This window comes from Thioclava pacifica DSM 10166 (genome assembly GCF_000714535.1).
GTDB lineage: Bacteria > Pseudomonadota > Alphaproteobacteria > Rhodobacterales > Rhodobacteraceae > Thioclava > Thioclava pacifica.
Window position 1 is genome coordinate 56697 of sequence record NZ_AUND01000012.1, and the last position, 55540, is coordinate 112236.

59 protein-coding genes and 1 tRNA gene (2 of these 60 only partly in view) are annotated in these 55540 nt (G+C 63.4%); 22 read left to right on the top strand and 38 right to left on the bottom strand.

The features are described 5' to 3' along the window. From TP2_RS06025 to coxB, 9 genes are all read right to left on the bottom strand, one after another. Window positions 1–374: the 5' portion of a GNAT family N-acetyltransferase gene (locus TP2_RS06025; RefSeq protein ID WP_038074859.1), read on the bottom strand. It extends 211 nt beyond the left edge of the window; the window shows 374 of its 585 coding nt (coding positions 1–374); its start codon is at window positions 372–374; the stop codon falls past the left edge of the window. Further along, complete coding sequence (locus TP2_RS06030) at window positions 374–1633, bottom strand: M16 family metallopeptidase (RefSeq protein WP_038074860.1); 1260 nt, start codon at window positions 1631–1633, stop codon at window positions 374–376. Before TP2_RS06030 ends, TP2_RS06025 begins: the two co-directional genes overlap by 1 nt. Then, window positions 1630–3027, bottom strand: a complete 1398-nt coding sequence (gene thrC / locus TP2_RS06035; RefSeq protein ID WP_038074861.1) for a threonine synthase — start codon at window positions 3025–3027, stop codon at window positions 1630–1632. The genes TP2_RS06030 and thrC overlap by 4 nt, the downstream gene beginning before the upstream one ends. A gap of 9 nt (window positions 3028–3036) precedes the next feature. After that, window positions 3037–3717: an SURF1 family protein gene (locus TP2_RS06040; protein ID WP_038074862.1), complete on the bottom strand. Its 681-nt coding sequence runs from the start codon at window positions 3715–3717 to the stop codon at window positions 3037–3039. A gap of 74 nt (window positions 3718–3791) precedes the next feature. Beyond that, window positions 3792–4595 carry a cytochrome c oxidase subunit 3 gene (locus TP2_RS06045; protein ID WP_038074865.1) on the bottom strand — a complete coding sequence of 268 codons (804 nt, stop codon included), beginning with the start codon at window positions 4593–4595 and terminating at the stop codon, window positions 3792–3794. Window positions 4596–4613: 18 nt separating this feature from the next. Continuing rightward, window positions 4614–5204 (bottom strand): cytochrome c oxidase assembly protein, encoded by a 591-nt coding sequence (locus TP2_RS06050; RefSeq protein WP_276202126.1) that lies wholly within the window; start codon window positions 5202–5204, stop codon window positions 4614–4616. After that, window positions 5201–5395, bottom strand: coding sequence for a hypothetical protein (locus TP2_RS06055; RefSeq protein ID WP_038074867.1), 195 nt, complete (start codon window positions 5393–5395; stop codon window positions 5201–5203). The genes TP2_RS06050 and TP2_RS06055 overlap by 4 nt, the downstream gene beginning before the upstream one ends. A gap of 3 nt (window positions 5396–5398) precedes the next feature. Next, the gene (gene cyoE, locus TP2_RS06060; RefSeq protein ID WP_038074870.1) at window positions 5399–6334 is read right to left on the bottom strand and encodes a heme o synthase; all 936 of its coding nucleotides are present in this window, start codon (window positions 6332–6334) and stop codon (window positions 5399–5401) included. 31 nt (window positions 6335–6365) lie between these two features. Beyond that, on the bottom strand, window positions 6366–7244 hold the full coding sequence (coxB, locus tag TP2_RS06065) for a cytochrome c oxidase subunit II (protein WP_051692263.1): 879 nt from the start codon (window positions 7242–7244) through the stop codon (window positions 6366–6368). A 163-nt stretch (window positions 7245–7407) separates the two neighbouring features. Here coxB and tldD point away from each other — a divergent pair, with 163 nt between their 5' ends. The 5 genes from tldD to TP2_RS06090 all read left to right on the top strand — a co-directional run bounded on the left by tldD (window position 7408) and on the right by TP2_RS06090 (window position 14473). Next, window positions 7408–8835, top strand: coding sequence for a metalloprotease TldD (gene tldD, locus TP2_RS06070; protein ID WP_038074872.1), 1428 nt, complete (start codon window positions 7408–7410; stop codon window positions 8833–8835). A gap of 141 nt (window positions 8836–8976) precedes the next feature. Beyond that, the gene (gene dprA, locus TP2_RS06075; protein ID WP_038074877.1) at window positions 8977–10119 is read left to right on the top strand and encodes a DNA-processing protein DprA; all 1143 of its coding nucleotides are present in this window, start codon (window positions 8977–8979) and stop codon (window positions 10117–10119) included. Window positions 10120–10220: 101 nt separating this feature from the next. Then, window positions 10221–12803 carry a type I DNA topoisomerase gene (topA, locus tag TP2_RS06080; RefSeq protein ID WP_038074878.1) on the top strand — a complete coding sequence of 861 codons (2583 nt, stop codon included), beginning with the start codon at window positions 10221–10223 and terminating at the stop codon, window positions 12801–12803. Between the two features lie 303 nt (window positions 12804–13106). Continuing rightward, window positions 13107–13844, top strand: a complete 738-nt coding sequence (locus TP2_RS06085; RefSeq protein ID WP_038074879.1) for a CoA transferase subunit A — start codon at window positions 13107–13109, stop codon at window positions 13842–13844. Further along, the gene (locus tag TP2_RS06090; protein WP_038074882.1) at window positions 13844–14473 is read left to right on the top strand and encodes a CoA transferase subunit B; all 630 of its coding nucleotides are present in this window, start codon (window positions 13844–13846) and stop codon (window positions 14471–14473) included. The genes TP2_RS06085 and TP2_RS06090 overlap by 1 nt, the downstream gene beginning before the upstream one ends. Window positions 14474–14521: 48 nt before the next feature. On the opposite strand, the gene TP2_RS06095 is transcribed toward TP2_RS06090, so the two are convergent. After that, window positions 14522–15382, bottom strand: a complete 861-nt coding sequence (locus tag TP2_RS06095; RefSeq protein WP_038074883.1) for a lytic transglycosylase domain-containing protein — start codon at window positions 15380–15382, stop codon at window positions 14522–14524. A 360-nt stretch (window positions 15383–15742) separates the two neighbouring features. On the opposite strand from TP2_RS06095, the gene TP2_RS06100 reads away from it, so the two are divergent. From TP2_RS06100 to TP2_RS06160, 13 genes are all read left to right on the top strand, one after another. Then, window positions 15743–15961, top strand: a complete 219-nt coding sequence (locus tag TP2_RS06100) for a hypothetical protein (RefSeq protein WP_038076061.1) — start codon at window positions 15743–15745, stop codon at window positions 15959–15961. Window positions 15962–16206: 245 nt separating this feature from the next. Then, entirely contained in the window at window positions 16207–16422 is a 216-nt protein-coding gene (locus TP2_RS06105; protein ID WP_038074884.1) for a hypothetical protein, read from the top strand. A 106-nt stretch (window positions 16423–16528) separates the two neighbouring features. Continuing rightward, window positions 16529–17398, top strand: a complete 870-nt coding sequence (gene cpaB, locus TP2_RS06110) for a Flp pilus assembly protein CpaB (RefSeq protein WP_038074886.1) — start codon at window positions 16529–16531, stop codon at window positions 17396–17398. A gap of 213 nt (window positions 17399–17611) precedes the next feature. Beyond that, window positions 17612–19036 (top strand): type II and III secretion system protein family protein, encoded by a 1425-nt coding sequence (locus TP2_RS06115; protein ID WP_038074888.1) that lies wholly within the window; start codon window positions 17612–17614, stop codon window positions 19034–19036. A gap of 5 nt (window positions 19037–19041) precedes the next feature. Beyond that, window positions 19042–19710 (top strand): OmpA family protein, encoded by a 669-nt coding sequence (locus TP2_RS06120; RefSeq protein ID WP_038074890.1) that lies wholly within the window; start codon window positions 19042–19044, stop codon window positions 19708–19710. A gap of 256 nt (window positions 19711–19966) precedes the next feature. Then, entirely contained in the window at window positions 19967–21226 is a 1260-nt protein-coding gene (locus TP2_RS06125; protein ID WP_038074893.1) for a CpaE/TadZ family protein, read from the top strand. 20 nt (window positions 21227–21246) lie between these two features. Then, on the top strand, window positions 21247–22704 hold the full coding sequence (locus TP2_RS06130) for a TadA family conjugal transfer-associated ATPase (RefSeq protein ID WP_038074894.1): 1458 nt from the start codon (window positions 21247–21249) through the stop codon (window positions 22702–22704). Window positions 22705–22715: 11 nt separating this feature from the next. Then, complete coding sequence (locus TP2_RS06135; RefSeq protein ID WP_038074895.1) at window positions 22716–23675, top strand: type II secretion system F family protein; 960 nt, start codon at window positions 22716–22718, stop codon at window positions 23673–23675. A 10-nt stretch (window positions 23676–23685) separates the two neighbouring features. Next, a complete protein-coding gene (locus TP2_RS06140) occupies window positions 23686–24693 on the top strand; it encodes a type II secretion system F family protein (RefSeq protein WP_038074898.1) in 1008 nt (335 codons plus the stop codon). 4 nt (window positions 24694–24697) lie between these two features. After that, the gene (locus TP2_RS06145; protein WP_038074899.1) at window positions 24698–25267 is read left to right on the top strand and encodes a tetratricopeptide repeat protein; all 570 of its coding nucleotides are present in this window, start codon (window positions 24698–24700) and stop codon (window positions 25265–25267) included. A 26-nt stretch (window positions 25268–25293) separates the two neighbouring features. Further along, window positions 25294–26166: a tetratricopeptide repeat protein gene (locus TP2_RS06150; protein WP_038074900.1), complete on the top strand. Its 873-nt coding sequence runs from the start codon at window positions 25294–25296 to the stop codon at window positions 26164–26166. A 4-nt stretch (window positions 26167–26170) separates the two neighbouring features. After that, complete coding sequence (locus TP2_RS06155) at window positions 26171–26671, top strand: prepilin peptidase (protein ID WP_038074901.1); 501 nt, start codon at window positions 26171–26173, stop codon at window positions 26669–26671. 156 nt (window positions 26672–26827) lie between these two features. Further along, window positions 26828–28138, top strand: coding sequence for an ATPase (locus TP2_RS06160; RefSeq protein WP_038074902.1), 1311 nt, complete (start codon window positions 26828–26830; stop codon window positions 28136–28138). A gap of 3 nt (window positions 28139–28141) precedes the next feature. Here the strand turns inward: TP2_RS06160 and TP2_RS06165 are convergent, their stop codons facing one another. The 18 genes from TP2_RS06165 to TP2_RS06250 form a co-directional block, all read right to left on the bottom strand. Then, window positions 28142–28957, bottom strand: a complete 816-nt coding sequence (locus TP2_RS06165; RefSeq protein WP_051692267.1) for a LytTR family DNA-binding domain-containing protein — start codon at window positions 28955–28957, stop codon at window positions 28142–28144. A 113-nt stretch (window positions 28958–29070) separates the two neighbouring features. Then, on the bottom strand, window positions 29071–29973 hold the full coding sequence (gene folD, locus TP2_RS06170) for a bifunctional methylenetetrahydrofolate dehydrogenase/methenyltetrahydrofolate cyclohydrolase FolD (protein WP_038074903.1): 903 nt from the start codon (window positions 29971–29973) through the stop codon (window positions 29071–29073). Beyond that, window positions 29970–30275, bottom strand: a complete 306-nt coding sequence (locus TP2_RS06175; RefSeq protein WP_038074904.1) for a chorismate mutase — start codon at window positions 30273–30275, stop codon at window positions 29970–29972. The genes folD and TP2_RS06175 overlap by 4 nt, the downstream gene beginning before the upstream one ends. Before the next feature lie 68 nt (window positions 30276–30343). Further along, complete coding sequence (locus tag TP2_RS06180; protein ID WP_038074905.1) at window positions 30344–32011, bottom strand: formate--tetrahydrofolate ligase; 1668 nt, start codon at window positions 32009–32011, stop codon at window positions 30344–30346. A gap of 83 nt (window positions 32012–32094) precedes the next feature. Continuing rightward, complete coding sequence (locus TP2_RS06185; protein WP_038074906.1) at window positions 32095–32685, bottom strand: MOSC domain-containing protein; 591 nt, start codon at window positions 32683–32685, stop codon at window positions 32095–32097. Then, window positions 32685–33494 (bottom strand): methyltransferase domain-containing protein, encoded by an 810-nt coding sequence (locus TP2_RS06190; protein ID WP_051692269.1) that lies wholly within the window; start codon window positions 33492–33494, stop codon window positions 32685–32687. The genes TP2_RS06185 and TP2_RS06190 overlap by 1 nt, the downstream gene beginning before the upstream one ends. A 16-nt stretch (window positions 33495–33510) precedes the next feature. Beyond that, window positions 33511–35424, bottom strand: a complete 1914-nt coding sequence (ftsH, locus tag TP2_RS06195) for an ATP-dependent zinc metalloprotease FtsH (RefSeq protein ID WP_038074907.1) — start codon at window positions 35422–35424, stop codon at window positions 33511–33513. A gap of 81 nt (window positions 35425–35505) precedes the next feature. Further along, window positions 35506–36813, bottom strand: a complete 1308-nt coding sequence (gene tilS, locus TP2_RS06200) for a tRNA lysidine(34) synthetase TilS (protein ID WP_240473718.1) — start codon at window positions 36811–36813, stop codon at window positions 35506–35508. After that, the gene (ybgF, locus tag TP2_RS06205; RefSeq protein WP_157617058.1) at window positions 36804–37637 is read right to left on the bottom strand and encodes a tol-pal system protein YbgF; all 834 of its coding nucleotides are present in this window, start codon (window positions 37635–37637) and stop codon (window positions 36804–36806) included. The genes tilS and ybgF overlap by 10 nt, the downstream gene beginning before the upstream one ends. Before the next feature lie 6 nt (window positions 37638–37643). Beyond that, on the bottom strand, window positions 37644–38171 hold the full coding sequence (gene pal, locus TP2_RS06210; RefSeq protein ID WP_038074908.1) for a peptidoglycan-associated lipoprotein Pal: 528 nt from the start codon (window positions 38169–38171) through the stop codon (window positions 37644–37646). A 71-nt stretch (window positions 38172–38242) separates the two neighbouring features. Continuing rightward, on the bottom strand, window positions 38243–39565 hold the full coding sequence (tolB, locus tag TP2_RS06215) for a Tol-Pal system beta propeller repeat protein TolB (RefSeq protein WP_038074909.1): 1323 nt from the start codon (window positions 39563–39565) through the stop codon (window positions 38243–38245). 100 nt (window positions 39566–39665) lie between these two features. After that, window positions 39666–40865, bottom strand: a complete 1200-nt coding sequence (locus tag TP2_RS06220) for a hypothetical protein (RefSeq protein ID WP_038074911.1) — start codon at window positions 40863–40865, stop codon at window positions 39666–39668. A gap of 20 nt (window positions 40866–40885) precedes the next feature. Then, a complete protein-coding gene (gene tolR, locus TP2_RS06225) occupies window positions 40886–41365 on the bottom strand; it encodes a protein TolR (RefSeq protein ID WP_038074914.1) in 480 nt (159 codons plus the stop codon). A gap of 1 nt (window position 41366) precedes the next feature. Next, window positions 41367–42062 (bottom strand): protein TolQ, encoded by a 696-nt coding sequence (tolQ, locus tag TP2_RS06230; RefSeq protein WP_038074917.1) that lies wholly within the window; start codon window positions 42060–42062, stop codon window positions 41367–41369. Window positions 42063–42179: 117 nt separating this feature from the next. After that, on the bottom strand, window positions 42180–42581 hold the full coding sequence (gene ybgC / locus TP2_RS06235; protein WP_038074919.1) for a tol-pal system-associated acyl-CoA thioesterase: 402 nt from the start codon (window positions 42579–42581) through the stop codon (window positions 42180–42182). Further along, entirely contained in the window at window positions 42571–43287 is a 717-nt protein-coding gene (locus tag TP2_RS06240; RefSeq protein ID WP_240473719.1) for a DUF2927 domain-containing protein, read from the bottom strand. Before TP2_RS06240 ends, ybgC begins: the two co-directional genes overlap by 11 nt. 274 nt (window positions 43288–43561) lie before the next feature. Further along, window positions 43562–43687, bottom strand: a complete 126-nt coding sequence (gene ykgO / locus TP2_RS06245; protein WP_038074920.1) for a type B 50S ribosomal protein L36 — start codon at window positions 43685–43687, stop codon at window positions 43562–43564. Window positions 43688–43768: 81 nt separating this feature from the next. Next, window positions 43769–43843: transfer RNA gene (locus TP2_RS06250), tRNA-Val, on the bottom strand. A gap of 182 nt (window positions 43844–44025) precedes the next feature. On the opposite strand from TP2_RS06250, the gene TP2_RS06255 reads away from it, so the two are divergent. Then, window positions 44026–44892: an N-formylglutamate amidohydrolase gene (locus TP2_RS06255; protein WP_038074922.1), complete on the top strand. Its 867-nt coding sequence runs from the start codon at window positions 44026–44028 to the stop codon at window positions 44890–44892. Here the strand turns inward: TP2_RS06255 and TP2_RS06260 are convergent, their stop codons facing one another. Continuing rightward, complete coding sequence (locus tag TP2_RS06260) at window positions 44893–46155, bottom strand: DNA polymerase IV (RefSeq protein WP_038074925.1); 1263 nt, start codon at window positions 46153–46155, stop codon at window positions 44893–44895. It lies immediately after the preceding gene. 161 nt (window positions 46156–46316) lie between these two features. Further along, a complete protein-coding gene (gene clpB / locus TP2_RS06265; protein WP_038074926.1) occupies window positions 46317–48938 on the bottom strand; it encodes an ATP-dependent chaperone ClpB in 2622 nt (873 codons plus the stop codon). A 199-nt stretch (window positions 48939–49137) separates the two neighbouring features. On the opposite strand from clpB, the gene TP2_RS06270 reads away from it, so the two are divergent. Further along, on the top strand, window positions 49138–49347 hold the full coding sequence (locus TP2_RS06270; RefSeq protein WP_157617059.1) for a hypothetical protein: 210 nt from the start codon (window positions 49138–49140) through the stop codon (window positions 49345–49347). Window positions 49348–49417: 70 nt separating this feature from the next. Then, window positions 49418–50128: an orotidine-5'-phosphate decarboxylase gene (pyrF, locus tag TP2_RS06275; RefSeq protein WP_206198326.1), complete on the top strand. Its 711-nt coding sequence runs from the start codon at window positions 49418–49420 to the stop codon at window positions 50126–50128. A gap of 1 nt (window position 50129) precedes the next feature. Here pyrF and TP2_RS06280 read toward each other — a convergent pair whose 3' ends face one another. The 6 genes from TP2_RS06280 to TP2_RS18470 all read right to left on the bottom strand — a co-directional run bounded on the left by TP2_RS06280 (window position 50130) and on the right by TP2_RS18470 (window position 52493). Then, window positions 50130–50366, bottom strand: a complete 237-nt coding sequence (locus TP2_RS06280) for a hypothetical protein (protein ID WP_038074930.1) — start codon at window positions 50364–50366, stop codon at window positions 50130–50132. A gap of 150 nt (window positions 50367–50516) precedes the next feature. Further along, window positions 50517–50783 (bottom strand): hypothetical protein, encoded by a 267-nt coding sequence (locus tag TP2_RS06285; protein ID WP_038074934.1) that lies wholly within the window; start codon window positions 50781–50783, stop codon window positions 50517–50519. A gap of 154 nt (window positions 50784–50937) precedes the next feature. Next, complete coding sequence (locus tag TP2_RS18465; RefSeq protein ID WP_157617060.1) at window positions 50938–51093, bottom strand: hypothetical protein; 156 nt, start codon at window positions 51091–51093, stop codon at window positions 50938–50940. A gap of 67 nt (window positions 51094–51160) precedes the next feature. Beyond that, window positions 51161–51436 carry an NfeD family protein gene (locus TP2_RS06290; protein WP_038074937.1) on the bottom strand — a complete coding sequence of 92 codons (276 nt, stop codon included), beginning with the start codon at window positions 51434–51436 and terminating at the stop codon, window positions 51161–51163. After that, the gene (locus TP2_RS06295; RefSeq protein WP_038074940.1) at window positions 51436–52317 is read right to left on the bottom strand and encodes an SPFH domain-containing protein; all 882 of its coding nucleotides are present in this window, start codon (window positions 52315–52317) and stop codon (window positions 51436–51438) included. Before TP2_RS06295 ends, TP2_RS06290 begins: the two co-directional genes overlap by 1 nt. 17 nt (window positions 52318–52334) lie before the next feature. Beyond that, entirely contained in the window at window positions 52335–52493 is a 159-nt protein-coding gene (locus TP2_RS18470) for a hypothetical protein (RefSeq protein ID WP_157617061.1), read from the bottom strand. 302 nt (window positions 52494–52795) lie between these two features. On the opposite strand from TP2_RS18470, the gene TP2_RS06300 reads away from it, so the two are divergent. Beyond that, entirely contained in the window at window positions 52796–53464 is a 669-nt protein-coding gene (locus tag TP2_RS06300; RefSeq protein WP_038074942.1) for a GntR family transcriptional regulator, read from the top strand. 3 nt (window positions 53465–53467) lie between these two features. Here the strand turns inward: TP2_RS06300 and TP2_RS06305 are convergent, their stop codons facing one another. Together TP2_RS06305 and TP2_RS06310 are read right to left on the bottom strand one after the other, a co-directional pair. After that, window positions 53468–54295, bottom strand: a complete 828-nt coding sequence (locus tag TP2_RS06305) for a sulfite exporter TauE/SafE family protein (protein WP_038074945.1) — start codon at window positions 54293–54295, stop codon at window positions 53468–53470. A gap of 2 nt (window positions 54296–54297) precedes the next feature. Beyond that, window positions 54298–55540, bottom strand: partial view of a gamma-glutamyltransferase family protein gene (locus TP2_RS06310; RefSeq protein WP_038074946.1) — the 3' portion only. Its footprint extends 344 nt past the window's final position; only the last 1243 of its 1587 coding nucleotides appear in the window; its start codon lies beyond the right edge, outside the window — the gene reads right to left on this strand; the stop codon is at window positions 54298–54300.

Here is a 55540-nt window from a genome sequence, read left to right on the forward strand (position 1 = left end):
AGCGCCTCGATCGCCTCACGCATATAGCCCTGCCGGGCGTAGCGTTGACCAATCCAATAGCCGAGCGTGCCTGATTGCGCGGGGCCGCGACGGATATTGTCCAAAGTGATGGCGCCAAGCAGCGTGTCATCCGCGCGCGAGATCAAGAAGACCGGCAGGGCCGTACCGCTCGCGATGGCGCGCGCTGCCCAATAGACACGGTTCGAGAAGGCCTTTCGGCTGAGATGATCCGGCGACCAGCTCGGCTCCCATGGCACGAGGAAAGTGCGGCTTTCTTCGCGCAGACCTGCCCAGGACCGGTAATCACCATGCTGCGGCGGGCGCAGGACCATCCGCTCCGTATCGATCCGAAGCTGGCGACGGCGCGCGAACATCAAGCGGCAAGCCTCTCGCGCAACTCCCCAAGCTCGGGCGCGTCCTTCACCGGGCCGTAAAGCGCCATCGCCGTGCGCCCGCCAATAGCCAGACGTTCGCCGAAGTCGCGCACCGCGTCGCGGGTCACGCCGTCGATCCGGGCCGAGGCCTCGTCGATGCCCGGCACCCGGCCCCAGATATTGAGGCTGCGCGCCATGCGCTCGGCCCGCGACGAGGCGCTCTCCAGCCCCATCAGGAGCCCCGCCTTGATCTGCGCACGAGCGCGCGCGATCTCGGCCTCGCTCATGTCTTCGGCGGCGCGCTTCATCTCGTCGATGGTCAACTCGGCCAGTGCGCGGATCTCCTCGCCCGAGGTTCCGGCATAGACGGTGAACATGCCGGTGTCCTCATAGGCGCCCGCCTGCGAGAAGATCGTGTAGCACAGGCCCCGCTCCTCGCGGATCTTCTGGAACAGGCGCGAGGACATGCCGCCGCCCATCGCCACCGAATAGACCTGCGCGGTGTAGAGATCGGCGTCGCGATAGCTCGGCCCCTCGATGCCAAGCGCGAAATGCGCCTGTTCGAGCGACTTGATCTCGCGGCGTTCATTGCCCGTCCAACTCGCGGCCTGCGGCGCGGGGTTCAACGCGGGGCGCAGATCGCCGAAGATATCCTCGGCACGTTTCACGATCTCGGCGTGATCGACGGCCCCGGCGGCCGAGAGGATCATCTGGTCGGGGCCGTAATGCTCGGACACGAAACGGGCGAGATCGTCGCGCGCGAAGCTGCGCACACGCTCGGCCGGGCCGAGGATCGTGCGGCCCATCGGCTGATCCGGGTAGGCCGCCTCTTGCAGCCAGTCGAAAATCACGTCGTCGGGCGTGTCGAGCGACTGGCCGATTTCCTGCAGGATCACGCCGCGCTCCACCTCGATCTCGCGCTGATCGAAGACCGGGTTCAGCAGGATGTCCGAAATCACGTCGAGCGCGAGCGGCACGTCATCGGCCAGCACACGGGCGTAATAGGCGGTCATCTCGCGCGAGGTATAGGCGTTGATATAGCCGCCCACATCCTCGATCGCCTCGGCGATCTGCAAAGCCGAACGCGTCTTCGTGCCCTTGAACGCCATGTGTTCAAGGAAATGCGCGATGCCGTTCTGCTCGGGGCGCTCGTGACGGCCACCGGCGGTCACCCAGATCCCGATCGAGGCCGAGGCGAGGCCGGGCATCTTCTCGGTGATGATGCGCAGGCCGTTCTTCAGGGTCGTCATCTCGATCATGTGCGGCGACGCTCCCGGATCAGCGCTTCGAGCGCATCGAGATCATTGGGCACGCGGGTCACGCGCTCCTCGCGGGTGAACAGATCCGCCATGCGCGGCGGCAGCTCGGGGCGGATGCCCGTCGCCTCTTCCACCGCATCGGGGAATTTCGCGGGGTGCGCGGTCGCAAGCGTGATCATCGGCGTGGCAGGATCGCGCGCGACGGCCTGTTTGCCAACGTTGACGCCGACCGCCGAATGCGGACAGAGCAGCTCGCCAGTTTCCTTCAGGGTGTCGCCGATCTCTTCGAGCGTGCGCGCCTCACCCACCGAACCGCTGTCGTAGATGTCGCGCAGCGCGCCGATCGCGTTGTCCGAGACGGTGAAAGAGCCCTCGGTTTTCAGCTCCTCCATCAGCTTCTCGATTGCGGCCCCGTCCTTGCCATAGGCCCAGAACAGCGCGCGCTCGAAGTTCGAGCTCACCTCGATATCCATCGACGGCGAGATCGAGGGCGTCACGCCCTGTTTGGTGTAATCACCCTTCGAAAGGCAGCGATGCAGGATATCGTTCTGGTTCGTCGCGATCACCAGACGCTCGATCGGAAGGCCCATTTCCTTCGCAAGGAACCCCGCGAAGATGTCCCCGAAATTGCCGGTCGGCACGGTGAAGGAGACCTTGCGCTGCGGTGCACCAAGCGCCACGGCGGCAGAGAAGTAATAGACGATCTGCGCCAGCACGCGGGCGAAGTTGATCGAGTTCACGCCCGCAAGGCCAACCTCGTCGCGGAAGGTGAAATCGTTGAACATGTCCTTCAGCTTGCCTTGGCAATCGTCGAAATCACCGTCGAGCGCGAGCGCGTGGACATTGCCCTCGATAGGCGTCGTCATCTGGCGGCGCTGCACTTCCGAGACGCGGCCATGCGGGAAGAGGATGAACACATCCACATTGTCGAGCCCGCGGAAAGCCTCGATCGCCGCCGAGCCGGTATCGCCCGAAGTGGCGCCGACGATGGTGATCTTCTGGTTGCGCTTCTCCAGCTCGATCTGGAAGAGCTGCCCGATCACCTGCATCGCGAAATCCTTGAACGCGAGGGTCGGGCCGTGGAACAGTTCGAGCAGGAAATGGTTCGGCGCAAGCTGCACCATCGGCGCGCGGGCGACATGGCCGAAGCCCGCATAGGCGCGGGTGATGGCGCCGCGCAGTTCCTCGTCCGAGAAGGTCTCGGAGACGAAGGGCTTCATCACGCGGAACGCGGTCTCTTCGTAAGAGAGCCCCGCAAGCGCCGCGATCTCATCGGCGGAGAACTGCGGCACGGTCTCGGGGACGTAAAGCCCGCCGTCACGGGCAAGCCCCGTGAGCATCGCATCGCCGAAATTCAGAACCGGGGCTTTGCCCCGCGTGGAAACATAACGCATCGTCAATCCTCAGGCCGGTTGCCGCCTGATACGCCAGAGAAGAAAGATTGTCATCCCGGCCCAGACGATTGCGAGCAAAAACCAGGTGATTGCGTAGCCAAGATGGTCATTCGGGATGCCGGTGATGGTCACGGGGACCGGCGTGATACCCTGCGCATCCCCCTGAACGGTGCGGGCGACGACCAGAACGGGCTCGGTCCCGAGCTTGGCGGCCATCGCGGGCACGTCGCGGGCGAACCAGATACCGGTCTTGGCATCGGGTGCGGGCGTGTATTTGTCGGCCTCTTCGGGCCAGTGGAGGTTGCCGGTGACGCTCAGATCGGTGGCGGGGCGGGCCGTGCCCTTCGCGTCTTCGGGGATGAAGCCACGATCGAGCAGGATCTTGCGGCCCTGATCGGTCTCGAAGGCGTCGATCACCCGGTAGCCCGCGCCGACACCTTTCTGGCCCGAGAGCACGAGGATCTCCTGCCCCGTCGTGCGGCCCGCGACATGCACCGGCTCGTATTTCAGCGGCTTGGTATCGGAGCCCGTCGCCGGCAGCGCCTGCGGTTGCCCTTCGATCTTGGCCGAGATCTCAGCCAGCATCGCCTCTTTCCAGCCCAGTCGCTGCACCTGCCAGATCCCGAGCGAGATCAGAATCGCACAGCCGACGATGCCCAGAAGCAGCGGAAAGATATAGCGTTTCATCAGCCCTCCGACGAAGCGGCGCGAGGGTCGCCCCCCGCGCCGCGTTGCACGTTTCCTTGCACTCTGGCCGGGGGCGCTTACGCGCTGCCCCAGATATAGATCGAGGCAAACAGGAAGAGCCAGACCACATCGACGAAGTGCCAGTACCAGGCGGCGGCCTCGAAGCCGACATGCTCGTTCTGGGTCATCTGGCCCTTGATGATGCGGATCAGGCAGACCAGCAGGAAAATCGTTCCGATGATCACATGAAGACCATGGAAGCCCGTCGCCATGAAGAAGTTGGCGCCGTAGATATTGCCCGACAGGCCGAAGGCCGCGTGGCTGTATTCATAGGCTTGCAGCACGGTGAAGGAGGCACCGAGCAAAACGGTCAGGATGAGCCCGTTCTTCACCGCCTTGCGATCGTTGTCATGCACGAGCGCGTGGTGCGCCCAGGTCAGCGTCACACCCGACAGCAGCAGGATCACGGTGTTGATCAGCGGCAGGTGCCACGGATCGAAGGTCTGGATACCCTCGGGCGGCCAGACGCCGTCCTGGATCGGGCTCATCGGGCCCATCGGATACATGGCGTGCTTGAAGAAGCTCCAGAACCAGGCCGCGAAGAACATCACTTCGGACATGATGAAGAGGATGAAGCCGTAGCGCAGACCGATCCGCACAACGGGCGTGTGATCGCCTACCTCGCCCTCATGGACCACGTCGGACCACCAGCCGTACATCGTGTAGAGCACGATCAGCAGGCCCGCGAAGAACATGTAATGGGTGATGTCCCGCATCCACAGGACTGCCCCGAAGAGCATGACGAACCCGCCCACTGCGCCGAGTAGCGGCCAGATCGAGGGTGGCAGGATATGGTAGTCGTGGTTCTTTGCGTGCGCCATGCGTCTCCCTCCGATGGCTTAGTTGACCGTCTCCGCCGCTTTCGGGCGGACCGAGGCTGTCTTCTCGGGAAGGTCGGTTTCGTAGAAAGTGTAGCTCAGGGTGATCGAGTGGATCCGCTTCGCATCGGCATCCTCGACGATCGAAGGATCGACGAAGAAGCTCACCGGCATCTGCACCCTCTCCCCGGGTTGCAGCACCTGTTCGGTGAAGCAGAAACACTGGATCTTGTCGAAATAGTAGCCTGCCACATCGGGCGAGACATTGTAGCTTGCCGTACCCGCGACAGGTCGGTCGGTCGGGTTATAGGCCTCGTAGAAGGCGAGCCCGTTCTGACCGATCTTGAGCTTCATCTCGGTCTGGACCGGCTTGAACTCCCACGGCATACCGCGCGAGACATTGGCGTCGAAGCGCACGGTGATCTCGCGGTCGAGCACGTGATCGGGCAATTTCTCGGCCACGTTGGTCGTGCCGCCGTAACCCGTCGTCTTGCAGAACCAGTTGTAGAACGGTACCGCCGCCCAAGCGCCCGCCCCCATCACGACGATCACCGCGAGCAGCATCAGCAGCACGCGGGTGTTCGACTTGTTCGGGGCGACGGGCTGGTTCACTTCTGCACCCCCTCCGCCGGCAGCAGCGAGGTGCGCGGCTGATGGTCATAGGCCTCCAGCGTCGAGCCGCGCTCGACCTTGACCACGGTCAGGCCAAAGACGATGGCCACGAACCCGAGAAGCACCACGCCCAGTCCCGCATTGCGCGAGAACCTGCGGATATGAAGATCACTGTCCCGGGTAATTGCCATCGCTTACCAGACTCCCAAACCGATATGGCTCAGCCCCTCTTCGGCCAGCAAGGCTGCGAAATGCGCGAAGAGATAGACGAGCGAGAAATAGAAGAACCGCTTTTCCACGGCGTATTTGTCGGCCTCGGCCTGAACCTCGGTCCGGCCGTGGATCTCGATCGCGCCCTTGATGAAGAGCGCGTTCATCACGATCGCGGTCGCAAGGTACAGCGGCCCGCCGATCGAGGTGAAGCCGGTCCCCACCGCAAGCGGCGCGAGGATCAGCGTGTAGACGAGGATGTTCTTGCGAGTGTGTTCGCGGCCATGGGTGACCGTGAGCATCGGCACTTTCGCCTCGTGATAGTCCGACTTCATGAACAGCGCGAGCGACCAGAAATGCGGCGGCGTCCAGAGGAACACCAGGAGGAACATCGCGATCGATTCGATCGAGACGCCACCCGTCGCCACCGCCCAGCCGATCATCGGAGGGAAGGCACCCGCCGCGCCGCCGATCACGATGTTCTGCGGCGTCGCGCGCTTCAGCCACATCGTGTAGATCACCACGTAGAAGAAGATCGTGAAGGCAAGGAATAGCCCCGAGAAGATATTCGTGGCCAGCGCCAGCATCACGCAGGAGATGCCCGAGAGCGCCAAGCCGAAGCCAAGCGCCTCGCGCTCGGTCACTTTGCCTGCGGGGATCGGACGGCTACGGGTGCGGCGCATGATGCGGTCGATATCGGCGTCATACCACATGTTGAGCGCGCCCGACGCGCCCCCGCCCAGCGCGATGAACAGGATCGCGACGAACCCCACGAAAGGGTGAACAGGGTTCGGCGCGACCACGAGCCCCACGAAGGCCGTGAACACCACGAGAGACATCACCCTCGGCTTCAGAAGCGCGATGTAATCACCGAAGCGCGCTTCGTTGTCCTGTTGCTGGATGTAGCTGATATCACTCATGAATTATCCCTCGGGTATCTCGCGCTAGCGTTCAGTTCTGCGCGACCCGAACCGGCTTCTCGGCATCGACCGATGCGAAGTCATTCTTCGCGCGCTCAAGCCAGTTAGCGTAAACTTCCGGTGAGACAACTTTGACCACGATGGGCATGTAGGCGTGGTTGGTGCCACACAGTTCCGAACATTGGCCGAAATACACGCCCTCTTGATCGGCCTTAAACCACAATTGCGCGATCCGGCCCGGCACGGCGTCCTGCTTCACGGCAAAGGCGGGCACGGTCCAGCTATGGATCACGTCGGCCCCGGTGACCTGAACCACGATCGTCTTGCCCGCGGGCACGACCATCGCATTGTCGGCGGCGAGAAGATATTCGTCGGGCGCGTAGCCGTGCTCTTCCAGCTCATCCTTGGTGAGCATGATCGAGTCGAAGACGACCCCTTCCTCGGGATATTCGTAGCCCCAATACCACTGGTAGCCGGTCACCTTCACGGTGATGTCTCCCTCGGGGATCTCCTGCTGGTTCCACAGCGCGGGCAGCGAGAAGGCCCCGATCGCCACGAGGATCAGAATCGGAACGAAGGTCCAGGTGATCTCGAGCGGAGTATTGTGGGTGAAACGGCGCGGATTGGGATTCGCGCGGCTATTGAAGCGCAGCAGCGCATAAAAGATCAGCGCGAAAACGAAGACGCAGATCGCGGCGATGATCACGAGAAGCATGTGATCGAGCCATTGTTGGTCCTCTGCGAGGCTTGACGAGGCGGGTTGGAACCCGGTTCCGCCCAAATGCGGCTTACCGATCACCGGCAGCCCTTTGATCATGTCCTGAGCCGCGGCTTGCCCGGCGACGAGCGTCAACAGTGCAGTCGACGCGACAGCGGCCGCGAAACCGCGGCTGAAGCTTGCTTTACGCATTCATGTCTCCCTCTTGCGGCTCTCCCTGCCGCCAACGCGGGCTTTCGGCTCTCCCAAACCGGTGCCCCCGTTGTGTATTTCCGATTAAAGATCATATTTGTGGGATGCCGCAAGCAAAAGCTGCGACATCCTGTCACTTTTATATCCGCCGATTGGAGAGCCGATGAGCCAGCCCGACCGTTTTGCCCCTTTCGAGGAGAAGCTCGATCAGGAGCGCGCCCTGCATTTGTTGCGCGAGGCGACGGCAGGAGCGGAAGATGGCGAGCTGTTTCTCGAACAGCGCCGGTCCGAGGCGCTCGTCTTCGATGACGGGCGGGTAAAGACGGCGTCTTACGATGCCTCGGAGGGATTCGGGCTGCGCGCGGTGAAAGGCGAGGTCGCGGGCTATGCCCATTCGACCGAGATTTCCGAAGCGGCGCTCAAGCGCGCGGTCGACACCGCGCGGCTCGCGGTCGGTGATGGCGGTGGCGTAATGGCACCCCCGCCGCAGGGCACGAACCGTCATCTATATAGTGATGCCGATCCGGTCTCCGACACGCCCTTTGCCGCGAAGATCGACATTCTGCGCGAAATCGACGCCTTTACCCGCGATCTCGATCCACGCGTCGTGCAGGTCTCGACCTCGATGGCCGCCTCGTTGCAAGAGGTGTTCATCCTACGCCCCGAGGGTGGCCTCGTGTCGGATATTCGGCCGATGGCGCGGGTGAACATCTCGGTGATCGTCGAAGAAAACGGCCGACGCGAATCGGGCGGGCATGGCGGCGGCGGACGCTTCGGCCTCGCCGGGCTGATCGACCCCGAGCATTGGAAACTCGTCGCACGCGAAGCGCTGCGCATCGCGCTGGTGAACCTTCGCGCGGAGCCCGCCCCTGCAGGCGTGATGGATGTGGTGCTTGGCCCCGGCTGGCCCGGCGTTCTGCTGCACGAAGCGGTGGGCCATGGGCTCGAAGGAGACTTCAACCGCAAGAAATCTTCGGCCTTTGCGGGACTGATGGGACAGCAGGTGGCCGCGAAAGGCGTTACTGTTTTGGATGACGGTACGATTCCCGACCGCCGTGGCTCGATTACAATCGATGACGAGGGCACGCCCTCCGGGAAAAACGTGCTGATCGAGGACGGGATTCTCGTGGGCTACATGCAGGATCGCCAGAACGCCCGTCTGATGGGGGTGAAACCCACCGGCAACGGCCGCCGCGAGAGCTTTGCCCACGCGCCGATGCCCCGCATGACCAATACCTATATGCTGAGCGGTGATGCAGAACCTGACGCGATCCTTGCCGACCTCGAGGACGGCATCTACGCGGTGGGCTTTGGCGGCGGTCAGGTCGACATCACCAATGGCAAGTTCGTCTTCAACTGCACCGAGGCTTACCGTGTGAAGAACGGAGTCGTCGGCGCGCCGGTGAAAGGGGCGACGTTGATCGGCGACGGACCGACTGCGATGCGCCAGATCCGCGCGATCGGCAATGACATGGCACTTGATCCCGGTATCGGCAATTGCGGCAAGGCGGGGCAATGGGTGCCGGTGGGCGTAGGCCAGCCGACTCTGATGATCGGCGGGCTGACGGTGGGCGGCTCGGCCGCGCGCTGAGCCGGCCTCTCTGGCAGTTTCGAACAGTTTCTCTTCAAAACCGCAAAAATTTTCTCAAAACTTCTCTCAACCTGAGGTTTAGTAACTTCTTGTTAACACTAATCAGGGCATAAGGGTCTTGCGATTGAGACGGAGGGCCGGATGGAAACAGATTTGTTTTCTTACCCCACCCCCTTCACCCCACCCACCACGGAAGAAGATGAACTGTCGGTTCTCCGTCTCATTCGCTCGCGTCGCGTGGGGCCGACGACTTTCCACAGATTGCTTGGCGAACACGGATCGGCCCGGGCCGCGCTCGAGGCTTTACCCGAGGTGGCGCGCGCCGCAGGTGTAGCCGAATACGCGACCTGCTCCGAGGCGCAGGCACGCGCAGAGCTGAAAGCGGGTAAGCGCGCGGGCGCGCGACTGATCTGCTTTGGCGCGCCCGATTATCCCGAACACCTCGCCGGGATCGACGATGCACCCCCGGTTCTCTGGGCACTTGGCCGGACTGAGCTGCTCACACGACCGATGATCGCAATCGTGGGGGCGCGCAACGCCTCCTCGCTCGGCCTTCGCATGGCCCGCAAGCTGGCCGAGGGCCTGGGCGAGGCAGGTATCTGCGTCGTCTCCGGGCTCGCCCGCGGCATCGACGCGGCGGCGCATCAGGCCGCTCTGGCGACCGGAACGATCGGAGTGCAGGCGGGCGGCATCGACGTGATCTATCCGCAAGAGAACACAGACCTCGCCCGCCAGATGGCCGAAACCGGATTGCGGCTCAGCGAGGCGCCTCCGGGTATCCAGCCGCAAGCGCGCCATTTCCCCGCGCGCAACCGGATCATTTCGGGGCTGTCGGCCGGTGTCGTCGTCGTCGAGGCGGCGACGAAATCGGGTAGCCTGATCACCGCGCGCGATGCGCTCGATCAGGGGCGCGAAGTGATGGCGGTACCGGGGCACCCGATGGACGGGCGCGCAGGCGGGTGCAATCTGCTGATCCGCGACGGCGCTGTTCTGGTACGCGGGACCGAGGATGTTCTCGCCGCATTGAATGCGGTTCGCATGCCAGAAAAAGCAAAACCCGTCACCAATGAGCCCCCGGCGGAACCGCCCCCGCGCCCTGCTTTATCGGAGGCGGCACTGGCCGCGAAGATCCTCGACCGGCTCGGTCCCTCGCCCACCGCCGAGGACCAGGTGATCCGCGATCTCGGGCTCGGGGCAGCAGCGTTTTCGCGTGCCGTGACCGCGCTCGAAATCGAGGGCCAGATCGAGCGTCATCGCGGCGGGATGATCTCGCGGCCCGCCTGATTGCGGTGGTTTCCCTCAGGGTCAGCACGCATTGACAATCGCCCACAAACCCCCACATGTTCCGCGCCCAGACCCTTTGACCGTTGAATTGTGAGGACCTTATGGCCGTTGTCGTCGTCGAATCCCCTGCCAAGGCAAAGACGATCAACAAATATCTCGGGTCCGATTACACGGTTCTCGCCTCCTTCGGCCACGTCCGCGACCTGCCTCCGAAAGACGGCTCGGTCGATCCCGAGCACGATTTCGCGATGAAATGGGAAGTCGCGAGCGACTCGAAGAAACACATCAAGGCGATCACCGACGCGCTGGCCAATGACGACACGCTGATCCTCGCAACCGACCCCGATCGCGAGGGCGAGGCGATCTCGTGGCACCTGCAGGAGGCGCTGGAGAAGAAGCTCAAGGGCAAGAACGTCTCCCGCGTGACCTTCAACGCGATCACCAAATCCGCGATCCTCGAGGCGATGAAACATCCGCGCGAGGTCGATGCGCCGCTGGTGGAGGCCTATCTGGCCCGCCGCGCGTTGGATTACCTCGTGGGTTTCAACCTCTCGCCCGTTCTGTGGCGCAAGCTGCCCGGCGCGAAATCGGCCGGCCGCGTGCAATCGGTCTGCCTGCGTCTCATCGTCGAGCGCGAGATGGAGATCGAGGCCTTCAAGGCGCGCGAATACTGGTCGGTAAAGGTCATCCTGACCACGCCGCGCGGGCAAGAATACGAGGCGCGCCTGTCGGTTCTGGGCGGCAAGAAGCTCGAGAAATACGACCTCGAGAACGAGACCGCCGCCGAAATGGCCGTGCAGGCGATCACCTCGCGCGATCTGAGCGTGACCTCGGTCGAGGCGAAACCGGCTTCGCGCAACCCCTACCCGCCTTTCATGACCTCGACGCTGCAACAGGAAGCCAGCCGCAAGTTCGGCTTCGGCGCCCGCGCCACGATGTCGGCGGCGCAGCGTCTCTACGAGGCCGGTCACATCACCTATATGCGGACCGACGGCATCGACATGGCCCCCGAGGCCGTGATGCAGGCGCGCGATGCGATCAAGGACAAGTTCGGCGAGCAATACCTGCCGAAGTCCCCGCGCATGTATAAGAACAAGGCGAAGAACGCGCAGGAAGCGCATGAATGTATCCGCCCCACGGATATGTCGAAATCGCCCGACAAGCTGAAGCTCGCGGACGATCAGTGGAAGCTCTACGATCTGATCTGGAAGCGCACGATCGCGTCGCAGATGGAAGCCGCGCGGTTCGAGCGCACCACCGTTCTCGTGGGCTCGGGCGATCAGCAGGTCGAGCTTCGCGCCAATGGCTCGGTCGTGACCTTCGACGGCTTCCTCAAGGTCTACGATCAGGGCCGTGACGATGACGAGGGCGAAGACGCGAACCGCCTGCCGCAGATCATGGAAGGCGAGCCCGCGAAGAAGGGCCAGATCACGCCCGAGCAGCATTTCACCCAGCCGCCGCCGCGCTATACCGAGGCGACGCTGGTCAAGCGGATGGAAGAGCTCGGGATCGGGCGGCCCTCCACCTATGCCTCGATCGTCACGACGATTCAGGATCGCGGCTATGTGCGCAAGGACAAGAACCGCCTGATCCCCGAAGATACCGGGCGGCTGGTGACGGCCTTCCTGTCGAACTACTTCAAGCGCTATGTCGAATACGACTTCACCGCCGATCTGGAAGACCAGCTCGACGATATCTCGGCGGGCGATCGCGACTATAAGGAAGTGCTCAAGCGGTTCTGGCGCGATTTCTCGGCCGCGCTCGAGGAAACCTCGGAGCTGCGGATCTCGGAAGTGCTCGACAAGATCGACGAGGTTCTGGCGCCGCATCTCTACCCGCCGCGTCCCGACGGATCGGACCCGCGCATCTGCCCGCTTTGCGGTCAGGGCAAACTGCATCTGAAAACCGCGCGCTCCGGCGGCGCTTTCATCGGCTGCGGCAATTACCCTGAATGCCGTTACACCCGACCGCTCTCGGCCCCAGATGGCGATGACGAGGTGCAGGCGCTCGATGGCAAGGTGCTGGGCTATGACGAGGGTCAGGCGATCACCCTGCGCGTGGGCCGTTTTGGGCCCTACGTCCAGAAAGGCGAGCCGACCGAAGATCAACCCAAACCCCCGCGCGCCTCGCTGCCCAAGGGCTGGAAACCGGAAGAGATCGACCTCGAGAAGGCAATGATGCTGCTGAGCCTGCCGCGCGAGATCGGTCCGCATCCCGACGATGGCGAGCTGGTCGAGGCCGGGATCGGCCGCTACGGGCCTTACGTGAAGCACGGGCGCATCTATGCGAACCTGCCCGAGGTCGACGAAGTGTTTACCATCGGCATGAACCGCGCCGTCGAGGTGATCGCTCAGAAAGCGGCCAAGGGCGGACGCGGCGCTGCCGCGAAACCGCTCAAGGAGCTGGGCGAGCATCCCGAAGGAGGGCCGGTGCAGGTGATGCCGGGGCGGTATGGGCCTTACGTCAAATGGGGCAAGATCAACGCGACGCTCCCCAAGGAGATGGAGCCCGAAGCGGTCACGATGGAAGATGCGCTTCCGCTGATCGAGGCGAAAGCTTCCAAGAAGGGCGGCACGAAGAAGAAAGCCGCGCCGAAGAAGGCGGCGGCGAAAAAGCCCGCGGCCAAGAAAACGGCGACGAAGAAAGCGCCCGCCAAGAAGACCGCGGCGAAAAAGGACGAATAGTCTCGCGCCACCTGTCTCTGGCGCGGGGCGCGACCAGCGACCCGGGCCGCGCCCGACCCTCCCCCCGGGAGGGCGCATTGGCGATGGCTCGCGGGCTTAAGCGACCTGCGGGCTTTTGAGATAAAGCGCCAAGCCACAGGCAGCACGAAGCGCCCACCCAAGGGTCGGGCGCGGCCCTAGCTCTCCCGCATTCCCCCACACATTTCCGTGCGCCCCGCCCTCGCCCCACCCTCGCCGCAACGCAGCAATTGACTCCCTCCCGCCCCGGCGTCATCTTCACGCGCACATGAGCGGAGGATATCCATGAACAAGGTTTACGGTTCTGCGAAAGAGGCTCTCGATGGGCTTCTCTTCGACGGAATGCTGATCGCGGCCGGGGGCTTCGGGCTCTGCGGCATCCCCGAACTTTGCATCGACGCACTCGTCGAAAGCGGTGTGAAAGACATCACCATCGCCTCGAACAACTGCGGCGTGGACGGGTTCGGCCTCGGCAAGCTGCTCGATACCAAGCAGATCAAGAAGATGATGTCGTCCTATGTGGGCGAGAACGCGGAATTCATGCGCCAGTATCTCTCCGGAGAGCTGGAGCTGGAATTCAACCCGCAAGGCACCCTGGCCGAGCGCATGCGCGCCGCTGGCCACGGCATCCCGGGCTTCTACACCAAGACCGGCGTGGGCACCGTGATCGCCGAGGGCAAGGAGCACAAGGAGTTCAACGGCGAGACCTATATCCTCGAGGAAGGGATCTTCGCCGACGTCTCGATCGTGAAGGCTTGGAAAGCCGATGAGAGCGGAAACGCGATCTTCCGCAAGACCGCGCGCAACTTCAACCCGCCCGCGGCCATGTGCGGCAAGGTTTGCGTGATGGAGGTCGAGGAAATCGTGCCGACCGGCTCGCTCGATCCCGACTGCATCCACCTGCCGGGCATCTATGTCCACCGCCTGATCCAGGGCGAGCACGAGAAACGCATCGAACAGCGCACCGTGCGTCCGCGCAGCGACCACAGCAACACGCCTGCGGGCACGGGGGAGGAAGTCTGATGGCCTGGGACCGTAACCAGATGGCGGCGCGCGCCGCCAAGGAACTTCAGGACGGCACCTATGTGAACCTCGGGATCGGCATCCCGACGCTCGTGCCGAACTTCATCCCCGAAGGCGTCACCGTGACGCTGCAATCCGAAAACGGCATGCTCGGCATGGGCCCCTTCCCCTATGAGGGCGAAGAAGACCCCGACCTGATCAACGCCGGCAAGCAGACGATCACCGAACTGCCGCAGACCGCCTATTTCGACAGCGCGACCAGCTTCGGCATGATCCGCGGCGGCAAGATCGCGATGGCGATCCTGGGCGCGATGGAAGTGGCCGAGAATGGCGATCTCGCGAACTGGATGATCCCCGGCAAGCTCGTGAAGGGCATGGGCGGCGCGATGGACCTCGTGGCCGGTGTCGGTCGCGTCGTCGTCGTGATGGATCACACCAACAAGCATGGCGAGAGCAAGGTACTCAAAGCCTGCACCCTGCCGCTGACCGGCACGGGCGTCGTCAACCGCATCATCACCAATCTCGGTGTGCTCGATGTGGTCGAGGGCGGGCTGAAGATCGTCGAACTGGCCGATGGCGTGACCGAAGAGGAACTGCGCGCCGCGACCGAGGCAACGATCGTCGACTGATCGCTCCCATATAAGATACGAACAGGGCGGCCCTAGAGCCGCCCTTTTTCATCCCTTGATGCGAAAGACGCAGCCATCCGTCATCAGCTGCGGCGGCGTCACGCAGAGCCCGCGCGCCACGTTCCAGGCGGCCAGGACCTTCGGCACGTAATCGCGCGTCTCGGCATAGGGCGGCACGCCGTCATTCTTCTTCACCGCGTTCTCACCCGAGTTATAGGCGGCGATCACCATCAGCGGGTCGCGGTTGAATTCCTTCATCAGCCAGTCGAGATAGGTCACCCCGCCCGCGATGTTCTGCGCCGGATCCTTACTGTCGTTGACATCGAAGCGCTCGGCTGTTGCGGGGATCAGCTGCATCAGCCCCACAGCACCTGCATGGCTGACAGCATCATGTCGCCCGCCGGATTCGACCGAGATCATGGCGAGCACCAGCGCGGGCGAGACCTCGGTTCCGATCGTCGACTTCAGGATATCGGTGCCATGCGTCTGCGCGATCTTCGCCAGCGCCTCGAGGCGCGGCGCGCGCACCTGCGTGCCTTTCGGCCCTTGGGTAAGAGCTGCCAGCGCCAGATCGAGCCGCCCTGCCCGATCCTCGAGCCGCGGCGAGACCTTGTTCCAGTACCATGCGTAATGCGCCGAGCGCACGGCCTTGTCAGCGCCTGCGGTGCCGCTCTTGGCAGGCGGCACGCGCGTGACGGGCTGCCAGGGCTCCTTGGACATGGCGGCAAGCTCGCGCTTTTGCTCCTCGGGGTCGATCTGGATGGTAATGAAACGTTTCGTACCCGGCGCAGGCGGCTTCACGATCTTTGGCTTGAAGCCCGGTTGCACCGGCGCCGAGGTTTCCGCCCAGCCCGGCACGGCCAAAGCGGCCGACATTAGCATCACGATGACTGCCCGTCTCACGCGCATGCGCGCCACCTGTTCATTGCCTCTCGCGGCTCTATCGACCGCCTTGCGATCTTTATCCCCGAAATTCCTGCGATTTTCCAGAAAATCCGTGCCCGAATCGTCCTCGATTCGGGTTGCGAGTCGCTTTTTTCAACGGGAAAAACATAATCACACGCCAAAAGTGAATTTTTTTATTGTTATTTTTCAACATGTTAATTGAAAAACCTCAACCCTTACCAATTTTCGCGAAATCGCCGCTTACCTGCCCAAATCGCGCCACGATCCGGGGGCCTTATAGGTCCATACCGCGAGACGGAGAACGGCAGAGACAGCCAACCAGAGACGCGGGGCAGAGAACCAAACCCTAGGAGAGACACCATGATGAAATTCTTCAAACTCAAGAAGTTCCACGACGAAGAAGACGGCGCTGTGACCGTTGACTGGGTTGTGCTGACCGCTGCTGTTGTTGGCCTCGGCGCCGCTGCGCTGGCCCTGGTCCGCACCAACACCAAGACCCTCGTGGACAAAATCGGCAACTACCTGTCGACCGCTGAAGTCGAAACGACCTTCGACAGCGGCGCGACGGATCCCACGCAGTAATCTGACACGTGATCTAATCGCAAGCGGGGCCGCACCTTCAGGTGCGGCCCTTGCTCGTTTCAAACGGCTGAACGCTGGAGGAAACGCCAGGTCGTCTTCACGAGGCGAAAAGTGCAGATCCGCGCGCGTATCCGCTCTTAACCAAACCCTTATTCCCTTCGTGAAGCTGCCAAAGTTTGGCCATTTTGATGGGCTACTAATCTCAATAGTTAGGTCTGTATCAGAGTAAGAGAGGACGCGAGACCATGACCAAATTCCTGACCATGCTTCGCATCATGCGCGAGGATGAAGAGGGCGCCGTGACCGTCGACTGGGTCGTGCTGACCTCAGCCGTCGTGTCGTTCGGGATGCTTGTCGGCAGCGTTATCTGGGGCCAAACCGGCGGGCTTTCGAAAACGATCGCCGATTATCTTGGCACGGCCGAGGTCGCGACGACCTTCGGGGAAGACAATACTCCCTAATTGGAAACAATTTTCGCCGCTGCGCCATTTTATCGCCCCTTTTGGCTGCAATAGAACGGGTCACCCACCGGCGTTATGTCCGGAGTGAAAACGGAAGGAAAAGACGATGCGACTGATGTTCGCCCTGTTTCTCGTCGCCGGGATTGGCCTTGCCGTGGTGGCTGTGATCATGGCGCAAGGCCAGATCGCGCAGTTCCAGGCAGAACGCGACCACCTCGTGGCGATGCAGAAGAACGCGCCGCGCCTCGCAAATGTGGTCGTGGTCAAGAAACCTCTCAAATACGGCGAACGCTTCACGGCGCAAGATCTCGCGGTGATCAAGGTTCAGGCCAGCGCATTGCCGCAAGGCACTTTTACGCAGATTGTCGCCAAGGCAGGCACGCCGGAAGCCGAGAAAGCGGTATTCATCGAAGGTGAAACCCGTCCGCGCGCCACGATGCGGTCTCTGGCGGCCAACGAATACCTGCTGAGTCAGCGCGTCACCAAGCCCGGCACGGATGCTGGCATCCTCGCGAGCCTGCAGTCCAACCGTCGCGCCTTCACCATCCAGGTCAATGTCGCCAGCGGCGTCTCTGGCTTCCTGCGTCCGGGCGATACCGTCGATGTCTACTGGTCGGGTGCGATCAATGACGAGCCGGTGACCAAGCTGATCGAATCGAATCTGAAGCTCATCGCGATCGACCAGAACGCCGATCCCGACCGCACTGCAGAGACCCAGATCGCGCGCACCGTGACCGCCGAGGTCAGCCCCGAACAGGTCGCGGCCCTGACACTGGCTCAGAACACCGGCCGCCTGACGCTCTCTCTCGTCGGCGCCCATGACACCGACCAGGTCGGCGCGATCGAGATCGACCGCGACCAGCTCCTCGGGATCCAGAAAGAACAGGTCCGTCAGGTCGAAAAAGCGAAGGTCTGCACCGTCAAGACCCGCAAAGGCAGCGAGATCATCGAAACTCCGATCCCCTGCACGAACTGATCAAACTACACAATTTCAACTATTTGCACGGGGCCTCACGGGGCCCCGTTGCTCGTTTGCGACAGGTTATCCACATGAACAACTCACGCCAATCCATTGATTATTGCAAAAAATCCCCTCTTGGGTCATGCTTTGCAAAACAATGGACGCAATCTGTCCCGAAAACAGGCGTGAAGACCTGTGATGAGGCGTGATCGGAGAGGCAGGGTCACAATGAGACTGAAATCTATCGTAGGGGCCTGCCTTCTTGGCATGGCGCTGAGCACCACCGCATTCGCGCCGGTGCAAGCGGAGACGCTTAAAATCATGTCGGGCACCGCGCAGGCTCCTCTGCACGTGCCCATGAACCGCGCCGTGGTGGTGGAAAGCGACACGCCCTTTGCAGAGCTGTCGATCGCCAATCCCGGCATCGCGGATATCCAGACGCTTTCGGATCGCTCGATCTACGTGCTGGGCAAGCTGCCCGGTCGTACGACGCTGACGATTCTCGGGGCCGATGGCAAACTGATCTCCAACGTCGATGTACAGGTCACGCCCGACGTGGCCGAGTTCAAGGAGCGGCTCAAGCAGATCCTTCCCGGCGAGAATATCGACGTGCGGACCGCCAATGACGGCATCGTCCTGTCGGGCACTGTTTCGTCTGCACAAAAGCTCGATCGCGCGCTCGATCTGGCGAACCGCTACGCACCCGACCGGGTTTCGAACCTGATGACGGTCGCGGGCACGCAGCAGGTGATGCTGAAAGTGCGCTTTGCGGAAATGCAGCGCTCGGTCGCCAAGAGCCTTGCCTCCTCACTCGCCGTGCGGGGCACCGGTGGCAACCTCTCGGGCATCGGCGCAACCGGCAACTTCACCGCATCCGGCGCAGTTTCGGGCATCTTCGACAGCGGAACGGTCCCGATCGCGGGCGACAAAGGCGCGATCGGCCTGGGATTCACCGCGGGCAACCTGCAATTCGCTGTCCTGCTCGAAGCTCTCGAATCGAAAGGCGTCGTGCGCACGCTGGCAGAACCGAACCTGACCGCACTCTCGGGTCAGCAGGCGGACTTCCTGGCCGGCGGCGAATATCCGATCCCGGTTCTCAAGGACAACTCGGTCTCGATCCAGTACAAGCCCTTCGGCGTCGAACTGGCCTTCACCCCGCGCGTGGTGGATGGCGATGTTATCAACCTCGAGATCGCGGCCGCAGTCTCGGCAATCGACACCACCGTGTCGATGAGCCAGGGCGGCTTCACGGTCAACGCCTTCAAGAAACGCTCGACCTCGACCACCGTCGAGATGCGCGACGGCGAGAGCTTCGCGATCGCGGGCCTTCTGCAGGATGACTTCACCGATCTCAACGATCAGATCCCGTGGCTCGGCGATGTGCCGGTGCTCGGCGCGCTCTTCCGCTCCGCCGATTACCAGCGCAAGCAGTCGGAGCTCGTGATCATCGTGACCCCGCATCTTGTGTCGCCGGTCAAGGGTGAGGCACTTGCCCTGCCGACCGATCGTCTGAAACTGCCCACCGAGTCCGAGCTCTTCCTTTATGGCAAGACCGCCGGTGACCTCACTGCGCCGACCAAGCCCACCAAGGGCCCGGCCGCCGAGGTCGCCAAGCAGGACTTCTCGGGCTCCTATGGCTACGTGATGGAGTGAGAGCGATGATGGGTCAGGCGAACAAGCTACGCAGCTCGGCAATCCTTCTCACCATGGCACTGGCTCTCGCCGGCTGCTCCGAGGGGTCCAAGATTCTCCACTCCGAAGCGGGGTCCAACTTGGACGGAACCGCGAACTTCGGAGCCACCATCGCACACAACACCGCGCTGATGAGCGGGGATGAGAGCTTCGCGATCAACATGACGCGGAAATTCGCGGCGGATGTGCCCAACACGGTTCATTTCGCCTTCAATTCCTCGGTGCTCGATGCCCAGGCGCAGCGCGTGCTGATGCTGCAAGCCGACTGGATCAAGCAATTCCCCGAGGTGCGGTTCCGCGTCTACGGCCATACCGACCTCGTGGGCAGCAATGCCTATAACAAGGCGCTCGGCCTGCGCCGCGCCCGTGCGGTGGTGAACTTCCTCGTCGGACAGGGCATCTCGCGCTCGCGCCTTGAGGCGGTCGTTTCCTACGGCGAAACACAGCCCTTGGTCTACACCCAGGCACCGAACGAGCAGAATCGCCGGACGGTGACCGAGGTCTCGGGGATCGTGCATGGCGGCAAACCCATCCCGCTCGATGGAAAATATGCGCGTGTCGTCTATCGCGAATATGTCCGTTCGGCCTCGGTGATGCCGCTGACCACGGTGAACGAAGGCACTCCGGGCGGCTAATCCCCGAACAAGTGATCGCGGTTTCGCGACAATCGACATTGGCAAACGGCGGGCTTGATAAACAAAGCCCGCCGTTTCTCTTTATCGTCGCCCAAAACCTCACAATTGAAACAGTCTGGCCGCAATCTCGCCCAGATTCCCACCCAGATTGATCCTTGGCAGAAAAGGCATGACGCCGAGTCATGCTTGGTCTGCGGCGTATGAGAGGGCGCAACCTCCGGCGACCGTGGGCCCAGGAAACGAAGGACAGAGGCTAATGAGTGCAGCAGCAATGATGACCACGGAGCCGGCGCCGATCCAGGCCTGCACGGTTTCGCGCGACGTCTCGAATTTCGATTTGCTGATCGAGGACATGGAAACCGAACTCGGTGAAAGCTGGGGCGATCTCACCTTTGACGAGGCCGTGATCTTTCTCGGGCAACCCGACGCCTCGAAACTGGAATTCATCGCGATCGCCGTGGATGGCGAGGACGAGGATGAACTCACAAAGATCTCTGGCATCATCACCGAGGCGAAGGAGCGCAACATCCGCGTGATCCTGATCGCCGAAGAAGTCAGCCCGATCGCGCTGCACCAGCTGCTGCGTCTGGGCGCGGATGACTTCGTGCCCTACCCGCTTCCCGAAGGCGCGCTGCATGACGCGATCGAACGTCTCGGTCAGGCCGACGTGCCGAACCTGCCGGTGCCGAGCCATGCGCCTGCGATGGCCAACACCGGTGGGCGCGATGGGGTCGTGCTTGCGGTTCACGGGCTTTCGGGTGGCGTGGGCGCCACCACATTTGCGGTCAATCTCGCTTGGGAACTGGCGACGGCTCATGACGGCAAGAAGAAGGAAACGCGCCCCTCCCCGCGCGTCTGCCTGCTTGATCTCGATCTGCAATTCGGCAGCACCGCCACCTATCTCGATCTGCCGCGCCGCGAGCTGATCTATGAGTTGCTCAGCGACACCGAGCATATGGATGGCGAGAGCTTCAAACAGGCGCTGCTGAGCTTCAACGAAAAGGTCGACGTGCTGACCGCCCCCGCCGACATGCTCCCGCTCGATTTGATCTCGGGCGAGGATGTGGAGCGGCTGATCGAAATGGCCCGATCGCATTTCGACTTCGTCGTAATCGACATGCCGTCGACCGTCGTGAGCTGGACCGAGACCGTGCTCAACAAGGCCCAACTCTATTTCGGCCTGCTGGAGATGGACATGCGTTCGGCGCAGAACGTGCTGCGCCTGGTGCGTGCGCTCAAGGCCGAGGGCCTGCCGACCGAAAAGCTGCGCTACGTGCTCAACCGCGCGCCGAAATTCACGGATCTCAACGGCAAGGCCCGCGTGAAGCGTCTCGCCGAGAGCCTCGACATCTCGGTCGAGCTGATGATGTCGGATGGCGGCAAGTTGATCACCCAAGCCAATGATCACGGCCTGCCGCTTGCGCTTTCCGCCCCGAAAGTGCCGCTGCGCAAAGAAATCCAGAAACTCGCTGGCTCTCTCGTCGAACTCGGCGAGTCGATCGAAGTCGCGGCCTGAGCCCAAAGGAGCCCGGACAGATGTTCTCGCGCTACAAGAAACAGCCCGCCAAGCCCGGCAATGCTTCTGTCGCCGGTGCAGCGGCCGCAGCTCCCGCACCGGCCGCGCCGCCGCCCATTGATGCCGCACCGAAAACGGCCGTGCATCGCAAGCCGCTGCCGCTGAAGACGCCCGCCGATGCCGCCGCGGCCGACAAGGAGCGCAAGCGCAAGGAGCGGATGCAGGAGCTGAAGGTCGAGCTGCACAAGCGCCTGCTCGAGAACCTCAACCTCGCCGCTCTGGAACATGCCTCCGAGAAAGAACTGAAGGCCGAGATCGCCGATATCACCTCCGAGGCGATGTCGGAGATGGCGGTCGCGCTCAACAGCCAGGACCGGCAGGCCCTGCATCAGGAACTCTATGACGAAGTGATGGGGCTCGGGCCCCTCGAACCGCTTCTGAAGGACGAGACCGTCAACGATATTCTCGTGAACGGCCCGAACCAGATCTTCGTCGAACGCGCCGGCAAGCTGCAACTGAGCGACATCACCTTCAAGGATGAGCGCCACCTGCTGCGCATCATCGACAAGATCGTGTCGGCCGTGGGTCGTCGCGTTGACGAATCCAATCCTTACGTCGACGCCCGTCTGGCCGATGGCTCGCGTTTCAACGCGATGGTGCCGCCGATTGCGGTCGATGGCTCGCTCGTTTCGATTCGTAAATTCAAGAAGGACAAGCTCGGGATCGACGATCTCGTGCAATTCGGCGCCTTCACCGAGGAAATGGCCGCCTATCTTCAGGCAGCCGTCGCCACCCGCCTCAACGTGATCGTCTCGGGCGGGACGGGCTCGGGTAAGACGACGACGCTCAACGCGCTCTCGTCCTTCATCGACAACTCCGAGCGTATCCTGACCATCGAGGATACGGCGGAACTTCAGCTTCAGCAGACCCATGTGGGCCGAATGGAAAGCCGCCCGCCGAACGTCGAGGGCAAGGGCGCGGTTACCCAGCGCGACTGTCTTCGCAACGCGCTGCGGATGCGTCCCGACCGTATCATCGTCGGCGAAACGCGTGGCGAGGAAGTCATCGACATGCTCCAGGCCATGAACACCGGCCACGACGGCTCGATGACAACGATCCACGCGAACTCCGCCCGTGACGGCATCGCGCGTCTGGAAAACATGATCTCGATGGCCGGGATCGAAATGCCGATGAAGGCGATGCGCTCGCAGATCGCCTCGGCTGTGAACCTGATCGTGCAGGCCTCGCGTCTGCAGGACGGTTCGCGCCGCATGGTCTCGATCACCGAGATCACCGGCATGGAAGGCGACGTGATCTCGATGCAGGAAGTGTTCCGCTACGAGCGTCTCGGCCTCGCCCCCGACGGCAAGATCATCGGCCGCTTCACGGCGACCGGCGTGCGCTCACATTATTCCGATCGCTTCCGCCAGTGGGGCTATGACCTCCCGGCTTCGATCTACGAACCCGTGCAGGACTAAGGAGACACCAAATGGCGACCCCCGTCATCTACCTGCTGATCTTCATCGCGGTCCTGCTGCTGGTCGAAGGCATGTATTTGCTGTTCTTCGGCAAGTCGATTTCACTCAACAAGCGGGTGAACCGCCGCCTCGAGATGCTCAACAAGGGCGAGCGGCGCGAAGAGGTGCTCGAACGGCTCCGCAAGGAGGCCACGCAGCACACCGAGGCCCGCACCATCCCGCTCTATTCGCTGCTCGCGACCAAGGCACAGAAGGCCAATATCGCTTTCTCGCCCGTCGCGCTCATCGCGATCATGGCCTTTGCGAGCTTCGTCGCGTTCGTGGCACTCAGCCTGACCTCGCAGGCGGGCATCTATATCCGTATCGCGCTTGCACTCGGCATGGGTGTCGGCGGCGTCTATTTCTGGGTCAACAACAAGGCCAAGAAGCGCATGGCGCTGATGGAAGAGCAACTTCCCGACGCGGTGGAACTGATGGTGCGCAGCTTGCGTGTCGGCCACCCGCTGGCCTCCGCGATCCAGGCCGTGGCGCGCGAGATCCCCGATCCGCTGGGCTCCGAATTCGGCATCATCGCCGACGAGGCCGCCTATGGCCGTAACGTTTCCGAGGCGATCTCGGAAATGGCCGAGCGTCTCGACATGCAGGACATGCGCTTCCTCGCCGTGTCGGTCTCGATCCAGCAGACCTCGGGCGGCAACCTCGCCGAGGTGCTCGAAGGTCTCTCGAAGGTGATCCGGTCGCGCTTCCGCCTGTTCCGCCGGGTGAGCGCCATCACCGCCGAACCGCGCTGGTCGGGTATCTTCCTGTCGGCCTTCCCGATCGCGGTCCTCGTGATCATCCAGGTCATCTCACCGCATTATTATGACGACGTGAAAGAAACGACGGCTTTCATTCCCGCCGCCATCGTCGTCTTCGCCCTGCTCGGCGCGAACATGATCTTCATGAAGGTCATGACGACCATCAAGGTTTGAGGAGTCTTCCATGGATCTCTCCACCATCAACACCCTGCTGACCGACACGCTCGGGCCGATGGGCCCCATGATTGCGCTGGCCGGCTTGGGCTTTCTCTTCGTGCTCGCCGCGATCCCTGCGCTGCTGAAGAAACGCGCCGATCCGCTCGAGCGCCTGCGCGGCGGCCCGTCGCGTCACGCCCAGCATAACCAAGCGAAGAAGGGCGACGGCAACCGCCAGAAGCTGCGCGACGGCAGCTCGGACAAACTCGAGAAATACGCAGCCTTCCTCGAACCCAAGAATGCCGACGAGATGTCGGAATCGAAGAAATGGCTGCAGAGCGCGGGCTATCGCGGCACCAACGCCGTGCGGACCTTCCACGCGATTCAGTTCGCGATGGGCCTCGGCCTGCTCACGCTGGGTTCGCTCTACGTGGTTATCGCCAACGCGACCGCCCCCGAGGGCCAGCAAATGGGCACGATCGGGACGATCCTGGCCGTCCTCATGCCCGGTGCGATCGGCTATTACGCCCCGAAATACTGGGTCAACAAACGCGTGAAGTCGCGCACTGCCGAAATCCAGAATGGCTTTCCGGATGCGCTCGACATGCTGCTCGTCTGCGTCGAAGCCGGTCAGTCGCTCGACCAGGGGATTATCCGCGTCTCCAAGGAACTGCACAATTCCTACCCTTCGCTGGCCGAGGAATTCGCGATGGTCGCGCATGAGATCAAGGCGGGCCTGAACAAGTCCGAAGTGCTGCGCCGCTTCGGCGAGCGTTCGGGCGTGGCCGATGTCGCGAGCTTCGTGACCGTGATGATCCAGTCGCAGCAGTTCGGCACCTCGATCGCCGAGGCTCTGCGCCTCTATGCGGCTGACATGCGCGACAAGCGGATCATGCGTGCCGAAGAGGCCGCCAACAAGATCCCGACCAAGATGACGCTCGGCACGATGATGTTCACCGTTCCGCCGCTCCTGATCATCCTTGTCGGCCCCTCGATCCATGATATGCTTGAGAACTTCAAGAATATGGGCATGTAACCCGATGATCCGACCGCGACGCGGCCATCTCTGGGCCGCTCTGCTCCTGCTGAGCCAGGCCGCTTGTTCCACAGGCGGCCTTTCGGCTGAGAAAGGCGGTCTTTTCGCCCCCGGCGCAAAACCCGATGCCAAGGCGGTGGATGGGCTTCTCGTCGGCCACCGATTGATGGAGGCGGGCGAATACGAGCTGGCGCTCGAAGCCTATTACCGCGCCGCAGCCGAACATGGCGCAACGGCGGAAGTGCTCTCCGGGATCGGCTCGGCGGACCTGAAACTCGGTCGCCTCAACCAGGCAGAGCAAATGCTGCGCCGGGCGCTCGAAGAGGACGAGACCTTCGTACCGGCCTGGAACAACCTCGGCGTGGTGCTGATGGAACGGGGCAAATATGCTGAAGCCTCGCGCGTCTTCCAGACCGCCTTTGCGCTCGACAGTGGCCAATCGGACTCGATCCGGCAAAACCTAAGACTGGCGCTCGCAAAAATGGAAAAACCGGGTTACTCTCCTCCGCAGGACAGTCAGTTCAAGCTCGTCAGGAAGGGTGTCGGGGAATACCTGCTTCTGACGCAGCACTGAGGCTCGAGCAAAAAGGACGCAGCAACATGCGCCACCCGATCTTTCTGGCAGCCCTTGCCGGCTGCGCGATGACCCTCTCCGGCTGCATGGGCAACAGCAACGATGCCGAAGTTGCCCGCGCGATGAAAAGCGTAAACGCGGTCGACGAGTCGAACCTTTCCGACATCATGCTGACCGTGGGCGATCCCGACGAAGCCGTCGCCTATTTCCAGCGTACCGCCGCCGAGAACCCCGACCGGATCGACATCCGCCGCGGGCTCGCGAAATCGCTGGTACGTGCTGACAAGCCGGTGCAGGCGGTGAAAGCCTGGGAGCAGGTGCTTGCCCTGCCGGGCGCCACGAATGACGACCGCGTCTCGCTGGCCGATGCGCAGATCCGCGCCAATGACTGGGCCGGGGCGAAGAAGACCCTGAACACGATCCCGCCGACCCATGAAAGCTATGACCGCTACCGCCTCGAGGCGATGGTGGCCGATAGCGAGAAACAGTGGAAGAAGGCGGATAGCTTCTATGAGACCGCCGCCGGTCTGACCACGAAGCCTTCGGGCATCTACAACAACTGGGGCTTCTCGAAGCTGACCCGCGGTGACGCCGCCGGGGCCGAGAAACTGTTCAAGGAAGCGCTGACCTACGATCCGCATCGCTTCACGACGAAGAACAACCTCGTGCTCGCCCGCGCGAGCCAGGGCAAATACGAACTGCCGGTGATCGAGATGACCCAGGCGGAACGTGCGCAGTTGCTCTACACGGCGGCGCTCGCGGCGATCAAGCGTGGCGACATCACGATGGGCAAGTCGCTGCTTCAGGATGCGATCGACACCAACCCGCAGTATTTCGCCGAGGCTGACCGCGCCCTCAAGGCGCTCGATTCCGGGCCAGGGGCGACGGTGAAGGGCTGACGCAATGCTCGGTCTCTCTCCGCAACTGGCGGCGCTGGTGTTTCTGGTGCTGATCACCCCGATCTGTGCCTGGGTGGTCTTCACCGATCTGAAATTCATGAAGATCCGCAACAAGGCGGTGATGGCGCTGCTGGTCGTGTTTGCGCTGGCCGGTCCGCTGCTGCTGCCGCTCGATGTCTATGCGTGGCGCTGGAGCCATGCGATCGTGGTCTTCCTCGTGGGGTTCATCCTCAACCAGATCGCGCATTTCGGCGCGGGCGATGCGAAATTCGCGGCGGCCGCTGCTCCCTATTTCGCGCATGACGCCTTCCATGTCGAATTGTCGATGCTGCTTCTGTGCGCCTTCCTGCTTGCGGCCTTCACCGCGCATCGCATCATGCGCGCGATCCCGGCCGTGGTGAATGCAACGCCCGACTGGGTGAGCTGGAAGCGCAAGGATTTCCCGATGGGCCTGGCGCTTGTCGGCACGCTTTGGGCCTATCTGCTGATCGTCGCGCTGTCCTGATCTTCGCGACAATTGTTCCCAACCGGGGGCATCCATCGCGCCGATTGCGTCGTTTTTCCCATTTTTGGCCACAATCCGGGGCCATATTGGCTGTGACCACGTCTTCAGGCCCCGGCCTTTCCGGCCCGGGACGAGCAGCCAAGAGGAAACCGCCCGATGAACATGATGGCCGCGAACGTCATCGCTCCGCCCCTGCCCCGGTCGCTCGACGACACAGGGATCAACCTCGTCATGATGAGGGATATTCTGCTCAAGACGATGTTCCGGACCAATACGGACACGGCTTCGGCGCTCTCGAAGCTGATCTGTATTCCGATTACCCTGACGCAGGAACTGATCGACATCTGCCGCAAGCAGGGGCTCGTCGAGGCAATGGGTACGCTGCACGCGAACTCGGGTGGCGAGATGGGCTTTCAACTGTCCGATACCGGCAAGGCCCGCGCGCTCGATGCGCTGAGCCAGTCGGAATATTACGGCGCGATGCCGGTGCCTCTGCAAGTCTATCGCGAGCAGGTAAAGCGTCAGTCGATCCGCAACATTCAACTGACCCGCCAGCAGCTTCTGGGCGCGATGGGGCACCTCATCCTGCCGCCCACGCTGATCGACCAGCTCGGCCCGGCAGTCTCCTCGGGGCGCTCGATTCTGATGTATGGCCCGCCCGGGAACGGGAAATCCTCGATCTCGAATGGCATTCGCGACGCGATCGGTGACAATATCTACATCCCGCGCGCGATCGAATATGCCGGTCAGGTCATCACCGTCTTCGACCCGATCGTGCATACCCCCGCGCCGCTGCCCGAAGAGGACCCGACAGCCCTGCGCAAGCGCGGCGTGCAGTTCGACACCCGCTACGTCTATTGCGAGCGTCCGACCGTGATCACCGGCGGTGAACTTTCGCTCGACATGCTCGACCTGAAATACAACAAGACCGCGCGCACCTATACCGCGCCTCTCCAGCTGAAAAGCTCGGGCGGCGTCTTCATCGTGGACGACCTTGGCCGTCAGGCCGAACCGCCGCAGAAGCTGGTGAACCGCTGGATCGTTCCGCTTGAAGAAAACCGCGACATTCTCTCGCTGCAATCGGGCGAGAAATTCGAGGTGCCCTTCGACACGCTGGTGATCTTCTCGACCAACTTCCACCCCAACGAGATCTTCGATAAGGCGGCGCTGCGTCGTATCTTCTTCAAGATCAAGATCGACGGCCCCGATCAGGCGGGCTTCCTCAAGATCTTCCAGATGGTCGCGAAGAAGCGCAACATGCCGCTCGACGAGAAGGCGCTGCTGCACCTGCTCAAGGTGAAATACCCGACTATCGACAATATCTACGCGAACTATCAGCCGATCTTCCTGATCGACCAGATGATCTCGATCTGCGAGTTCGAGGGCATCCCCTATCAGATGACGCCGGAACTGGTGGAGCGCGCCTGGATGAACATGTTCGTGAAGGACGAGGCGATCGTCCACTGAGCCTTACTGGGCTGCGATGCTCTCTTCAGAGGCGGGGAAATTCTCCGCCTCGACCTGCGTCTGATAGGTGCGCGAAACCGGCACGGCCTCGCCATCCGCCATCAACAGAGCCGTTTTGCCACGCGCACGCTGGATCGCGCGCACACCGCTTTGAGCCACCCAATGCGAGCGATGCACCCGAAGACCGGAGACACCCTCGGTTTCGGCGATCGCATCGGCGAACCGCATCAAAAGGCTCGTCTGCCCCGCTTCGGTTACCACATCCACGTAATGATCGCAGACCGAAAGCCGGATCAGCGGCGCGCGAAACTCGGGCTCGATCCGCTCCATCAGTCGCGGGGTTGACCCGGTTTCGGGGGCCGTTTCAGGCGTGCTGGTCGCCACGAGTCTCGGGCGCGGCCGCCCTTGCGACGGGGCCATCCGATGCCGCAGCACCGAGGCCGCCATCGACAGGCCAAACACGTATCCCGCCATATGCACCACTCCCAGACCCGGCAACTCCGGATCATTCGCGAGCCGCGCGGTAATCTGGTAAATCGGCCCCGCAAGCACCAAGGCTGCGAGCCCAGCTAGCACCGGCGCCTCTGACCAGAACGCGCGCAGGCCCAGCCTGCGCCGGACGAAGATACGGATCGCCGCGCCGATCAGGATGCTCAAGCCCACGACAAGTGGCCAGTAAAGGAGGCGCCCGCCGAGACTCATCCCCTCAAGCGAACCGAACGGCCCCGCGATGACGCCAAAGCCGGATGCAACGAGCCAGATCACCGGCAAAGCCGGGATCTTCAATGCGCGCCAGTAAATCCGCCAGAATTCGGACATACCGATTTCCCTGAAAACTTCTCACGCAAGAGGTAGCGCAACGCGCAGGCTTGACGCAACGAAAAGGGAAGCGGTTTTTTACTAACGTTAGGGAAACTTTACTTAATTTTAGATCAAGCGGTCAGACCTTCGGGTTCGGGAAGGTTGTTTTCCCGACAGCAGGCGGTCACCGTATTGGCCAAGAGACAGGCGATCGTCATCGGACCGACGCCGCCCGGAACCGGGGTAATCGCGCCCGCAACGTCCTTGGCGCTTTCGAACTCCACGTCGCCGACGAGCCGGGTTTTACCCTCACCCTTCTCGGGAGCGGGAATCCGATTGATCCCCACATCGATCACGGTCGCGCCCGGCTTCACCCAGTCGCCGGGGATCATCTCGGGGCGGCCGACCGCTGCCACGAGGATATCCGCGCGGCGGCAGACCTCGGCGAGGTCCTTGGTACGGCTATGTGCGATGGTCACCGTGCAGCTGTCACGAAGCAGCAGTTGCGCCATCGGCTTGCCCACGATGTTCGAGCGTCCCACGACCACGGCATTCAGCCCCGAGAGCGAGCCATGATGGTCACGCAACATCATCAGACAGCCCAAGGGCGTGCAGGGCACCATCGCCTTTTGCCCCGTTCCCAGAAGCCCGACATTGAGGATATGGAACCCGTCCACGTCCTTCGCAGGCGCGATCGCGTTGATGACCTTTTCCTCGTCGATATGCTTGGGCAACGGCAGCTGCACGAGGATGCCATGCACCGCCGGATCGTCGTTGAGCGTCTCGACCAGCGCCAACAGATCGGCTTCAGGCGTGTCCTCGGGAAGCTTGTGCTCGTAGGAGTTCATCCCCGCTTCCAGCGTCTGCTTGCCCTTGTTGCGGACATAGACCTCGGAGGCCGGATCCTCGCCCACCAGCACCACGGCAAGGCCCGGCGTGATGCCGTGCACCTCCTTGAGGCGGCTCACATGGCCAGCAACCTTCTCGCGCACTGTGGCCGCGAAGGCCTTCCCGTCGATGATCTTGGCGCTCATGCCTGATCTCCCTTGCCCAGAACCTTTTCCTCTTCGGCGATGAAATACTCGATCATGTCGCGCCAGAGGCGTTCAGCGAGAGCCGGGTCCATGCCCGCTTCCGCCGCCTTTTCCTTCACATTGGAGACGACCGCCTCGACCCGGTCGGGCAGCCTTGCGGCCAGCCCATCGCGATGCTTGATCTGCGCCACGCGCTCGACGATACGCGTGCGATCCGCCAGCAGCGCTATCAGCTCGGCATCGAGCGCGTCGATCAGCTCGCGCGCCTGCGCGAGGGTCTCGATACGGGAGGCGTCAACCATCGTTCGCTCCGTCGTCAGAATCCACGCCCCCTATCGCACCTCGCTGCGGAAGGCTCAAGCCCGCTTGATCAGAACAGTCCCGTGATGCGGCCCTCGTCATCCAGCCCGATCTTTTCCGCCGCCGGATGGCGCGGCAAGCCGGGCATCGTCATGATCTCTCCGCAGATCACCACGACGAAGCCCGCCCCCGCCGAGAGCCGCACCTCGCGGATCGGCAGTGTGTGGCCTTCGGGGGCCCCGATCAGCGCCGGATCCGAACTGAAGGAATACTGCGTCTTGGCCATGCAGATCGGCAGATCACGATAGCCTGCGGCCTCCCAGTCACGCAGCTGGTCGCGGATCTTCTTGTCCGCGATCACCTCGCCCGCGTGATAGATCCGCCTGGCGATCGTCTCGATCTTCTCGAAGAGGCTCATATCGTCAGGATAGAGCGGAGCGAAATGCGAGGCGCCCTCGGTCAGCGCAACGATCGTCTCCGCAAGCGCCTCGGCCCCCGCCCCACCATCGGCCCAATGGGTGCACAGCACGGCCTCAACCCCCTGCGCCTCGGCGGCAGCGCGGACCGCCGCGATCTCGGCCTCGGTATCGGCGGTGAAATGGTTGATCGCCACGACGACCGGCACGCCGAATCCCTTGGTATTCGCGATATGGCGCGCAAGGTTGGCGCAGCCTTTCTCGACGGCCGCCACATTCTCTTCGCCCAAATCAGCCTTCGCCACCCCGCCATTCATCTTCAACGCGCGCACGGTAGCGACGACCACAGCCGCGCTCGGGGTCAGGCCGGCCTTGCGGCATTTGATGTCGAAGAACTTCTCGGCCCCGAGATCGGCGCCAAAGCCCGCTTCGGTCACCACGTAATCAGCCAGTTTCAGAGCCGATTGCGTCGCGATCACCGAGTTGCAGCCATGCGCGATATTGGCGAACGGCCCGCCATGCACAAAGGCGGGCGTGCCTTCGAGCGTCTGCACGAGGTTCGGTTGCATCGCGTCTTTCAGCAGCACCACCATCGCGCCGTCGGCCCCGATGTCGGCACAGGTGATGGGCGAGCGGTCGCGGCGATAGGCAACGACAATCCGTCCCAGACGCTCCTGCAACTCCGCCAGATCGCGGCTCAGGCAGAGGCAGGCCATGACCTCGGAGGCAACGGTAATATCGAAGCCGGTCTGGCGCGGGAAACCGTTGGCGACACCACCAAGCGAGACGACGATATCGCGCAGCGCCCGGTCGTTCATGTCCACGACGCGTTTCCAGCTCACTCGACGCTCGTCGATCTCGAGGCTGTTCCCCCAATAGATGTGATTGTCGATCATCGCCGCGAGCAGGTTATGCGCCGCGCCGATCGCATGGAAATCGCCGGTGAAATGGAGGTTCATCGACTCCATCGGCACGACCTGCGCTCGACCGCCGCCAGCCGCCCCCCCCTTCATCCCGAAATTCGGGCCGAGCGAGGCCTCGCGAATACAGATCGCCGTGCGCTTGCCGATCCGCGCGAGCCCATCCCCCAGCCCCACCGTGGTCGTCGTCTTGCCCTCGCCCGCAGGTGTCGGAGAGATCGCAGTGACAAGGATGAGCTTGCCGGGGTCGCGCCCGTTCAGCCCGTCGATATACGCGGCATCCAGCTTGGCCTTGTCGCGACCGTAGGGGATCAGCGCCTCTTCGGGAATGTCGAGCTTCGCGGCAATTTCGGGCATCGGGCGCAGCGTCGCGGCACGCGCGATTTCGATATCGGTGGTCATGGTCGTCCTCCTCCGGAGCGAGGATAACCATCTGATCGGGAAGGGAAAGGCAAGGAAACGACGGACGGATGGGCTAAATCGCCTCAGCGCACCTCGTTCATCAGCTCCCAAGGGCGCTGATCGGGGATATGCAGGCGCAGCGTGTCGCCGATCACCAGTCGGCCCGGACGCTCGACCCAGGCGGTCACGCCGCGACGGCCCTGCGCTGCCGGTTTATAGCGCTTGCCCTTCTCGGGGTAGATCTCTTCGATCACCTTTCCCGGCAGCACGCAGGCGCGGTTCTCCATGTCGATCACCAGCGTCAGGCCGGTCTCGTTCTGCAGCCGCGACGAAGGCGGGAGGTGGGTCAGATCCGGCAGGCCGCGCAGCACGATCGTCGCGCCCACCCATGCGGGGTCCAGCTCGGGGATACCCATCGCGAAAGCGGTCTCGGCAAGTTCCTCGGCGGACAGGATCGTCATCTGGCGCACATTGGCGATCTCGGTGCCGCGCTCGTGTTGATCGGTAACGCGCGAGCAGGATGCGCGGGTACGCCCGGCATGCAGCTCGCCCACCGGGCCATCGAAGGTGAAATCCACGGATTCGACCGGCGTAGAAACCAGTTCCCCTTCGGTCGTGACGCGACCAAGCCAGACGACTTCGCCCTGATATTGCGTCGGTTTGAGCGCGGCCATCAGCCCCCCAGAGACAACACGATGAACAAACGCCGGAACGGGAAAAGCACGCTCCCGTCGGCCCTCGCAGGATAGACCTTCTCGAGCGCGCTTTCATAGCGTTCGATGAGGACTTGTGCCTCGGTGTCACCCAGTTGCTTCAGGAAGGGGCGCATCGCCGTCGACTCGGTGAAGCGGCGCACCGGATGGGCCCCCAGGGCGGGTGCAAGCTCTTGCAGGTATTCGGTGCTCCAGATGTCGAGCGCGCCGAAGGGCGAGAGCAGTTTCGCATAATCCACAGGCGAGGCGACAGGCGGCACCCAGCCAGTGAAATCGAAGCGATCGGGAAACATCTCCTGCGCGAGATCGCGCAGGATGCGATGCGAGGGCGCGCTTTGCTGCGCGGGCATCTGGACTGCCAGAACACCGCCCTCGCGCAGCGATCCGGCAAGGCGCGGGAACAGCTCGGCATGATCGGGCAGCCAATGCAGCGCCGCGTTCGAGAAGATCATCGCGGGCGGCTTGTTCGGAGTCCACTCGGCGATATCGGCCAGATCACAGCGATGATAGGCGCCGGTCGCGGCCGCGCGTTGCAGCATCGGCTCGGAATTATCGACGCCAACGAGCTTGCGCTTGGGATATCTGTGGTTGAGCGCCTCGGCCACCGCGCCATTGCCGCAGCCGAGGTCGATGATCTTGCCGCGTTCGGGCAGCGAAGGGATACGCGCGATCAGATCGAGCGCCGGGCGCAGCCGCAGATCGCGAAACCGGCTATAGGCGTCTGGATCCCAGTCCCGCGCCCCTGCTCCGGCGATCTTGCCCGCGCCCATCGCCCTTGCCCGTCCGTCAGGCCGAGGGCTCGGGCGAGGTTTCCGCCCCGCCATCGCCCTTGTCCTTCTTCTTCGTCGTCTTGGGCAACGAGGTCACCGACGGCAGGCTGCCCGACGAGCTGTCATCGTCATCCCCGCCAAGCGGATCGCCCGCGAGAACCTTCTTGATCTCGTCGCCGGTCAGCGTCTCGTATTCCAGAAGGCCCTGAGCCAGACGCTCCCAGTCATCGTGGCGCTCGGTCAGGATCCGGCGCGCCTCCTGATAGCCCTGTTCGATCAGCTCGCGCACCTCTTCCTCGATCAGCTCTTTCGTCTTGGTCGAGACCGAGAAGCCCGCGGTGTTGCCCTGGTAGCCCTCATGCGCCTCGGCATAGTCAATGTTGCCGACCTTGTCGGACATGCCCCAACGCATCACCATCGCGCGCGCGATGGCCGAAGCTTGCTGGATGTCGCCCGCCGGACCGTTCGAGACATGCTCTTCGCCCCATTTCAGGATCTCGGCCGCCTTGCCCGCCATTGTCATGGCGATCTTCTGCTTGGCCTCGTCCTTGTGGTAGTTGAGCTTGTCCATCTCGGGCAGCGAGACCACCATCCCCAGCGCCTGACCACGCGGAATGATCGTCGCCTTGTAGACCGGGTCGCATTTGGGAAGCGACAGGCCGACGATGGCGTGACCGGCCTCGTGATAGGCAGTCATTTCCTTCTGTTCTGGGGTCAGCACCATCGAACGGCGCTCGACACCCAGCATCACCTTGTCCTTGGCGTTCTCGAAATCTTCCATCGAGACGAACCTGCGGCCCACGCGGGCGGCCATCAGCGCCGCCTCGTTGACGAGGTTCATCAGGTCCGCACCCGAGAAGCCCGGCGTGCCGCGCGCGATGGTGCGCAGGTCGACATCCGGCCCCACCGGCACCTTGCGCGCGTGGACGGTCAGGATCTTCTCGCGACCTTTGATATCGGGGTTCGGCACGTGGATCTGACGGTCGAAACGGCCCGGACGCAGCAGTGCCGGATCCAGAACGTCCTTACGGTTCGTCGCCGCGATGATGATGATGCCTTCATTCGCCTCGAAACCATCCATCTCGACGAGGAGCTGGTTGAGCGTCTGTTCGCGTTCATCATTGCCGCCGCCGATGCCGACGCCACGGGCGCGGCCCACTGCGTCGATCTCGTCGATGAAGACGATACAGGGCGCGTTTTTCTTGGCCTGTTCGAACATGTCGCGGACGCGGGATGCGCCGACGCCTACGAACATCTCGACGAAGTCCGATCCCGAAATGGTGAAGAAGGGCACGCCCGCCTCACCCGCGATGGCGCGGGCCAGAAGCGTCTTACCGGTGCCCGGAGGGCCTACGAGCAGCGCGCCTTTCGGGATCTTGCCGCCGAGGCGCGAGAATTTCTGCGGATTGCGAAGGAACTCGACGATCTCTTCAAGCTCTTCCTTGGCCTCGTCGATGCCGGCCACGTCATCGAAGGTCACGCGGCCATGCTTTTCCGTGAGAAGCTTCGCCTTGGACTTTCCGAAGCCCATCGCGCCGCCTTTGCCGCCGCCCTGCATCCGGTTCATGAAGAAGATCCAGATGCCGATCAGCACCAGGAAGGGAAGCCAGACGCCCAGAAGCGACATGAAGCCCGACTGCGCCTGCTTGACGACGCGGACCGACACACCCTTTTCAATCAGCTTCTCGGCGATCGGGTCGCTCATCGGCTTGATCGTGGTGAAGGTCGTGCCATCGGCGAGCTGGTAGCGCACCTCTTCGCCGTCGAGCTGAGCGGTCTTCACCTCGCCCTTATCCACGGCGTCCATGAATTCCGAATAGGTCGCCTGGGTCGAGTTCATCGAAGATTGCCCGTCACCGAAAAGGTTGAACAGGGCCAAAATCAGCAGGAACAGCACCGCCCAGAAGGCCAGATTGCGCGCATTGCCCAAAGGATATCCTCCAATCGTCTTGGGCAGCTGACCACCGGCCGCCACCTCTGTCCTGTGAAAATAGGCATTACGCGCCCGGGTTCAACGTCCAAATAGCCAAGCGGCGAATGCGTCGCGGGAAATCCGCGCCGTCCAGCCCTGTGCGGCCCCCGCAAGCGGCGCAGCCACGAGGCTTTCGCCCGACCAGATCGCGGGGCTCGCAAGCAACGACGCGCGAGGCAGGCCCGTTTCGCGCCATTCGGGACATTGGCGCAATCCTTCCGCCCCCAGCATGGCAATTTCGAGCCCTTCGGCCTCGGGCCCGGTCAGTTCCCAGCGGTCCCAGGCCCGCCCGACGGGGACGCGCAAATCGCGAACCGCGCGCGCCTCGCGGGCGATGCGGATCTCGCGATCGGTGACGGTGATGCGACAGCCATGCAGGGTCCGATCACGTTTTTCCTGCCAATCGCTCAGGAAGGCCTCGACCTTCGCCGCGCGCGGAGCGTAATCCGCGCCTGACACCCACCGCAGCGCCGCGACGATCAAGCGTCTTTGCATTTCCGGGTCGATTTCGTGGCGAAACGCCTGGGCGTCGATCACCAGATCGCCCGCAAGCTCGCGCACATGCGCATCCACCAACCGCCCGAGCGCGAAGTTCAGCGCGCTTTCGGCCATCTCCAGATGGTGCATCGACTCGGTTATTTTCTCGACAGTGATCCCGAGCGGACGCAACGCTGCGAGCGCCTTGCGCGCCTTTACCCGTTCAAAGCGCTCGTTTTCGTTGCTCGGATCCTCGACCCAACCAATGTCGTGACGCGTCAAATAGGCGCGCAGCTCGACGCGGGTCTGCATCAGGAAAGGCCGCGCCCAAAGCACGCCCTGTGCAGTGAACCGCCGCCGCATCCCCGACAGGCCTTCGAGCCCTGCCTCGCGCGCTAGGCGCATCAGAAACGTCTCGGCCTGATCATCGCGGGTATGGCCAAGCGCCACGATGCCGATTCCCCGCGCACGCGCCCAAGTCCCGATCAGTGACAGCCGCGCCCGGCGCGCAGCATCCATCAAGTTGCCTTCGGCAGATGCGCCATCCCAGTGCAGGATCTGATGCGGGATATCCCGCTCGGCACAGAAACGGGCCACGAAAGCCGCCTCATCCGCCGCCTCGGGGCGCAGCCCGTGATCGACGGTGACGGCCTCGACCGCGTGAAACTGCGCCAGCAGCGCCAGCGTCGCCATCGAATCCGAGCCGCCCGAGACGGCGACGCCGATCCGGGTTCGTGCTTTTTGAGGAAAGGTGAGAAAAGCGCTGTCGGCCCAATGATAGAGCCAAGCATCTTCGGGCGTGATCTCGCCCCGCCCGACCGCCTCCATCCGGGCCGCCGCGCGGGACGTGAAATCGTCGCTTACGGACATCCCAGAGATTGCCGCGCGGTTTGCGCCTCGCTGGCCGCCGAGGAGCCGGGGAACCGCACGCCGACCTGGCCGAGCGTCGTGCAGGCCTCGTTGGTCTGACCGAGCTGCCCCAGCGCCTTGCCGAGCGACAGAAGATTGTCGCCCGCCCGCGCCCCACTCGGATCGGCGGAGAAGCCGTCGAGCCAGGAGCGCGCCGCGCCCGCCGTATCACCCTGCTGTTGCAGCGCGAGGCCGCGATAATACATCGCGTCCCCGGTCAGCGGCGAGCCGGGATAGGTCTGCTTGAAGGTCGTGAGCAGATCAGCCGCCGAGGCATAATCGCCCGCGTCATAGGCTTTCTTGCCCGCGTCGAAATCCGACTTCTCGTTGATCGCGAGATCCGGACCGGTGGACGCATCGGGTGCAGGCGAAGTCACCGAAGGGGCACTGCCCGCAGCCCCTCCGCCAAGCGGCTTCGTCATCCCCAGCGAGGAGATGTCGCAGCCATCCTCCATTTCGCAAACCCGGTATTCCAGATCGCCCACACGGTTCGTGCCATCGGCGACGACCCGGTTGATCCGGTTCTCGAGCTCTTCGACACGGTCGGTCAGATGGCTCAGCGAGAGCTCCATCGAATCCATCCGCTGAAGCGCCGAGTCACCGCCCGCTTTTTGCAGCCCGGCCGCGCCCGAGGCCTTCAGCTCCTGACGGAGACTGTCGATCTCGGACTGGAGCTGGCCCAGCTCGGTCTTGATGTCAGCCAGCGTCTGGGCGCGGTTCGCGTCCTGCGCCAACACCGGCGCGGCAGCCAGAACCGCCGCGCTCAGAAGCAAAGCCCGCAGCATCCGCCCTTAGCTCCCGACTGCCGATTGCGAGATCACGGTCACCGCACGACGGTTCTTCGAGTAGCATTCCTCGGTCGAGCAGATCGCGAGCGGACGCTCCTTGCCGTAGGAGACGGTGCGCAGACGGTTCGCAGCGACACCCTGGCTGATCAGGTATTCCTGCACGGCCGAGGCACGGCGCGCACCCAGCGCAAGGTTGTACTCGCGGGTGCCCTGCTCGTCGGCATGGCCTTCGATGATCGCGGTATAGGTCTGGTGGCTCACGAGCCAGCTTGCCTGCTGCGTCAGAACCGAACGCGCGGTGTCGGTCAGGGTCGACTGGTCAACCTGGAAATGGACCATATCGCCGATCGTCTGGGCGAAATAGGCCGGCGAGTTCGGGTCGTTGATGCTGCCCTGGGTGATGCCGCCAGCCCCGCCCGGGCCGAGCGCGCCGCCCGGACCCGTCGCGCCCGAGCCGTATTTGTCGGGGTTCGAACAGGCCGCGAGGCCGAGGATCGAAATGGCCAGGACGGCCTTCACTGCAAATTTCATTGGTTTCGCCTTTGTTGATCTGCCCTTTGCGGGCGAGCCTACCAGTTTCCGTAACGATTGTTAATCCGCCCTCAGGGCAGAAGCGGCGACCAAGCCGGGTCCGAAGCGGGCCCGGGCGTGGGAACTTTCTTGAGGTTGCGACCCGAGATATCGACCGAATAGAGCGAGGCCTGCCCCTCCGCACCGGGCGTCTCGCGGGTGAACATGATGACACGGCCATTGGGCGACCAGGTCGGGCCTTCGTCGAGGAAGGAGGAGGTAAGAAGCCGCTCTTCAGAACCATCGGTGCGCATCACGCCAATGTGGAAGCGGCCCTGGTTCTGCTTGGTGAAGGCGATCATGTCTCCGCGCGGCGACCAGACGGGCGTCGAATAGCGACCATCGCCAAAGCTGATCCGGGTCGCCTCGCCGCCTTGTACCGACATGATATAGAGCTGCTGCGTACCCGAGCGGTCGGATTCGAACACGATCCGCGAGCCATCGGGCGAGAAGCTCGGCGAAGTCTCGATCGAGGGCGAGGTGGTCAAGCGCTGGGTCTGGCCGGAGGCCACATCCATCATCCACAGGTCGGTATTGCCGTTTTGCTCGAGCGAATAGACAATCTTCGTCCCATCCGGAGAGAAGCGCGGCGCGAAGGTCATCGTGCCAGGCACTTCGGGCAGAAGCCGCGCCGAAGCCGTCGCGACATCGAGCATCTTGATCCGCGGGAAGCCGGTCTCGAAAGTGGTGTAGAGCACCTTGGTGCCGTCGCGCGAGAAGCGCGGTGCGAGCACGATGGTCGAGGCATCGGTGAGATAGGTCACGTTCGCCCCGTCGTAATCCATCACCGCAAGACGCTTCTGGCGGGCATCCTTCGGCCCGCTTTCCGAAACGAAGACAACACGGCTGTCGAAATAGGGGCCTTCCCCGGTGATGCGTGAATAGATCACGTCAGCGACCTTATGCGCCAGACGCCGCCAGCTTGCAGGCGACGCCGCAAGCTGCTGCCCGTCACCCATCTGCTGGCCGGAGAACACGTCGAAGAGGCGGAACTTCACTACCACCTTGCCGCCCTGCATCGCCACCGAACCGACGACCAGCGCCTGCGCGTTGATCGCCTGCCAGTCGGAATATTTCACCGGCGTGTCGAAACTTGCGATGTTCTGGATATAGGCCGAGCTCGGGATCTCCCGGAAGAGGCCCGTGCCCGTCAGGTCGCTCGAGATCACCTGCGTGATCTGTCCCGCCATCGCACCGGCATCGCCCGTTTCTGGAATGAACCCCGCGATCGCGAAGGGAAGAGGTTCGATCACACCGTCGGTGATCGTGATATGCAGCGGCTCCTGATCCTGCGCGAGTGCCGCGACCGGCCCCAGCAAGAGCGCCACTAGCATGCTCAGAACGAAACGCATCATCTCAAACTCCCTTTCCGGGCCTTGCCCGGTTTGTAACGCGTAAAGGCCCGGTCGCACATAACAACCCCATGACAGCGCGCGGAATTTTGCCGATGAGCGATCATTTCATCCTCATCTTCTCGGGGTTGAAATCGATCTCGATCGTCTTCCAGCGGGCGTATTTCTCGGGCGGCAGCGGGAAGCCGTCCGAGCCGCAGCGCACGATCGCGCGCTTGCCGGCCTCGAAGGCCTGGTTGACCGCGGCCCCCGATCCGCCCGACGAGCCCACGAGCTTGATCGAGGAAATGATCGGGTGGCCATCTGGCTGCATATCAACCGAGAGCGTCACCGTGGTGCGCAGCGCATCCGAGCTAAGCGCGCCGACGTTCCAGCAGCGTTTCACATCGACGATGAGCGCATCCTTCTCGCCCGCGGTGATCGGCGGGCCGACCGGGGCGTTGCCCGTGCCTCCCGTGCCCGTCCCACCCAAAGCCGCGGCCAGCGCGTCATTCACCGATGCGGTATCGACCGGCTTTGCGGGCGCATCAGTCTTGGGCGCGGCGGGCGTGGCGGCCGCAGCGGTCTCGGTCGGTTTGGGCGCGGGCGGCTTGGGCTTGCCGGAGGGGCGCGGCGAGCTCAGCGGGGCCGAACTTTCCTGCTTGTCCACGGTCTCGCTCGCCTCGGTCACGATCTCTGTCGTGGCTTCGGGCGGTGCGGCTGCATCCTTGGGCTGCTCAACGACCTTGTCCGCAGGCGCGGTCTCGTCCGGCGTCTCCTGCGGCTGCGCCTGCTCGGAGATCTTGGCCTCGGGCGGCGGTTCAGGCGCAGGCGTAGGCGCGACGCGCGGTGCCGGCTTCGGTTTGGGCTTGGCCGAGATCTCGGGCGTGACCGTCTCGGAGGGTTGCTCCACCGGCGGCAGCATCTGCGGTGGCACTTCGGTCACTTCAGCCGGCGCAGGCGGCAACTGAAGCGCCGCGACATCGGGCTGCGTATCGGGCTCGGGCGCAGGATCGGGAAGGTCCTGAGGCTTCGGCTCGGGTGTCGCTTGCGTCTCGGGCGCGGGCGCTTCCGGCGCAGGCGTCTCGGGCGGGGCCGCCGGGGCCGTGGGCGCGACCGGCTCGGGCGACGGTTGTGGCGCATCCTTCGGCGCCGAAGCCATCAACGCGTTGAAATCCTGCTCGGACATCACCGCGACCTGGCTGATCACCACCGGCTCGCTTTTCTTCGGGAAGAACCATTGACCGCCCGTGACGATCCAGAGGATCGCCCCCACATGGAGCACCCCCGATACGCCGTAACCGATCTTGTCCGCGCGGTTCATGCGAGTGTCGCCCCCTGGGCTCAGTTCCCCGCCGGAGCCGTCAGCTGCGGCCCCCCGGTATCGGTGACCAGCGTGATGTTTGCAAAGCCCGCCCCGTTGAGCGCGCCCATCACCTGCACCACCTGCGCATAGGAAATCTTGCCGTCGGCGCGCAGGAAGACCTTGTTGCTCTCCCGCTCCGCCGCGATCGCCTTGAGACGCGCGACCAGCTCACCTTCAGGCACTTCCGAATTCATCAGCGAGATCTTCCCGTCCGCCTGGATCGAAATCGTCAGCGGCACTTCCTGCTCGGTCGGCACGGCCTTGGCAGCGGTCTTGGGCAGTTCGAGCGGCACGCCCACCGTCATCATCGGCGCGGCCACCATGAAGATCACCAACAGCACCAGCATCACGTCGACCATCGGCGTGACGTTGATCTCGGCCATCGCGGCATGGCGCGCTCGCCCGCCGCGGCGCCGCCGCGTCCCGCCCGATCCGCGTTTGACCACCCCCGCGCCCATATCAGCCGTCCAGCTGGCGCGAGAGAATGGTCGAGAACTCGTCGGCGAAAGCCTCGTAATTGCCCGCGATGCGATCCGCGTCAGACGAGAGCTTGTTGTAGAAGATCACCGCCGGAATGGCCGCGAGCAGGCCGAGTGCGGTGGCGACCAGTGCCTCGGAGATGCCCGGCGCCACGACTGCAAGCGAGGTGTTCTGCGAGATCGCGATTTCCTCGAAGGCGACCTTGATCCCCCAGACGGTGCCGAACAGGCCCACGAAGGGCGAGATCGAGCCCACGGTCGCAAGGAAGGTCAGCCCGTAATTGAGGCCCTCGGTCGCTTTCTGGATCGCGACATCCATCGAGCGCTCGATGCGCGCCTGCGCGCCCGCGATCAGCTCGCCATCCTGCCGGTGCGAGCGACGCCATTCGAGCATGCCGGCCGCGAAGATCTGCTGACTCGCGCCCTCGGGCGTCGGCCCGATCTGGTCGAAAAGCTCATCAAGCGGCTCGCCTGACCAGAAAGCTCGGTCGAACTCCTCGGCCTCGGCGCGCGCGGCGCGATAGGCGATGAATTTGCGCACGATGATCGCCCAGGACCAGAAGCTGGCCACGACGAGGATGATCATCACGAGTTTGACGGTGAGCGAGGCACGCAGAAAGAGCGCAAGCAGGGAGAAGTCGATCTCCTGCGCCATCGCAAGCGAAGTTTGGTCCATGAATACTGCTCGCCGGTTGAGGCCACGTTATCGCGGCTCTGATTGGCAGCGATTCTACCTCAGCGGCAAGAGGAACGCCATAACAACAATGTCACCGCAAGCCGCCGAACCGGCGATTCAATGCAGTTTCGGCGATAGTTTACGACGAATATCGGCAGGAAGCCGCTGAGGCGCACCCGCCTCGTTCATGCAGACGATGACGACATGGGCGGCGAAGAGCACCTCGCCATCGCGCTCGACCGTCTGATCCATCATGATCCGCGCGCCCGTCTCGGCGGTGATCTCGGTGGTGACGATCAACTCATCATCATATTTGGCCGAGCGCAGGTAATCGGCCTCGACCCGGCGTACCGCAAAGACGAGCCCCTGATCGGCCTTCAGCGCGGCCTGATCGATGCCCAGCGCCCGGATCAGTTCGGACCGTCCGCGCTCGATGAATTTCAGGTAGTTGGCGTAAAAGACGATGCCCGCGAGATCTGTGTCCTCATAATAGACCCGGATCGGGAATTCATGCGCCATCGTTGTCCTCCAGATCGGCCTCGCCGACTTCTCGGCTCAGATCGCGCACTGCCTGCGCAGCATCTTCCTGCCGCAGCCCCGCCCGCGCGGCAAGGCGCAGAGCATGCGACGGATCGTCCGCGACGGCGGGCATCACCGGGTCATAAGCCGCCGCGATTACCGCCGCGATCTCGGGACGCAACACCGTGACGCCGCGCGCCACGGCAAGCGGAGACTGCTCGGTGAAGGCCGTGTCAGACCACAGAAGGATCATCTGCACCGCCTGGCTGAGCGCAATCACCTCGGCTGGGACTTCGTCCAGCGCCGCATCCATGCGCACGAAGGTGAAACAAGCGCGGATCGCGCCGTCCTTGTCGAACCGGAATACCCGGTACTGGCTCGCCCCCTGATCATCGAGCCGCGCCACCAGATCCTGCAACCCGTCGATCAGATGATCGAGATTGGGCACCTCAAGCAGTTCCTGCCAGTCACGGAAAAAGAAGATCATCAGGTTGGCGCCCAGCTCGGGATCGGTTTCGGCCATCGTGTGACCGGCAAGCCCGACGACCGCTTCAACCGCACCCTTCACCGTCGCCAATGTCTGCGCTTCGACCCCGAAGACGACCGGCACCACGGGCCGCCCCCAGCGCGCGAAAAGATACTCACCCGAGGCGCGCCGGAACAGCGCCTCCACCATATCGGCCGTAATCTGCGCAGAATTATCCATGCCGCCTCCTCGCTTACGCCCCCAACCTATGAAATCGTGACGAGGGGCGAAAGGGGGCGCTGCCCCCTCGGGCTTCGCCCTCACCCCCGAGATACTTGGATCAAGAAGAAGCCGGCGCTTCCTTCTTCTTGATGAAAATATCTCGGGGGAGGCCGCATGGCGGCCGGGGGCAGAGCCCCCACAGCCGGTCGCGTCGTCTAGACGAAAGATCAAAGAAAAAGGCCGTGCCGGGATCACCCAGGCACGGCCTTTTCATTCGTTTCGGCTCTTCGCCTCAGCCCTGACGGGCTTTGAAGCGCTTCTGCGTCTTGTTGATCACGTAGACGCGGCCCTTGCGGCGCACGACCTGGCAATCGCGATGACGCTGCTTGAGCGAGCGGAGCGAGTTGCGGACCTTCATCGGCCTTCTCCTGTATCGCGGCGCGCGGTGCGCCTTGAAAAACGAATGCCCCGGGCCTCTCAGCCGGGGGCGGCGAATAGATGGTGGGCGGTACTGGGATCGAACCAGTGGCCACTACGATGTCAACGTAGTGCTCTACCGCTGAGCTAACCGCCCACGCCCGTTCGACCCCGGTGTATTGCCATTGATTCGCGCTTGCGGCATTGGCCGCGAAGGGAACCGAAAGGCGCGGTGTCGCGTCGGTCTGGGGGTCTATATAAAGAGTCGAAACGGCTTTCAAGAGGGTTTTGGCGCGAAAGCGTTCCGGTGTAGGATATTGGCCGAACACAAGAGGTTCCATGAGCGACAACCCTGCCCTCCCGCCGCCGTTTCGGCTGATCCGTCCCGCGGCGCTGCGCACGGCTGCGATTTTCGCCTCACCGCATTCGGGGGCGCACTACCCGCAAAGCCTGCGCGATCGCACGGTTCTGGACATGGTGCGGCTGCGCTCTTCCGAGGATGCTTTCGTCGATCAGTTGCTCGCGCCGGTACCCCGGCTCGGGGCACCTTTGCTTGCTGCGGAATACCCGCGCGCCTGGGTTGATCTCAACAGAGGGCCCGAAGAGCTTGATTCGGCGCTGATCGCCGGGCTCGAACGTTCGAACCCGAGCCCGCGGGTCGCCGCCGGGCTTGGGGTCATCCCACGGGTCGTTTCGGGCGCGCGCGCGATCTATCGCGGCAAGATCCCGAAGATCGAGGCCGAGGCACGGCTCAACCATGTCTGGCACCCCTATCACGACCAGCTCACCGCATTGATGGTCGAGGCGCATGGCAAGTTCGGTCACGCGATTCTGCTCGATATCCACTCGATGCCCTCGGAGGCGCTCGATTCGCTTGGCCATCGGCGACCGCAGATCGTGCTCGGGGATCGTTACGGCGCGAGCGCGGATCGCGCACTGATGCGCGAGATCGAGCTCGCTTTCAGCGCCGAGGGACTCTCCGTGTCCCGCAACAGCCCCTTTGCCGGCGCCTATATTGCGCAACGCTACGGCCGACCGCGCGAGGGGTACCACGTGGTCCAGGTCGAGATCGACCGTGCGCTCTACATGGATCAGGAGGCGATCACACCGAGTCGGGAGTTCAAGGCCTTTGCCGCGGTGATGGAACGGGTGATCGCGAAGATCGTCACGCTCGGGGCGCAGCCACTGCGCCATGCTGCCGAGTAATCAATCGCCATCCCAACCGCGCCCATGCCGGATCGCATCGGCCCCGAATTTCGCCCGGATCGCATCTTTCGCCCGTTCCGCGCCCGCGCGCTTGCCCGCGTTCGGATCGAGCAGATCGCCCGCTGGATCGCGGCCGTCTGCTGCGCCCAGATCCGAAAAACCGATCCCGATCAGACGGTAAGCCGTATTCGGTGGGAGTTTGTCAAACAGCGCCTCCCCCGCCCGGTAGAGCGTATCGGCCAGCTGGCTCGGCTCCTCCAGCCGGGTCTGCCGCGTCACGGTCGAGAAATCGGCCCGCTTCAGCTTCAATGTAACCGTGCGCCCCGCCAGATCGCGTGCCTTCATCCGCGACGAGACCTTCTCGGCCATGTGCCAGAGCTTGCCCATCAGGGTTTCGCGATCCGATATGTCCTCGTTGAAGGTTGTCTCGTTCGAGACCGATTTGATCGCAGTGTCGGGCGAGACGCGGCGCGCATCCTGCCCGTTCGCCAGTTCGAAAAGTCGCCGCCCCGAGGCTCCGAAGCGATCCTCCATCCGGGCGAGCCCTGCACGGCGGATATCGGCCAGCGTGCGGATCCCGGCTCGCCCCAGCGCGGCCCGCGTTGCCGCCCCCACACCCCAGAGGATCGAGACCGGTTTGTCGCGTAAAAACGCCACCGTATCTTCGCGCCCGATCACCGAGAACCCGCGCGGTTTGTCGAGATCCGAGGCGATCTTGGCCAGGAACTTGTTATGCGACAGCCCCACGGAAGCCGTCACCCCGATCTGCGTCTCGATTTCGCGCGCGAGCCGCGCCATCAAAACGGCAGGCGGCGCATGATGCAGCCGCTCGGTCCCGCCAAGATCGAGAAACGCCTCATCGAGCGAGAGCGGCTCGATCAGCGGCGTCAGCGCCGCCATCTTCTCGCGGATCTCGCGCGAGACGGCGGCGTAATGCTCCATCCTTGGTTTGATGACCACCGCCTCGGGGCAGAGCTTGCGCGCCTGAAACATCGGCATGGCCGAGCGCACCCCCGAGATCCGGGCGATATAGCAGCAGGTGGTGACCACCCCGCGCGTGCCGCCGCCTACGATAACCGCTTGCGAGGACAGCTCGGGATTGTCGCGCTTCTCGACAGAGGCATAGAAACTGTCGCAGTCGATATGCGCGATCGGTAGATCGAACAGTTCGGGATGCGCGATTACCCGCGATTTGCCGCAAGCGGGGCAGCGCTTCGGCACATCGTCAAAGGTGCTCAGGCAATCACGGCAAAGGGCGGGCATGGGCTTCCATCCGAAGTCTCTGCCCTTGATATCCCCTCTTCTTCTTGACGGAAATATCTCGGGGGTGAATTGGCGCAGCCAAGAGGGGGCGGCGCCCCCTTGCCCCTGAAATGAAAAAGGGGCGGATCGCTCCGCCCCTTTCGATCGGTTTGAACCTGGCCTTAGTGCAGCGGCACGCCATCAGCGGGTTGCGTCCCGCCCAGAGGCGCGCTGTGACCACCCACGATCAGCCCATCCGGACCCGCGGTGACCGCAACCGTCGCGCCATCCATCACCTCGCCGCCAAGGATCGCCTCGGCGAGCGGGTCTTGCAGCGCGCGCTGGATCACCCGCTTCAGCGGGCGCGCGCCATAGACCGGGTCGTAGCCCGCATCGGCGAGCCATTTCCGGGCCGCGTCGTCGAGCTCCAGCGTGATCTTGCGCTGTGCCAGACGGTTCTCCAGCCGCTTGAGCTGGATTTCCACGATCCCGTCCATGTTGTCACGGTTCAGGCGATCGAAGATCACCATCTCGTCGAGGCGGTTCAGGAATTCGGGACGGAAATGGGCCCGCACCGCATCCATCACCTGTGCCTTGGCCGCGGCGGCATCCGTGCCTTCGGGCAGCTGGCTGAGCGCCTGAGACCCGAGGTTCGAGGTCAGCACGATCAGCGTTTGCTTGAAATCGACCGTGCGGCCCTGACCATCGGTCAGCACACCATCGTCAAGCACCTGCAGCAGAACGTTGAACACGTCCGGATGCGCCTTCTCGACCTCGTCGAACAGCACGACCTGATAGGGACGCCGCCGGACCGCTTCGGTCAGAACGCCACCCTCGTCATAGCCGACATAGCCGGGCGGGGCGCCGATCAGCCGCGCCACGGAGTGTTTCTCCATGAACTCGGACATGTCGATCCGCACCATCGCCTGATCGTCGTCGAAGAGGTAATTCGCGACAGCCTTGGTCAGTTCGGTCTTGCCGACGCCAGTCGGGCCAAGAAAGAGGAACGAGCCCAGCGGGCGGTTCTCGTCGTTAAGCCCAGCCCGCGCCCGGCGCACGGCGTTCGACACGGCGGTGATCGCCGCATCCTGACCGATGACGCGCTTGTGCAGCTCGTCTTCCATCTTCAGCAGCTTCTCGCGCTCGCCTTCGAGCATCTTCGAGGTCGGAATGCCGGTCCAGCGTTCGACCACTTCGGCGATCTGCTCGGGGCGCACCGATTCCTCGACCATCAGCTCTTCGCCCTCGGCCTCATCGGCTGCGGCAAGCTGCTTCTCGAGGCTCGGGATGATGCCGTAGGACAGCTCCCCCGCGCGGGCGAGATTGCCCTCGCGCTTCGCCTGATCCAGTTCGGCCCGCGCCTTGTCGAGCTGCTCTTTCAGGTTGCGGCCCGATTCCAGCTTGTCACGCTCGGCCTGCCACTTGGCAGTCATCTCCGAGGCGCGGTCCTGCAGATCTGCCAGCTCCTTCTCGAGCTTCTCGAGGCGGTCCTTCGAGGCGGTATCGTCCTCTTTCTTCAGGGCTTCGGCCTCGATCTGCATCTGCAGGATCTGACGGTCGAGCGCGTCAAGTTCCTCGGGCTTGCTGTCCACTTCCATGCGCAGACGCGAGGCGGCCTCGTCCACGAGGTCGATCGCCTTGTCGGGCAGGAAACGGTCGGTGATGTAGCGATGCGAGAGCGTCGCGGCCGCCACCAGCGCCGAGTCCGAAATTTTCACCCCATGGTGGAGCTCATATTTCTCCTTGATGCCGCGCAGGATCGAGATCGTGTCCTCAACCGTCGGCTCTTCCACCATCACGGGCTGGAAGCGCCGGGCGAGCGCCGCATCCTTCTCGACATATTTGCGGTACTCGTCGAGCGTCGTCGCGCCTACGCAGTGCAGCTCACCACGGGCCAGTGCCGGCTTGATCAGGTTCGCGGCATCCATCGCGCCGTCGGATTTCCCGGCACCCACGAGCGTATGCATCTCGTCGATGAACAGGATGATCTCGCCGGCTGCAGCCTCGATTTCCTTGAGGATCGCTTTCAGACGCTCTTCGAACTCACCGCGATATTTCGCACCGGCGATCAGCGCGCCCATGTCGAGCGCGAGAAGCTTCTTGTTCTTCAGGCTTTCGGGCACGTCGCCGTCGATGATCCGTAGCGCAAGGCCTTCCGCGATCGCGGTTTTACCCACGCCGGGCTCACCGATCAGAACCGGATTGTTCTTGGTCCGGCGGCTCAGCACCTGCATGGTGCGCCGAATCTCGTCATCACGGCCGATGATCGGGTCGATCTTGCCCTGCTCGGCGGCCTCGGTCAGATCCCGCGCGTATTTCTTGAGCGCGTCATAGCCCTCTTCGGCCGAGGCCGAATCCGCCGTGCGCCCCTTGCGCAGATCGTTGATCGCGGCGTTGAGTTTCTGTGCGGTCACGGCACCTGCATCGAGGCAATCCTTGGCCTTGGTGTTGACCATCGCCAACGCCATCAGCACGCGCTCGACCGGCACGAAGCTGTCGCCCGCTTTCTTCGCAAGCTTCTCGGCCTCGTCGAGAACCCGCACGAGGTTTTGTTCGACATAGACCTGACCGTCTCCGCCCGACACTTTCGGCAGTTTCGAGACCGCAAGGTCGACCGCCTCTTGAACGCGCGCAGGCTCGCCCCCCGATCGCTTGATCAGGTTGGCCGAGAGCCCTTGGTCGTCATCCATCAATGCCTTCAGAAGATGCTCGGGCACCACACGTTGATGACCCTCGCGCATCGCGATCGTCTGCGCGGCCTGAAGGAAACCGCGAGACCGCTCCGTGAACTTCTCCATGTTCATCGGCATTCTCCTTTTCTAAAGCCCCCGGGATGTGTCTGGCCCTGAATAGGCGCCGTACTGTCCGGGTCTCGATAGGAAAATGGGCGTTGAATGCGGGGGCTTCAAGGGTCCGATCCGGCCAATTCGCCGCATCAGGAAACCAAATCGCAAGAATTGGCGTTTACCCTGCGACAGTCCTGATGGAATGGAGGCTCCGCAGATGCATCACGCCACCGCTACGCGTATTGCCCGCCTGATCTACAATGCCGCGCAACGCCGCTTCGAGGCGGTCGTGGAATTCTTCACGCCCGGCCTGGTCGAGCCGCTGCGCGTTCCCGTTCGCATCAATGCGGCACCCGGGATCAGCCATCGCCAGTTGACCCGCGCGCTCACGCGCGAAGCACAGCGGCGCGGGATCGGCGGTCTCTGATCGGCAGCCGCCCGCTTGACGTCGCGGCCATTGACCCGCATCAGGGGGCGACCCGCAAAGGAGCCTCCCGATGACCGACCTGACCCTGCCCGCAGATGACCGCCTGATCGTCGCTCTCGACGTGCCCAACGCTTATGAAGGACTGATGCTCGCCAACCAGCTTGGCGACGCGGTGTCGTTCTACAAGATCGGCCTGGGGATGCTGACCGGCGGCGGACTGGCACTCGCGACCGAACTCAAGCAGGATCAGGGCAAACGCATCTTCCTTGACATGAAGCTCTTCGATATCGGCGCGACGGTTGAAAATGCCGTGCGCGGACTGGCGCAGTTCGATCTCGATTTTCTGACCGTGCACGGCGACCCCTATGTGGTGAAGGCCGCGAAACAGGGCGCTGCGGGCAAGGATCTGAAAATTCTCGCCGTGACGATCCTGACCTCGCTCGATCGCGAGGATCTCAACGGCGCGCTGATCAAGGAAGGTGAAATCCGCGATCTGGTGGCCGAACGCGCGGGCCGCGCCTTCGAGGCCGGGGCCGACGGGGTCATCGCCTCGCCGCAGGAAGCGGCGATGATCCGCGCGCTGCCCGAGGCGAAAGGAAAGCTGATCGTGACGCCGGGTGTGCGTCCTGCCGGGGCCGATCTGGGCGATCAGAAGCGCATCGCCACGCCCGCCGCCGCCGTCGAGGCCGGTGTCGATCATATCGTCGTCGGCCGCCCGATCCATCGCGCCAGCGATCCGCGCGCCGCGGCCGAGGCGATCGTGGCCGAATTGCGCAGCTAAGTCACTGCCCCGCGCCCCCGGTCGCGGGGCCGCTTGTATGTGGTGCGGGCGAGACATCGACCGTCGCCTCCGAGTCGCTGATGGGGCTGAGCCGCGGCGGATCCGTCGCCGCCTGCGAGCCTCCGTCGAACGGCGTATCGGCCACCAGCCAGACCACCACGCCCAGCGCCAAGGCAAGCGCCGCGAGGGTGAATAACAGCCCACCTAGGCTGGGTTGCCGGGAAGGGTCGCGTGCCATGACTGCTCCTGTTATTGTTCTGGGAAGGCAACGTATTGCAGATAGCTACGTTCCTTCGGACCCGCGTCATCGGCGAGCCTTGGCGCATGATAAAGCGGCGCCCCGCAGGACGCCGCTTCAATAGCCCGTGAGGCGGCCATCTGTCGCCGTTCAGTTCGCCGTGTCGCCCGAGGCCGAGCCTTGCGCGCTCGCACCGCCATCACTGGTCGGTGCGCTGTCGGAAGCGGCGGGTGCCGTGGTTTGGGTCTCGATCGTGACCGACGTGGAATTGGCATCCCCGCTGGCAGTCCCGATTTCGCCGCCCGCCGGGGCGAGGACGAACCACAGAAGAATGCCCAATGCGACGACGATCGCGCCGAGCACGAAATAAATCCCGCCGAGGCCGGATTTCTCACGATGATAGTCAGTATCAGCCATGGTGTTCTCCCATCACTCTTTTGCGTGTCTTCGGGAAATCAACGTGAGGCGCACCAAAGGGGTTCCGGACGCGCTTCCGGATCGGCAAAACGGCGCCCATCAGGGCGCCGCTTTCCTTTTGCCCGCCCACCCGGAAATTGCCGGGTCGGGCCTGTCACTTGGAAGCGACGGCGAGTGTCGTCTCGACACTCTCGTTACCGCTGAGAGGATCTGCCACCGCAATCCAGGTGGCGATCCCGAAGGCGGAGACGAGCGCGGCCAGAAAGAAAAACCGCCGACCACGGGCCTCGCTTGGGTAATCGCTACGCATCAAAAATCTCCAGTCCAATGACTGGGGAGAAAACCGCCGACCGGACACACCGTTCCGTCACGCAGGCTCAGTTTTCGTTGATGTCGCGATCCCAGAGTTTGGATTGCCCCTTGCGCACGCCCATCCCCTTGCGCAGCGCGAGCCAGGCGATGATCGAGAGGACGGCGAAGACCACCAGGGTCACGGCGATGGAGTTGCCCAGCAGTCCGATCCAGATCAGCGCGCCGACGATGACTGCGCCGATTGCAAACCCCAGGAAGATGAAGCCCGGGATCAGCATCTCGGCGCCCGCAAGGATCACGCCCGCCAGCACCCAAATCCAGGGCATTTGCCAGTATTCCATCACTTCGCCCCCAGCAGTTTGAACGCGTTGGTGAAGGATTCGAGGGCTGCCGCCGGCAGGATCACCGTCTGTTTGCCCTCACCTTTTGCCACCTGCGAGAGCGCATCGACCTGCTTCAGCGCGACTTGATATTGCGCAGCCTCCAACCCGTTCTTGGCGATCGCCGCGGCGACGACCTCGGTCGCATAGGCTTCGGCATCGGCACCGATCCGGCGGGCTTCGGCCTCTTTCTGCGCCTGGAAGAGCTGTGCTTCGGCCGCCAGTTCCACCGCGCGTTTCTTGCCCTCGGCCTCGGTGACAAGCGCACGTCGCGCCCGTTCGGCATTGAGCTGCTGGAGCATCGCGGCCCGCGTCGCTTCGTCGAGATTCACGTCGAGGATCTCGGCACGGGTCACCTCGATCCCCCAGTCGTCAACCATCGCGGCGACCTGCTCGCGAACCTTGGCGATCAGTTGCGAGCGGTTCGACTGCACCTCGTCGAGCTCCATCACGCCGATCTCGGAGCGCACGATCCCCGCGACCGTCGTCGCGATCGCCGCATCGACGTCGCGGATCCGGTAGACCGTCTTTTCCGGCTCGGTGATGCGGTAAAAGACCGAGGTTTCGACCTTCACCAGCACGTTGTCGGCGGTGATCGCGTCTTGCAGCGCATTGGGGAGCTGGCGTTCGAGGATCGAGATCTTGTGCGGCACCCGGTCGAGGAACGGCACGATGAAATTGATCCCCGGCCCGAGCACGGCGCGCAGCCGCCCGAAGCGCTCGACCACGTGTTTCTCGGATTGCGGTACGATGCGCACCCCGAGGAAGACCGACAGGATCAACAGCGCCGCGATCGCGATCATCACGATGTCGCCGCCACCCAGAATGTTCTCGATACCCATTTGACCCCTATCCCTTTTTACGAATGTCCGGCCGGAAAGACCCGCAATCCCAGCAATACCAATACCACCAGAACCGCCCATCCGCCGGGGCGCGAGATCAGCCAGATCGCAAGCGCCAGGGCGATCCCGACGAGCCGCGAGCCAGCCGTCGCCGCGAAGCCGAAGAGCGCACCCATCAGACAGGTGCCTTGAAGAGACGGGGCATGAACTGCTCCTTGTGGTTTGCAAGGAGAGTGCCGCAACTTGTGCGATTTGGGAAGGGAGAAGGGAGGAGCGCCCGGGTCGGGAATTCGTCCATTGCGGCACTTTTGAAGGGAGGGCAGTCATCCGCGGGAGGCAAGCCGTGGAGAAGTTGCCCGCACCGCTCCAAAACCCGCAGGAGAATGACTGTCGCGCGGGCCAACGCACTGGAAACCCGCGGCTGTGTTCGATAAAAAACACGGAGACCACGGGGCAGCCGATAAGGACGGGAGGGCGCATGCCGGCACCAGAAGAGACGCAGACGCCGGCGCCGCGCAAATTGCAGGGCACTGTGATCGCCGAGCAGCTCGAAGCCGAGATCGTTTCGGGCGATCTCACGGCGGGCAGCAAGCTCGACGAGCTGTCGCTGGTTCAGCGTTTCGGCGTCTCGCGCACCCCGATCCGCGAAGCCTTACACAAGCTCGTCGCGATGTCGTTGGCCGAGCGGATGCCCTTTCGCGGCGTGGTCGTCGCCAATATCACACGCGAGCGGATCGAGCAGATGTTCGAGGCGATGGGCGAGATGGAGGCGATGTGCGGGCGTCTTGCTGCAGATCGGATGACGATTGGCGAGCGGGCCGAGATCGAGGATCTGCATCGCGCCATGGCCCAGATGGCACAGCGCGGCGAATTCGAAGCCTACGAGGCGGCCAATACCGAGTTCCATCAGCGGATTTACGACGCGACCCATAACCGCGACCTGATCGAGCTGTCGAATGCGCTTCGGCTCAAGCTCGCGCCGTTCCGCAAGTCCCAGCTACGCAACGATGTACGGATGGAAGTCTCGAACGAGGAGCACGAGGCGATCGTTTCGGCGCTGCTCGACCACGATCCCAAGCGGACAGAGAATGCATTGCGGCGGCACCTTGTGAGTGCCGCGCGCGAGGTTCTGACGCGGATGCGCTGAGGCTCAGCCGAAGACCGAGAGCAGCATCCGGATTGCAGTGATCCCGAGGAAGACGGCGAAGGCGCGCTTGATCCAGACCGTGTCGAGATTATGCGCAAGCGCCGCACCCACCGGGGCGAAGCCGACGGTGAAGGGCAAAATGATACCCGCAGCGATCAGGTTCACATAACCCAGCGAGAGCGGCGGACGCCCCTCGACGCCGAGGCCGGAATAGATGAAGCCCAGAACCGCCGGCACCGCGATCATGAAACCGAAGGCCGAGGCCGTGCCGACCGCGCGGCGGATCTCGACCGAGAAGCCGCTCAGCAAGGGTACCGAAAGCGTACCGCCGCCGATCCCCATGAGCGCCGAAAACAGCCCCGTGAGGTAGGAAATCACGCTGTTGACCGCCTTGGAGCGCGGCAGGTGCTCGCTGATCACGAGGGTTTTCGGCGTCGCCATGTTGATCGAAACCAGCAGGGCAATCGTGCCGAAGATCGCCTTGAGCCCGCTCGCATCGATATATTTCGCGGCCAGCCCTCCGCTGAACGCACCGAGCACGATGCCCGGCGCCCAGAGCCGCAACAGGCTGCGGTCGACCGAACCGCGCTTGTTGTGGGCGCGCGCCGAGGAAATCGAGGTGAAGATGATCGTCGCGAGCGAGGTCGCCACCGCCATATGCATCGAAAGCTCGGGCGGGAAATGCGTCAGCGAGAGGATCCAGAACAGCACCGGAACCAGCACGATGCCGCCGCCCACGCCCAGAAGGCCCGCAAGAATGCCGGCGAGGATCGCGGTGAGGGCGACGCCACCGAGGAGCATCGCGAGTTGAAGCAGAGAAAGATCAGTCATGGTCAGAAACTCAAGGCGGCGCCGTCAGCGCGCGGGTCGGTTGCGGATTCGAGGAGCCCGTCAGGGTGGAGGACGACGCCGCCGGCATGGCCCGCGAGGTCGGAATAATCGGGGATCATCTCGACCTGATGGCCGGCGGCACGCAGCGCGTCGACCAGGTCGGGGTCGAAGCGGCTTTCGAGCTTGAGCGTCGTCGTCGCATCGCCCCAGGTCTTGCCCAGAAGCCAGCGCGGCGCGGTGACCGCGGCTTGCAGGTCCATGCCGAATTGCGCGTAGCGGGTGAAGACCGCCGATTGCGTCTGCGGCTGGCCCTCGCCTCCCATCGTGCCATAGGCGAAGACACGCCCGTCGGGCAGATACGCGAGCGCAGGGTTGAGCGTGTGGAATGGGCGTTTGCCCGGGGCAAGCTGGTTCGGCCCCGGCTGCAGCGAGAAGCCCGCGCCGCGGTTCTGGAAGAAGACGCCGGTTTCCGGGCAGGTCAGACCCGAGCCGAACTCCCAGAACACGCTCTGGATGAAGCTGACCACGGTGCCGTCGCGATCCGCGGCCCCCATCCAGATCGTGTCGCCCTGCTTGGGTTCGTAGGGCCATTGCAGCGCGGCTTCGCGGTCGATCTTCGCGGCCATCGCGTCGAGCCGATCATCTGCCAGCCAGTCCTGCGCGGGTTCGCGCATCGTGGCGGGATCGCCCAGCTCGGCATTGCGCAGGATGAAGGCCTGCTTGGTCGCTTCGATCAGCCCGTGGACATGCTCGAACCCTTCGCCCTCCTTCACACCCAGCCGGTCGAAAATCCCGAGGATCATCAGCGAGGCGATGCCCTGCGTGGGCGGGGTCATGTTGTAAAGCGTGCCTTGCGAGGTGGTGACTTCAAGCGGCGTCACCTGCTGCGCGCGGTAGGCGGCGAAATCGCTGGCGCGCAGCGGGCTGCCCTGCGCTTCGAGGAACGCGCCATGGATACGGGCGAGATCGCCCTCGTAATAACTGCGCAGCCCTTCGGATGCGAGCCGCTCGAGCGTCCGCCCGAGCGCTTCCTGCTTCATCCGCGCGCCTGCCTGCGGCACCTTGCCGTCGATCAGGAAGGTCTCGGCAAAGCCCGGCACGGTCTCCAGACCTGCCAGTTTCTCGGCCGTGGTGCGGCTCTGGTTGCCGGTCACCGCGATCCCGTCGCGCGCATAGCCGATCGCGTTTGCGAGCAGCCGCTCGAGCGGGAGGCGTTTCGCCGGATCAACGAGATCGAGCGCCGCT

Bases quoted from the DNA above. Each gene is read 5' to 3' on its own strand.
- TP2_RS06030 (WP_038074860.1), bottom strand. From the start codon at position 1,633: ATGATCGAGATGACGACCCTGAAGAACGGCCTGCGCATCATCACCGAG.
- thrC (WP_038074861.1), bottom strand. From the start codon at position 3,027: ATGCGTTATGTTTCCACGCGGGGCAAAGCCCCGGTTCTGAATTTCGGC.
- TP2_RS06045 (WP_038074865.1), bottom strand. From the start codon at position 4,595: ATGGCGCACGCAAAGAACCACGACTACCATATCCTGCCACCCTCGATC.
- TP2_RS06055 (WP_038074867.1), bottom strand. From the start codon at position 5,395: ATGGCAATTACCCGGGACAGTGATCTTCATATCCGCAGGTTCTCGCGC.
- cyoE (WP_038074870.1), bottom strand. From the start codon at position 6,334: ATGAGTGATATCAGCTACATCCAGCAACAGGACAACGAAGCGCGCTTC.
- coxB (WP_051692263.1), bottom strand. From the start codon at position 7,244: ATGCGTAAAGCAAGCTTCAGCCGCGGTTTCGCGGCCGCTGTCGCGTCG.
- tldD (WP_038074872.1), top strand. From the start codon at position 7,408: ATGAGCCAGCCCGACCGTTTTGCCCCTTTCGAGGAGAAGCTCGATCAG.
- dprA (WP_038074877.1), top strand. From the start codon at position 8,977: ATGGAAACAGATTTGTTTTCTTACCCCACCCCCTTCACCCCACCCACC.
- topA (WP_038074878.1), top strand. From the start codon at position 10,221: ATGGCCGTTGTCGTCGTCGAATCCCCTGCCAAGGCAAAGACGATCAAC.
- TP2_RS06085 (WP_038074879.1), top strand. From the start codon at position 13,107: ATGAACAAGGTTTACGGTTCTGCGAAAGAGGCTCTCGATGGGCTTCTC.
- TP2_RS06090 (WP_038074882.1), top strand. From the start codon at position 13,844: ATGGCCTGGGACCGTAACCAGATGGCGGCGCGCGCCGCCAAGGAACTT.
- TP2_RS06095 (WP_038074883.1), bottom strand. From the start codon at position 15,382: ATGCGCGTGAGACGGGCAGTCATCGTGATGCTAATGTCGGCCGCTTTG.
- TP2_RS06100 (WP_038076061.1), top strand. From the start codon at position 15,743: ATGAAATTCTTCAAACTCAAGAAGTTCCACGACGAAGAAGACGGCGCT.
- TP2_RS06105 (WP_038074884.1), top strand. From the start codon at position 16,207: ATGACCAAATTCCTGACCATGCTTCGCATCATGCGCGAGGATGAAGAG.
- cpaB (WP_038074886.1), top strand. From the start codon at position 16,529: ATGCGACTGATGTTCGCCCTGTTTCTCGTCGCCGGGATTGGCCTTGCC.
- TP2_RS06115 (WP_038074888.1), top strand. From the start codon at position 17,612: ATGAGACTGAAATCTATCGTAGGGGCCTGCCTTCTTGGCATGGCGCTG.
- TP2_RS06120 (WP_038074890.1), top strand. From the start codon at position 19,042: ATGATGGGTCAGGCGAACAAGCTACGCAGCTCGGCAATCCTTCTCACC.
- TP2_RS06125 (WP_038074893.1), top strand. From the start codon at position 19,967: ATGAGTGCAGCAGCAATGATGACCACGGAGCCGGCGCCGATCCAGGCC.
- TP2_RS06130 (WP_038074894.1), top strand. From the start codon at position 21,247: ATGTTCTCGCGCTACAAGAAACAGCCCGCCAAGCCCGGCAATGCTTCT.
- TP2_RS06135 (WP_038074895.1), top strand. From the start codon at position 22,716: ATGGCGACCCCCGTCATCTACCTGCTGATCTTCATCGCGGTCCTGCTG.
- TP2_RS06140 (WP_038074898.1), top strand. From the start codon at position 23,686: ATGGATCTCTCCACCATCAACACCCTGCTGACCGACACGCTCGGGCCG.
- TP2_RS06145 (WP_038074899.1), top strand. From the start codon at position 24,698: ATGATCCGACCGCGACGCGGCCATCTCTGGGCCGCTCTGCTCCTGCTG.
- TP2_RS06150 (WP_038074900.1), top strand. From the start codon at position 25,294: ATGCGCCACCCGATCTTTCTGGCAGCCCTTGCCGGCTGCGCGATGACC.
- TP2_RS06155 (WP_038074901.1), top strand. From the start codon at position 26,171: ATGCTCGGTCTCTCTCCGCAACTGGCGGCGCTGGTGTTTCTGGTGCTG.
- TP2_RS06160 (WP_038074902.1), top strand. From the start codon at position 26,828: ATGAACATGATGGCCGCGAACGTCATCGCTCCGCCCCTGCCCCGGTCG.
- TP2_RS06165 (WP_051692267.1), bottom strand. From the start codon at position 28,957: ATGTCCGAATTCTGGCGGATTTACTGGCGCGCATTGAAGATCCCGGCT.
- folD (WP_038074903.1), bottom strand. From the start codon at position 29,973: ATGAGCGCCAAGATCATCGACGGGAAGGCCTTCGCGGCCACAGTGCGC.
- TP2_RS06175 (WP_038074904.1), bottom strand. From the start codon at position 30,275: ATGGTTGACGCCTCCCGTATCGAGACCCTCGCGCAGGCGCGCGAGCTG.
- TP2_RS06180 (WP_038074905.1), bottom strand. From the start codon at position 32,011: ATGACCACCGATATCGAAATCGCGCGTGCCGCGACGCTGCGCCCGATG.
- TP2_RS06185 (WP_038074906.1), bottom strand. From the start codon at position 32,685: ATGGCCGCGCTCAAACCGACGCAATATCAGGGCGAAGTCGTCTGGCTT.
- TP2_RS06190 (WP_051692269.1), bottom strand. From the start codon at position 33,494: ATGGGCGCGGGCAAGATCGCCGGAGCAGGGGCGCGGGACTGGGATCCA.
- tilS (WP_240473718.1), bottom strand. From the start codon at position 36,813: ATGTCCGTAAGCGACGATTTCACGTCCCGCGCGGCGGCCCGGATGGAG.
- ybgF (WP_157617058.1), bottom strand. From the start codon at position 37,637: ATGCTGCGGGCTTTGCTTCTGAGCGCGGCGGTTCTGGCTGCCGCGCCG.
- pal (WP_038074908.1), bottom strand. From the start codon at position 38,171: ATGAAATTTGCAGTGAAGGCCGTCCTGGCCATTTCGATCCTCGGCCTC.
- tolB (WP_038074909.1), bottom strand. From the start codon at position 39,565: ATGATGCGTTTCGTTCTGAGCATGCTAGTGGCGCTCTTGCTGGGGCCG.
- TP2_RS06220 (WP_038074911.1), bottom strand. From the start codon at position 40,865: ATGAACCGCGCGGACAAGATCGGTTACGGCGTATCGGGGGTGCTCCAT.
- tolR (WP_038074914.1), bottom strand. From the start codon at position 41,365: ATGGGCGCGGGGGTGGTCAAACGCGGATCGGGCGGGACGCGGCGGCGC.
- tolQ (WP_038074917.1), bottom strand. From the start codon at position 42,062: ATGGACCAAACTTCGCTTGCGATGGCGCAGGAGATCGACTTCTCCCTG.
- ybgC (WP_038074919.1), bottom strand. From the start codon at position 42,581: ATGGCGCATGAATTCCCGATCCGGGTCTATTATGAGGACACAGATCTC.
- TP2_RS06240 (WP_240473719.1), bottom strand. From the start codon at position 43,287: ATGGATAATTCTGCGCAGATTACGGCCGATATGGTGGAGGCGCTGTTC.
- ykgO (WP_038074920.1), bottom strand. From the start codon at position 43,687: ATGAAGGTCCGCAACTCGCTCCGCTCGCTCAAGCAGCGTCATCGCGAT.
- TP2_RS06255 (WP_038074922.1), top strand. From the start codon at position 44,026: ATGAGCGACAACCCTGCCCTCCCGCCGCCGTTTCGGCTGATCCGTCCC.
- TP2_RS06260 (WP_038074925.1), bottom strand. From the start codon at position 46,155: ATGCCCGCCCTTTGCCGTGATTGCCTGAGCACCTTTGACGATGTGCCG.
- clpB (WP_038074926.1), bottom strand. From the start codon at position 48,938: ATGAACATGGAGAAGTTCACGGAGCGGTCTCGCGGTTTCCTTCAGGCC.
- TP2_RS06270 (WP_157617059.1), top strand. From the start codon at position 49,138: ATGCATCACGCCACCGCTACGCGTATTGCCCGCCTGATCTACAATGCC.
- pyrF (WP_206198326.1), top strand. From the start codon at position 49,418: ATGACCGACCTGACCCTGCCCGCAGATGACCGCCTGATCGTCGCTCTC.
- TP2_RS06280 (WP_038074930.1), bottom strand. From the start codon at position 50,366: ATGGCACGCGACCCTTCCCGGCAACCCAGCCTAGGTGGGCTGTTATTC.
- TP2_RS06285 (WP_038074934.1), bottom strand. From the start codon at position 50,783: ATGGCTGATACTGACTATCATCGTGAGAAATCCGGCCTCGGCGGGATT.
- TP2_RS18465 (WP_157617060.1), bottom strand. From the start codon at position 51,093: ATGCGTAGCGATTACCCAAGCGAGGCCCGTGGTCGGCGGTTTTTCTTT.
- TP2_RS06290 (WP_038074937.1), bottom strand. From the start codon at position 51,436: ATGGAATACTGGCAAATGCCCTGGATTTGGGTGCTGGCGGGCGTGATC.
- TP2_RS06295 (WP_038074940.1), bottom strand. From the start codon at position 52,317: ATGGGTATCGAGAACATTCTGGGTGGCGGCGACATCGTGATGATCGCG.
- TP2_RS18470 (WP_157617061.1), bottom strand. From the start codon at position 52,493: ATGGGTGCGCTCTTCGGCTTCGCGGCGACGGCTGGCTCGCGGCTCGTC.
- TP2_RS06300 (WP_038074942.1), top strand. From the start codon at position 52,796: ATGCCGGCACCAGAAGAGACGCAGACGCCGGCGCCGCGCAAATTGCAG.
- TP2_RS06305 (WP_038074945.1), bottom strand. From the start codon at position 54,295: ATGACTGATCTTTCTCTGCTTCAACTCGCGATGCTCCTCGGTGGCGTC.